This window comes from Paenibacillus sp. FSL H7-0714 (assembly GCF_038003765.1).
In the GTDB taxonomy this organism is placed as follows: domain Bacteria; phylum Bacillota; class Bacilli; order Paenibacillales; family Paenibacillaceae; genus Paenibacillus_AQ.
This window is the reverse complement of record NZ_JBBOPT010000001.1, coordinates 7034069-7091739: the sequence shown is the minus strand read 5'-3', so window position 1 is coordinate 7091739 and position 57671 is coordinate 7034069. Positions and strand designations below refer to the sequence as shown.

Annotated in this window: 55 protein-coding genes, 1 tRNA gene and 1 riboswitch (2 of these 57 running past the window's edge); of the genes, 48 read left to right on the top strand and 8 right to left on the bottom strand. The window is 43.2% G+C overall.

Annotation, left to right across the window (positions count from 1 at the left end; genetic code table 11):
• The 8 genes from mnmE to NST34_RS31880 form a co-directional block, all read left to right on the top strand.
• A protein-coding gene (gene mnmE / locus NST34_RS31915) for a tRNA uridine-5-carboxymethylaminomethyl(34) synthesis GTPase MnmE (protein ID WP_042193063.1) crosses the window boundary here: on the top strand, positions 1–923 show its 3' portion. The gene continues 454 nt to the left of window position 1, outside the view; the window shows 923 of its 1377 coding nt (coding positions 455–1377); its start codon lies beyond the left edge, outside the window; the stop codon is at positions 921–923.
• A gap of 38 nt (positions 924–961) precedes the next feature.
• Positions 962–2848 (top strand): tRNA uridine-5-carboxymethylaminomethyl(34) synthesis enzyme MnmG, encoded by a 1887-nt coding sequence (gene mnmG, locus NST34_RS31910; protein WP_042193060.1) that lies wholly within the window; start codon positions 962–964, stop codon positions 2846–2848.
• A 3-nt stretch (positions 2849–2851) separates the two neighbouring features.
• Positions 2852–3577 carry a 16S rRNA (guanine(527)-N(7))-methyltransferase RsmG gene (gene rsmG, locus NST34_RS31905; RefSeq protein ID WP_339268038.1) on the top strand — a complete coding sequence of 242 codons (726 nt, stop codon included), beginning with the start codon at positions 2852–2854 and terminating at the stop codon, positions 3575–3577.
• Between the two features lie 411 nt (positions 3578–3988).
• Positions 3989–4804 (top strand): nucleoid occlusion protein, encoded by an 816-nt coding sequence (gene noc / locus NST34_RS31900; protein ID WP_076285062.1) that lies wholly within the window; start codon positions 3989–3991, stop codon positions 4802–4804.
• 209 nt (positions 4805–5013) lie between these two features.
• On the top strand, positions 5014–5775 hold the full coding sequence (locus NST34_RS31895) for a ParA family protein (protein WP_042131728.1): 762 nt from the start codon (positions 5014–5016) through the stop codon (positions 5773–5775).
• Positions 5768–6610: a ParB/RepB/Spo0J family partition protein gene (locus NST34_RS31890; protein ID WP_042193054.1), complete on the top strand. Its 843-nt coding sequence runs from the start codon at positions 5768–5770 to the stop codon at positions 6608–6610. The genes NST34_RS31895 and NST34_RS31890 overlap by 8 nt, the downstream gene beginning before the upstream one ends.
• Before the next feature lie 110 nt (positions 6611–6720).
• A complete protein-coding gene (locus tag NST34_RS31885) occupies positions 6721–7881 on the top strand; it encodes an aminotransferase class V-fold PLP-dependent enzyme (protein ID WP_341129487.1) in 1161 nt (386 codons plus the stop codon).
• Between the two features lie 20 nt (positions 7882–7901).
• A complete protein-coding gene (locus NST34_RS31880) occupies positions 7902–8402 on the top strand; it encodes a DUF4446 family protein (protein ID WP_042193049.1) in 501 nt (166 codons plus the stop codon).
• On the opposite strand, the gene yyaC is transcribed toward NST34_RS31880, so the two are convergent.
• Positions 8377–8982 (bottom strand): spore protease YyaC, encoded by a 606-nt coding sequence (yyaC, locus tag NST34_RS31875; protein WP_042131724.1) that lies wholly within the window; start codon positions 8980–8982, stop codon positions 8377–8379. The genes NST34_RS31880 and yyaC overlap by 26 nt on opposite strands.
• A 118-nt stretch (positions 8983–9100) precedes the next feature.
• Here yyaC and NST34_RS31870 point away from each other — a divergent pair, with 118 nt between their 5' ends.
• From NST34_RS31870 to NST34_RS31855, 4 genes are all read left to right on the top strand, one after another.
• Positions 9101–9352, top strand: coding sequence for a DUF3343 domain-containing protein (locus NST34_RS31870; RefSeq protein ID WP_042193047.1), 252 nt, complete (start codon positions 9101–9103; stop codon positions 9350–9352).
• Between the two features lie 15 nt (positions 9353–9367).
• Complete coding sequence (locus NST34_RS31865; RefSeq protein WP_341129486.1) at positions 9368–10396, top strand: mechanosensitive ion channel domain-containing protein; 1029 nt, start codon at positions 9368–9370, stop codon at positions 10394–10396.
• On the top strand, positions 10396–10608 hold the full coding sequence (locus NST34_RS31860) for a DUF951 domain-containing protein (RefSeq protein ID WP_042193044.1): 213 nt from the start codon (positions 10396–10398) through the stop codon (positions 10606–10608). The genes NST34_RS31865 and NST34_RS31860 overlap by 1 nt, the downstream gene beginning before the upstream one ends.
• 43 nt (positions 10609–10651) lie before the next feature.
• Positions 10652–10742: transfer RNA gene (locus NST34_RS31855), tRNA-Ser, on the top strand.
• A 379-nt stretch (positions 10743–11121) separates the two neighbouring features.
• Here the strand turns inward: NST34_RS31855 and NST34_RS31850 are convergent.
• Positions 11122–11319 carry a YjzC family protein gene (locus tag NST34_RS31850; protein ID WP_042131720.1) on the bottom strand — a complete coding sequence of 66 codons (198 nt, stop codon included), beginning with the start codon at positions 11317–11319 and terminating at the stop codon, positions 11122–11124.
• A 215-nt stretch (positions 11320–11534) separates the two neighbouring features.
• Between NST34_RS31850 and rpsF the strand changes: the two genes are divergently transcribed.
• The 21 genes from rpsF to NST34_RS31745 all read left to right on the top strand — a co-directional run bounded on the left by rpsF (position 11535) and on the right by NST34_RS31745 (position 35162).
• Complete coding sequence (rpsF, locus tag NST34_RS31845; protein ID WP_036677776.1) at positions 11535–11819, top strand: 30S ribosomal protein S6; 285 nt, start codon at positions 11535–11537, stop codon at positions 11817–11819.
• 48 nt (positions 11820–11867) lie between these two features.
• Complete coding sequence (ssb, locus tag NST34_RS31840; RefSeq protein ID WP_036677780.1) at positions 11868–12374, top strand: single-stranded DNA-binding protein; 507 nt, start codon at positions 11868–11870, stop codon at positions 12372–12374.
• A gap of 21 nt (positions 12375–12395) precedes the next feature.
• Positions 12396–12668 carry a 30S ribosomal protein S18 gene (rpsR, locus tag NST34_RS31835; protein ID WP_036651767.1) on the top strand — a complete coding sequence of 91 codons (273 nt, stop codon included), beginning with the start codon at positions 12396–12398 and terminating at the stop codon, positions 12666–12668.
• Between the two features lie 550 nt (positions 12669–13218).
• Positions 13219–15171: an endonuclease MutS2 gene (locus tag NST34_RS31830; RefSeq protein ID WP_341059106.1), complete on the top strand. Its 1953-nt coding sequence runs from the start codon at positions 13219–13221 to the stop codon at positions 15169–15171.
• A 191-nt stretch (positions 15172–15362) separates the two neighbouring features.
• On the top strand, positions 15363–17093 hold the full coding sequence (opp4A, locus tag NST34_RS31825) for an oligopeptide ABC transporter substrate-binding protein (protein WP_341059107.1): 1731 nt from the start codon (positions 15363–15365) through the stop codon (positions 17091–17093).
• Between the two features lie 74 nt (positions 17094–17167).
• Complete coding sequence (locus NST34_RS31820) at positions 17168–18112, top strand: D-alanyl-D-alanine carboxypeptidase family protein (protein ID WP_339244147.1); 945 nt, start codon at positions 17168–17170, stop codon at positions 18110–18112.
• A 315-nt stretch (positions 18113–18427) separates the two neighbouring features.
• Positions 18428–19468, top strand: a complete 1041-nt coding sequence (locus tag NST34_RS31815; protein WP_179085792.1) for an LCP family protein — start codon at positions 18428–18430, stop codon at positions 19466–19468.
• Positions 19469–19661: 193 nt separating this feature from the next.
• Positions 19662–20087, top strand: a complete 426-nt coding sequence (locus NST34_RS31810; protein ID WP_042193039.1) for a CBS domain-containing protein — start codon at positions 19662–19664, stop codon at positions 20085–20087.
• Between the two features lie 213 nt (positions 20088–20300).
• Entirely contained in the window at positions 20301–20603 is a 303-nt protein-coding gene (locus NST34_RS31805) for a MazG-like family protein (RefSeq protein WP_170880353.1), read from the top strand.
• A gap of 6 nt (positions 20604–20609) precedes the next feature.
• Positions 20610–21527 carry a DUF2232 domain-containing protein gene (locus NST34_RS31800; protein ID WP_149644935.1) on the top strand — a complete coding sequence of 306 codons (918 nt, stop codon included), beginning with the start codon at positions 20610–20612 and terminating at the stop codon, positions 21525–21527.
• Between the two features lie 11 nt (positions 21528–21538).
• Positions 21539–23545: a DHH family phosphoesterase gene (locus NST34_RS31795; protein ID WP_042193037.1), complete on the top strand. Its 2007-nt coding sequence runs from the start codon at positions 21539–21541 to the stop codon at positions 23543–23545.
• The gene (gene rplI / locus NST34_RS31790) at positions 23542–23988 is read left to right on the top strand and encodes a 50S ribosomal protein L9 (protein WP_042193036.1); all 447 of its coding nucleotides are present in this window, start codon (positions 23542–23544) and stop codon (positions 23986–23988) included. Before NST34_RS31795 ends, rplI begins: the two co-directional genes overlap by 4 nt.
• Before the next feature lies 1 nt (position 23989).
• Positions 23990–25357 carry a replicative DNA helicase gene (gene dnaB, locus NST34_RS31785; RefSeq protein ID WP_042131710.1) on the top strand — a complete coding sequence of 456 codons (1368 nt, stop codon included), beginning with the start codon at positions 23990–23992 and terminating at the stop codon, positions 25355–25357.
• A gap of 209 nt (positions 25358–25566) precedes the next feature.
• A complete protein-coding gene (locus tag NST34_RS31780; protein ID WP_341129485.1) occupies positions 25567–26853 on the top strand; it encodes an adenylosuccinate synthase in 1287 nt (428 codons plus the stop codon).
• A gap of 162 nt (positions 26854–27015) precedes the next feature.
• Complete coding sequence (locus tag NST34_RS31775) at positions 27016–27666, top strand: hypothetical protein (protein ID WP_076285056.1); 651 nt, start codon at positions 27016–27018, stop codon at positions 27664–27666.
• Between the two features lie 309 nt (positions 27667–27975).
• A complete protein-coding gene (locus tag NST34_RS31770; RefSeq protein ID WP_076285055.1) occupies positions 27976–29520 on the top strand; it encodes a M23 family metallopeptidase in 1545 nt (514 codons plus the stop codon).
• Positions 29521–29709: 189 nt separating this feature from the next.
• Entirely contained in the window at positions 29710–30441 is a 732-nt protein-coding gene (gene yycF, locus NST34_RS31765) for a response regulator YycF (RefSeq protein ID WP_042193032.1), read from the top strand.
• Positions 30441–32270 (top strand): cell wall metabolism sensor histidine kinase WalK, encoded by a 1830-nt coding sequence (gene walK / locus NST34_RS31760; protein ID WP_042193031.1) that lies wholly within the window; start codon positions 30441–30443, stop codon positions 32268–32270. The genes yycF and walK overlap by 1 nt, the downstream gene beginning before the upstream one ends.
• Positions 32267–33559, top strand: coding sequence for a YycH family regulatory protein (locus tag NST34_RS31755; RefSeq protein ID WP_042193030.1), 1293 nt, complete (start codon positions 32267–32269; stop codon positions 33557–33559). Before walK ends, NST34_RS31755 begins: the two co-directional genes overlap by 4 nt.
• A 38-nt stretch (positions 33560–33597) precedes the next feature.
• Positions 33598–34338, top strand: coding sequence for a two-component system regulatory protein YycI (yycI, locus tag NST34_RS31750; protein WP_042193029.1), 741 nt, complete (start codon positions 33598–33600; stop codon positions 34336–34338).
• A 14-nt stretch (positions 34339–34352) separates the two neighbouring features.
• Positions 34353–35162 (top strand): MBL fold metallo-hydrolase, encoded by an 810-nt coding sequence (locus NST34_RS31745; RefSeq protein ID WP_042193028.1) that lies wholly within the window; start codon positions 34353–34355, stop codon positions 35160–35162.
• Here NST34_RS31745 and NST34_RS31740 read toward each other — a convergent pair.
• Positions 35128–35337, bottom strand: a complete 210-nt coding sequence (locus NST34_RS31740; RefSeq protein ID WP_042193027.1) for a hypothetical protein — start codon at positions 35335–35337, stop codon at positions 35128–35130. The two genes, NST34_RS31745 and NST34_RS31740, sit on opposite strands and share 35 nt — an antisense overlap.
• Before the next feature lie 374 nt (positions 35338–35711).
• On the opposite strand from NST34_RS31740, the gene NST34_RS31735 reads away from it, so the two are divergent.
• The 8 genes from NST34_RS31735 (at position 35712) to NST34_RS31700 (ending at position 44441) form a co-directional block, all read left to right on the top strand.
• The gene (locus NST34_RS31735; RefSeq protein ID WP_042193026.1) at positions 35712–36956 is read left to right on the top strand and encodes a S1C family serine protease; all 1245 of its coding nucleotides are present in this window, start codon (positions 35712–35714) and stop codon (positions 36954–36956) included.
• 419 nt (positions 36957–37375) lie between these two features.
• On the top strand, positions 37376–37576 hold the full coding sequence (locus tag NST34_RS31730; RefSeq protein WP_019914582.1) for a cold-shock protein: 201 nt from the start codon (positions 37376–37378) through the stop codon (positions 37574–37576).
• A 92-nt stretch (positions 37577–37668) separates the two neighbouring features.
• Complete coding sequence (locus tag NST34_RS31725; protein WP_042131698.1) at positions 37669–37899, top strand: cold-shock protein; 231 nt, start codon at positions 37669–37671, stop codon at positions 37897–37899.
• A 223-nt stretch (positions 37900–38122) separates the two neighbouring features.
• Positions 38123–39517: a cytochrome ubiquinol oxidase subunit I gene (locus NST34_RS31720; RefSeq protein ID WP_341059109.1), complete on the top strand. Its 1395-nt coding sequence runs from the start codon at positions 38123–38125 to the stop codon at positions 39515–39517.
• Positions 39514–40530: a cytochrome d ubiquinol oxidase subunit II gene (cydB, locus tag NST34_RS31715; RefSeq protein WP_042193024.1), complete on the top strand. Its 1017-nt coding sequence runs from the start codon at positions 39514–39516 to the stop codon at positions 40528–40530. The genes NST34_RS31720 and cydB overlap by 4 nt, the downstream gene beginning before the upstream one ends.
• Entirely contained in the window at positions 40530–42296 is a 1767-nt protein-coding gene (gene cydD / locus NST34_RS31710) for a thiol reductant ABC exporter subunit CydD (RefSeq protein WP_042193023.1), read from the top strand. The genes cydB and cydD overlap by 1 nt, the downstream gene beginning before the upstream one ends.
• Entirely contained in the window at positions 42293–44044 is a 1752-nt protein-coding gene (gene cydC, locus NST34_RS31705) for a thiol reductant ABC exporter subunit CydC (protein ID WP_341129484.1), read from the top strand. The genes cydD and cydC overlap by 4 nt, the downstream gene beginning before the upstream one ends.
• 229 nt (positions 44045–44273) lie before the next feature.
• Entirely contained in the window at positions 44274–44441 is a 168-nt protein-coding gene (locus NST34_RS31700; protein WP_076120603.1) for a CxxH/CxxC protein, read from the top strand.
• A 99-nt stretch (positions 44442–44540) separates the two neighbouring features.
• On the opposite strand, the gene NST34_RS31695 is transcribed toward NST34_RS31700, so the two are convergent.
• A complete protein-coding gene (locus NST34_RS31695; RefSeq protein WP_341129483.1) occupies positions 44541–45953 on the bottom strand; it encodes an MFS transporter in 1413 nt (470 codons plus the stop codon).
• A 134-nt stretch (positions 45954–46087) separates the two neighbouring features.
• On the opposite strand from NST34_RS31695, the gene NST34_RS31690 reads away from it, so the two are divergent.
• The 3 genes from NST34_RS31690 (at position 46088) to NST34_RS31680 (ending at position 47994) form a co-directional block, all read left to right on the top strand.
• Positions 46088–46438, top strand: a complete 351-nt coding sequence (locus NST34_RS31690) for an ArsR/SmtB family transcription factor (RefSeq protein ID WP_341129482.1) — start codon at positions 46088–46090, stop codon at positions 46436–46438.
• 131 nt (positions 46439–46569) lie between these two features.
• Entirely contained in the window at positions 46570–47049 is a 480-nt protein-coding gene (rlmH, locus tag NST34_RS31685; protein WP_341129481.1) for a 23S rRNA (pseudouridine(1915)-N(3))-methyltransferase RlmH, read from the top strand.
• A gap of 90 nt (positions 47050–47139) precedes the next feature.
• Positions 47140–47994, top strand: a complete 855-nt coding sequence (locus NST34_RS31680; protein ID WP_094869785.1) for an AraC family transcriptional regulator — start codon at positions 47140–47142, stop codon at positions 47992–47994.
• A 160-nt stretch (positions 47995–48154) separates the two neighbouring features.
• On the opposite strand, the gene NST34_RS31675 is transcribed toward NST34_RS31680, so the two are convergent.
• Complete coding sequence (locus tag NST34_RS31675) at positions 48155–48322, bottom strand: hypothetical protein (RefSeq protein WP_218640858.1); 168 nt, start codon at positions 48320–48322, stop codon at positions 48155–48157.
• Between the two features lie 203 nt (positions 48323–48525).
• A complete protein-coding gene (adhP, locus tag NST34_RS31670; RefSeq protein WP_341129480.1) occupies positions 48526–49542 on the bottom strand; it encodes an alcohol dehydrogenase AdhP in 1017 nt (338 codons plus the stop codon).
• A 197-nt stretch (positions 49543–49739) separates the two neighbouring features.
• A riboswitch (glycine riboswitch) is annotated at positions 49740–49820 on the top strand.
• 134 nt (positions 49821–49954) lie between these two features.
• Here adhP and NST34_RS31665 point away from each other — a divergent pair.
• Positions 49955–51313: an amino acid permease gene (locus NST34_RS31665; protein ID WP_341129479.1), complete on the top strand. Its 1359-nt coding sequence runs from the start codon at positions 49955–49957 to the stop codon at positions 51311–51313.
• A 155-nt stretch (positions 51314–51468) separates the two neighbouring features.
• Positions 51469–51921: a helix-turn-helix domain-containing protein gene (locus tag NST34_RS31660; RefSeq protein WP_341129624.1), complete on the top strand. Its 453-nt coding sequence runs from the start codon at positions 51469–51471 to the stop codon at positions 51919–51921.
• A gap of 77 nt (positions 51922–51998) precedes the next feature.
• Here NST34_RS31660 and NST34_RS31655 read toward each other — a convergent pair whose 3' ends face one another.
• Positions 51999–53462 carry a DHA2 family efflux MFS transporter permease subunit gene (locus NST34_RS31655; protein ID WP_341129478.1) on the bottom strand — a complete coding sequence of 488 codons (1464 nt, stop codon included), beginning with the start codon at positions 53460–53462 and terminating at the stop codon, positions 51999–52001.
• Positions 53463–53628: 166 nt separating this feature from the next.
• On the opposite strand from NST34_RS31655, the gene NST34_RS31650 reads away from it, so the two are divergent.
• Positions 53629–54183: a TetR/AcrR family transcriptional regulator gene (locus NST34_RS31650; RefSeq protein ID WP_341129477.1), complete on the top strand. Its 555-nt coding sequence runs from the start codon at positions 53629–53631 to the stop codon at positions 54181–54183.
• A 172-nt stretch (positions 54184–54355) separates the two neighbouring features.
• Here NST34_RS31650 and NST34_RS31645 read toward each other — a convergent pair whose 3' ends face one another.
• Positions 54356–55507: a metallophosphoesterase gene (locus tag NST34_RS31645; protein ID WP_341129476.1), complete on the bottom strand. Its 1152-nt coding sequence runs from the start codon at positions 55505–55507 to the stop codon at positions 54356–54358.
• A gap of 127 nt (positions 55508–55634) precedes the next feature.
• Between NST34_RS31645 and NST34_RS31640 the strand changes: the two genes are divergently transcribed.
• On the top strand, positions 55635–57671 hold the 5' portion of the coding sequence (locus NST34_RS31640) for a helix-turn-helix transcriptional regulator (protein ID WP_341129475.1). The gene runs 234 nt beyond the window's last position; 2037 of the gene's 2271 nt are visible here — the first part of the coding sequence; the start codon lies at positions 55635–55637; its stop codon lies beyond the right edge, outside the window.

The following is a 57671-nucleotide window of genomic DNA, read 5'->3' as shown; positions in this document are numbered from 1 at the left end:
TTAGTGGATCCTTGTCGGATCGAATTCATGCTTTGCGCCATACACTTATTGAGATGCTGGCTCATATCGAAGTAAATATAGATTATCCAGAGCATGATGTAGAATCCATGACAGCTGAATTTATTAAAGATAAAAGCAGTGAAGTGATGGAAGGAATCACAAAGCTTCTTAAGACTTCTAATGAAGGAAAAATTCTTCGTGAGGGGATAACGACAGCTATAGTTGGTCGTCCCAATGTTGGTAAATCTTCTTTATTAAACGCGTTAGCACGTGATAACAAAGCGATTGTAACAGATATTCCCGGAACAACACGTGATGTCATCGAAGAATATATAACGATAAACAACATTCCGCTTAAGCTGCTTGATACGGCGGGAATTCGTGAAACGATGGATGTAGTGGAGAAGATTGGCGTAGAACGTTCCAAGGCGGCAGTTAGTGATGCGGATCTGATTCTACTTGTGCTAAATGCTAACGAAGAGCTGCATGAGGACGAATTGGCATTGATGGAACAAATCCACGGTAGACAATGCCTAGTGATCATGAATAAAATGGACTTACCGCCCAAACTAGATAAGGATAAGTTGCTCTCGTTCTTTGAGGAGTCCAACATCGTACCAATGTCCGTTCTGGAAGAGGAAGGTCTAGACAAACTTGAAGATGCCATTTCGACACTCTTTTTTGGTGGAAAGCTGGAATCGGGTGACTTGACATATGTAAGTAATGTGAGACATATTGCACTGCTTAAAAAAGCCTATAAATCACTACAGGATGCATACGATGCGGCGGAACAGTATATTCCAATTGATATGATTCAAATCGATGTACGGCTAGCATGGGAACAACTCGGTGAAATTATAGGCGATACGGCAGCGGACTCGTTGTTAGATCAAATATTCTCACAATTTTGTTTAGGAAAATAGGTTTTACATTTTAATATAACATTAGGGGGAAACAGGACATGAGTTATGATGGAGGCAACTATGACGTAATCGTCATTGGCGCCGGTCATGCCGGTTGCGAAGCAGCTCTAGCGTCAGCACGAATGGGCTGCAGCACGTTGATGATCACAATTAACCTGGATATGGTTGCATTCATGCCCTGCAATCCGTCCATAGGCGGACCTGCCAAAGGACATGTGGTGCGTGAGATTGATGCGCTAGGCGGAGAAATGGGCCGTAATATAGATAAGACTTTTATTCAGCTTCGTATGCTTAACACAGGGAAGGGACCTGCGGTGCATGCATTGCGTGCACAAGCTGATAAGTTCTTGTACCAACATACAATGAAGGAAACGATGGAGAAAACGCCTAATTTGACGCTTCGTCAAGGGATGGTTGAGCGTTTAATCGTTGAGGATGGACGTTGTGCGGGTGTAGTTACGAAGACAGGAACGGAATACCATAGTAAGACTGTTATCCTGACTACAGGTACTTACCTGCGTGGTAAGGTGATCATGGGTGAACTGACATATGAGAGTGGACCTAACAATCAACAGCCATCAGTGAAGCTATCTGAGAATTTGCGGGAGCTTGGTTTTGAATTGGTGCGTTTTAAGACAGGTACACCACCACGTGTACATCGCGATACGATCGATTTCTCGAAGACAGAAATTCAACCCGGCGACGATGAGCCTAAATTCTTTTCGTTTGAAACGAAATCATCCAACAATGAACAGCTTCCTTGTTGGTTAACTTATACCTCTGAGGTTACTCATCAGATTATTAATGACAACCTTCATCGTGCGCCGATGTTTACGGGTATTATTGAAGGAACAGGTCCACGTTATTGCCCATCTATTGAAGATAAAGTAGTAAGATTTAGTGATAAATCTAAGCATCAGATCTTTTTAGAGCCAGAAGGAAAAAATACATCGGAATACTATGTACAAGGTCTGTCGACTAGTCTTCCTGAGGATGTACAGCTGGCGATTCTGCGTTCCATCCCTGGTATGGAAAAGGTAGAGATGATGCGTAACGGCTATGCTATTGAATATGATGCAATGGTTCCTACACAGCTATGGCCATCTCTTGAAACTAAACGTTTACCTGGTCTTTTCACTGCTGGACAAATCAATGGTACTTCCGGTTATGAAGAAGCAGCTGGCCAAGGTGTAATGGCTGGAATTAATGCAGCACGCAAAGTGCAAGACAAAGAACCCGTAATCTTAGATCGTTCACAGGGATACATTGGTGTACTCATTGATGATCTGGTGACTAAGGGCACTAATGAACCTTATCGTCTGCTTACTTCACGTGCAGAATATCGTTTGTTGCTTCGCCATGATAATGCAGATCTAAGACTTACACCTATCGGTTACGACATTGGTTTGATTACACAGGAACGTTTCGATAACTTCACGGATAAAAAAGAACGGGTGGAGCGTGAAATTGTTCGTCTGCAAGAGACAAAGGTTAAACCTGTTGAGGTAAACCATGTACTAGCGCAATATGAATCGGCACCTATTGTAGACGGCAGTAATTTGCTTGTTTTGATGCGGCGTCCAGAGCTTGTATATAGCTTCGTAGATCAAGTCTCGCCATCACCGGAAATGCTGGATGCAGAAATGAAGGAGCAAGTGGAAATCCAAATCAAATATGCCGGATATATTGAAAAACAGCTCCAACATGTGGAGCGCTTGCAAAAGATGGAGAAGAAGAAAATTCCAGATGACATTAATTATAATGAAATCCATGGATTAGCGATGGAAGCGCGGCAGAAGCTGACTAAGATCCGTCCAATCTCTATCGGGCAGGCCTCTCGGATTGCGGGAGTCACACCTGCCGACATTTCTATTCTCCTCGTATATCTCGAGCATTACAACCGGGTAACCGCGGCGAAAGGATAATCTATGGATAATACGGAAGTTCAATTCACTCAGCTTTTACAAGAAAGAGGCATTACACTTACAGCAGAACAATTGGAGCAATTCGATCTTTACTATAAGGAACTCGTATCCTGGAATGAAAAAATGAATCTCACTGGAATAACAGAGCGTGAGCAGGTTTACACGAAACATTTTTATGATTCGATCTCTCTAGCCTTTTTCCTTAATATCAATGAGATAAACAATTTGGCAGATATCGGTTCGGGAGCCGGGTTTCCAGGTATTCCGCTTAAGATTTGTTTTCCACATTTGAAACTTACGATCATTGATTCATTAAGTAAAAGAATCTCTTTTCTGCAGCATGTCTGTACTACGTTGAAATTAACTGATGTGCAATTGATTCATGGTCGAGCGGAGGATATTGCCCGGCAATTCAAGCATCGTGACGCCTATGATTTGGTGACTGCGCGTGCGGTGGCAAGATTATCCTTGTTGAATGAGTTTTGTCTTCCTTTCACACGTAAGGATGGAGTTTTCGCTGCCATGAAAGGAAGCGATCCATCAGAAGAATTAAGTGAGGCGAAGTACAGCTTAAAAGAGCTTCGTGCTCAACTTGGTAAAGTAGAGTCGTTCAGCTTGCCTGTGGAAGAGTCGGCGCGACATATTGTCATTATTCGTAAGACAGGTGCCACTCCTGCTAAGTACCCACGAAAAGCGGGAATTCCTGCCAAAACACCACTTATCAAATAATGTTTCACGTGAAACATTATAGATTGGAAAATATATTTAAGGTCATCCTCATTTTAGAGGGTGACCTTTTTTTGAGTGGAATTGCGATAACGATCTCAAATGAACTTTAATTAAAAGATAAACTAAATTGATATGTTTATTAAGCGGCTATCATTATGAAAATGCAGGAAAAATAGGTCTTTACGGAGAATATGATTATGTAGAGAAAAGTGATAGAATAGCATAGTAGACTTTTAATTTTGTATATAACTCCTTCTCTGTACTCTTGTTCGAAAGAAGGAGAGATTATGATGCCTGATAGCTGCAGGCCATTTCATAATATCAGAATGTTTTTTATTGCTGTACGATACGCTTTCCGAGAAGAAGGTCAAGAAGATCGTACTATAACGAAATTAGGTGGTTATGAACGGAATGAAAGAACAATTTACCAAGCTATTTGGATTTACCGAGCGGAGCAGCGGAGAAGAGATTAAACAAATACCAGTTCATGAGGTCATTAGCAGTCCTTACCAACCACGGACGATATTCGATGACGACAAGATCGATGAGTTGTGCCAGACGATTAAAACTCATGGGGTCATTCAACCCATAGTTGTACGCATGCGAGATTCCGTGTACGAGATCATTGCAGGTGAACGACGCTGGCGTGCGGTCAAAAAGCTTGGTTTAGAGACGATTCCAGCCATTGTTCGTGAATTCAATGATTCACAGGCCGCATCTATTGCGCTTATAGAAAACTTACAGCGTGAGGGCTTGACCTCTATTGAAGAAGCTGTTGCTTATCAAAAGTTAATTGATCTTCATCAATTGACGCAAGAAAGCTTAGCACAACGACTAGGTAAAAGTCAGTCTACCATAGCTAATAAAATTCGCTTACTTAATTTACCTGAAGAGGTTAAGACGGCGTTAATGGAGCGTCAGATTTCTGAAAGACATGCACGTTCATTATTATCACTCGATAGTGTGGAGATGCAACTGAAAGTGTTGGCAGAAATCATTTCAAAAGGCTTAAATGTTAAACAAACAGAAGCTCGTATTGCTTTCTACAAACAAGTCTCACAAACTAAAAAATCAAAGCGGGTCTCCTATACCAAGGATGTTCGTCTAGCTCTTAATACAATTCGTCAATCTATTGATATGGTGTCAGGCTCAGGGATGGAAATCAAAACGTCAGAAAATGACCGTGGTGACCATTACGAGATTGTAATCCAAATCCCCAAAAGATAAATTGTTTCAAAAGCTGAAGGCGGCCTTGAGGTGATTGGCCGCCTTTGGTGTGGCTAGAACCGGGATGTGTTGGCCAGGCCTGTAATTTAAAGTTCCAGTATATAATAGTTGTCTATATTCTTCATAAAGTGTGACGCTATATCAGCGTCAGGAACATTTGTACTTGCGATCTACGAGAAGATTCTTCCTAACTATTCGAGGTGAAATAAGTGTCCAAGATTATTGCCATAGCAAATCAAAAAGGCGGTGTCGGTAAAACAACAACCTCCGTGAACCTAGGTGCCGGTATGGCTACATTAGGAAAAAGAGTGCTTCTAGTTGATATCGATCCTCAAGGTAACACTACTAGCGGCGTTGGCGTCAACAAGGCGGACGTGGCGAATTGTATATATGACATTCTTATAAATGAGGTAAATCCTCTAGAAACCATACTGGAAACTCAAAATGAAGGACTGCATATCATTCCGGCGACCATTCAATTAGCGGGTGCGGAAATCGAGTTAGTATCGACGATTTCCAGAGAGCTAAAGCTAAAAAAGGCGCTGAATGCGGTTAAAAACAATTATGATTATATTATCATCGATTGTCCTCCTTCACTTGGCATTTTAACAATCAATTCTCTTACGGCAGCGGATTCGGTAATCATCCCGATCCAGTGTGAATATTATGCACTTGAGGGTTTGAGTCAGCTTTTAAACACCGTTCGTCTGGTGCAAAAGAATCTCAACCCGCATCTGAAGATAGAGGGAGTATTATTGACTATGCTTGATGCCCGGACCAATCTGGGAATCCAGGTGATAGAAGAGGTTAAGAAGTATTTCCAAGAGAAAGTATATAGAACGATTATTCCTCGGAATGTCCGGTTAAGTGAAGCGCCTTCACATGGACAATCCATTATCACTTATGATCCTCGCTCTAAAGGAGCGGAAGTGTATTTAGAGTTGGCAAAGGAAGTGATTTCTTATGAGTAAACGTTTAGGAAAAGGTCTGGATGCGCTGATTCCATCTTTATCTATTAATGAAGATGATAAGGTAGTTGAGATTCCCTTAGCTCAACTACGTGCTAATCCATATCAACCACGTAAAGATTTTAATGAAGAGGCCATTCAAGAACTGGCAGAATCTATCAGACAACATGGCGTGATTCAGCCGATCATAGTCCGTAGCGTATTGAAGGGGTATGAGATCATTGCCGGCGAACGCAGATTCCGGGCTTCGCAATATTGTGGCAAAGCTACAATCCCAGCAGTTGTTAGAAATCTTAGTGATCAACAGGTTATGGAGATTGCCTTAATTGAGAACTTGCAACGTGAGAACTTAAATGCAATGGAGATCGCAGTGGCTTACCAAGGCCTAATGGATCAGTTTTCACTCACGCAGGAAGAACTCTCGCTTAAGGTAGGTAAGTCCAGATCACACATCGCTAACTTCCTAAGATTACTTTCTTTACCTGAAGAAGTAAAAGAATATGTTTCACGTGGAACAATGTCAATGGGGCATGCGCGGGCAATTGTTGCTTTAAAGGATCCAGAAGTAATTAAACAACTGGCCGAACAATGCGTGGAACAACAGTGGAGTGTAAGAGAGCTAGAAGAAACAGTGAAGAACTTGGACCGAAAACCTACTAATGGAGTTAAAGTCAAAGTTGTTAAACGTGATCCCTACATTGATAATGTAGAGGAAGTATTGCGTGAACGTTTTAAAACAACAGTGAAAATAAAACAGGGTAAGGAAAAAGGGAAGATTGAACTGAATTACTATAGTGCTCAGGATTTAGAAAGATTGTTGGAATTATTGGGTAACTAAATGGGTATCTATGCCAAGAACATATCCTGAGATATCCTTAATCGGATAATTAGGGGTATGTTTTTTTGAATAAGTTGATTAAAAAAGGGTAATAGACGAGGAGCGAGGTTATGGAAGACTTCGTATATCTGGATCACGCAGCAACCTCGTGGCCGAAACCACCAGAGGTTGCAGCTGCGATGATGAATGCTCTGCAGTCAGGAGCGAATGCTGGTAGAGGTAATTACTCGCTAGCGATAGGAAGCGGTCGAGTGTTAGTAAAGACGCGGAGTGTGCTGGCGGGATTGTTCGGTGTATCTAATGCGCAAAATATAGCTTTTACCCATAATACTACGATGAGTTTGAATATGGCGATCAGAGGGACGCTTAAAGTGGGAGATCACGTGATTTCAACGATGACAGAACACAATTCTGTGAGACGGCCGCTGGAATACTTGCGTAAGACACTTGGGATAAAAGTTGACTATCTAAAAGTGGATCGTGAAGGGCAATTGGATTTAAAAGAACTCAAAAATGCTTTCCAGCCGAATACCAAAATGGTGATCTGCAATCACAGCTCTAATTTACTAGGAAGTATACTCCCTATCGGTGATATTGGCGATATCGTTAAATCGCATGGTGCTGTGTTTCTGGTGGATGCTGCTCAAAGCGCAGGTTCAATTGATATTGATGTTAAAAAAATGAATATAGACTTGTTGGCATTTCCGGGGCATAAAGGACTACTTGGACCACAAGGAACCGGCGGACTTTATATATCACCTGAATTGGACCTGGAACCCCTGATGCATGGAGGAACTGGTAGTCAATCGGAAAACAGTGAACAACCCTCTGTTCGTCCAGATCGATATGAAGCGGGAACACAAAATACGGTAGGGATTGCCGGTTTACTAGCAGGTGTTCAAAAGGTACAATCTTTAGGGACGAACGTTATCCATGAGAGTGAATGGACATTAACTCAAAAGCTAATGGAAGGGTTGTCCAACATCCCAGGCATTAGAATATTAGGACCCTCTCTAGGGGCTCCGAGAACTGGCATTGTATCTTTTGTGGTAGATGGAGAAGAATCGGCGAATATTGCTCACCGTCTAGATCGTGATTATAAAATAGCGGTCAGAGCGGGTATGCATTGTACCCCTTTGGCACATAAGGCGGTTGACACGCTAGAGAGTGGTGCTGTTCGGGCGAGTGTAGGTGTAGATACGACAGAGCATAATATAAGCAGAATGCTGGCTGCTATGGATGAGTTATATGGCAATGCCCGCAGCAGATGAATAAAAAGGATGGTCCATTCATGTCTGAATTAAATCAATTAATTAGTGAGCAGTTGCAGTGGTTTGTGTTTGGTTTTACAGTAATTATGTTGGTGCTGATAATCACTGTGATCGCCCAGGGGGCTAAGCTGCGTGCTATGCGGCGTAAATATGAGGCCATGATGGCTGGGAGCGGTGTGGAGGATCTGGAAGGCCTTCTAATTGATCTGAAGAACCAAAGCGACATGCTGGAAGAAGAACAACGTGAACAAAAAACCGTATTAGAAGCAACTCAAACTAGAATGCGTGGCATGAAGTCCAATATTGCGCTGAAACGTTATAATGCCTTTGGTGAACGTGGCAATGATCTGAGTTTCTCAGTCGCTATACTGGATGACAACAGTAGTGGTATTGTATTAACCAGTCTTCATAATCGTGAGAATTCTTATATTTACTCTAAACCTATGCAGAATGGCGAATCACAATATGTCTTATCACCTGAAGAAAAAGAAGTAGTTACTCTCGCGTTGCAGCGGACCTAGCATGAAGATTCCATTGCTTTAAGGCAGAATATAGACTCGTAGCTATAATATCAGATAATCGCATAACTAAACTTAATCGCGTGTTCTGTAATACAAAATACTCCATAAAGCCGCCGACATTAACGATTCCCGTCAAATGGATATCACCTACCGGCGGCAATTGTTTATTTACGCCAGCACCTGGTCTCAAAGGCCCTTCAACGACTTGGATGCATCCTACACTAGTAGAGTGACCTAAACAAGCATCTATACCGATGATAAAGGGGTTACTATATCTTTCGTTGATTAGAGATAGAGTTTCCTCAAGGTTAACGGCATGGACAGGCTCCTCAAGAGTTCCATATAAATGAAACAGCGGACTATGAAAACGTGACAATGCAGTGCCAACAAGAGGGCCAAGAGAGTCTCCTGTGGATCGGTCCGTACCTACACAAATGACGACAATCTGTGTTTCCGGGCGTGTACGTGCAAAGTGAAACAGTAGTCGGTGGGTAATAGCAGAATAGATATCGGGATCGGTATGTGATATTTTTAAACAGGACGTTTCTTGCGCGGATGTAGCTTTGGATGAAAAATTCATACCATCTTCCTTTCTGAAGCTGATTCTATTTGATGGTATCTAGTATATGGATAGAAGAGGGGTTTTATACTACAGCGGCAAGAGATAGGACGATAAACCTATGGGAGGCGTAACGTATATGCAGGAAGAGATGTTGATCGCGTTTGACTCTACCCAGCAGGCGCTTCGTGCTGAAATGCTGCTTGAGTATGCGGAAATTGAAATTGATATATTTCCAACCCCGAAAGAGATCACGGCAGGATGCGCGATATCGATTCAGTTTTATCAAAGTGCACTGGAAGAGGTACAAAGGATAGTAACGGAACAGAATATCGAAATACGCGGTATCTACGGAAAACACAACGAGAACTACATACTGATTGAGAGGTAGGGAGGACTATACAATATGAATAGGTGGATATTAGAGGCTACTACTCCCGGTGATGCTGTAAAAGATGCCTTGCGTTTTAAAGATAAGGTGTGGAATTGGTTTACCGATGCTGATATGTGGGCCAATGCCTTATTCTCAGGACTACGAATTCTTATTATTTTTCTCTTAACTAGGGTTATTATTAAGATTGTTTCTAATATTATTGATCGTTCGCTTGAACGTAAAACGGGTGGCAGAATTCTGTCTAACACACGAAGGTTTACTACGGTAGGGGAATTGATGAAAAATGTAGTAACGGTTATCTGTAATTTTGTGATGATCATGCTCATTCTTTCAGAGTTCCACTTCGATTTAGCACCCTTGTTGGCCGGAGCAGGTGTACTTGGTCTGGCAGTAGGTTTTGGAGCACAAAGTCTGGTGAAGGATGTTATTACAGGGTTCTTTATTATTTTGGAGGACCAATTTGCGGTTGGTGATGTAATTCAGACAGGTACTTATAAAGGGACTGTAGAATTAATCGGATTGCGAACAACAAGACTGTTAAGTGCAACCGGAGAAGTATTTATTATCCCTAATGGACTAATTACGAATGTGACGAACTATTCTCTTTCCAATGCATTGGCTGTAGTTGATGTTCCTGTTAAAATGGAGCGAAGCTTGGAAGTCACGTTAGGATTAATTGGCGAGGCGCTAAAAGGAATAGAACAGCGTAACTTCAATGTGCTTGCTTACCCTAATGTGCTCGGAATACAGTCCATGAGTACCTCGGAATATGTGATTCGTATAGCTGCCAGCTGTGCTCCTAATGCAAGAGATGCAGCGGAGAGACAAATTCAAAACGACATAAAGCAGGCATTAGAGAAACAGAGCATGCTGGAACTGGCCCAAGCTGAAGAAGAAGCACGTAAGAAGGCAGAGGCAGAGGCGAAGGCTCAAATAGATCTTGCAAAAACAGAACATGCACTAGAAGTTACAGGGTCGGCAAGCACTGGATCAAGACGGCAAATCGCAGCTACACAAGAAGGAGAAGAGGGGGAAGAATAGTGGAACGTAAAGTTTTTCAGCTTGGGGATATAGTGCAAATGAAGAAGCAGCATCCTTGTGGATCTAATGAGATGGAAATCATTCGCATGGGGATGGATATCCGAATTAAATGTACAGGCTGTCAGCATAGTGTTCTGATTCCCCGTGCTAAATTCGAGAAGAATATGAAGAAGGTACTGCGCTCTGCGGAGGAAAATACAGACAATAATTAAGCTTGCAAATGGCATGTCTGCATGATACAATTATTTTTGCTGCGGAGAGGTACCCAAGAGGCCCAAGGGGGCTGACTCGAAATCAGTTAGGCGTGTCAAAGCGTGCGTGGGTTCGAATCCCACCCTCTCCGCCACTTCAGCATATATAACATTTAATGAATCCTTCGTTCCTGTAACGGAGGTTTTTTTGTGTCTATAGTAGCCGATATACAGGATAATATATAACGCAAAAAGAAGGGCCCTTTCGGGTCCTTCTTCAGGAGGCAGTACATCAATGATGTTGGAATTTCTCTGTTTATAGCGACTAAAGTGATTTAGGCGTTGCTGAGGCTAATGCTTTTTTAAGGCAATAACCCACTACTCTTCCCAGCTTACAATAGATGCTGAATCAGATCTCCTGTGATTGTGTTCGTCTACGACGGCCAACGGAACCACACCTCTCTTTTGTACTGCCTGAGTATAGTATGTGTAATGTCGTTTTTTTTATACACATTTTTTTTTAATATGCTTGAATTAATGTACCCGTGCTTTTTCAACCTTTTTCCACTTTCGATTTTTGTTGGTGGTCTCAGGGAAGGTATCCCCTTTTTCCATTTTAATGTGCTGTGGATTCGAAATCTCAGTATGGAAGCTTCGCGCTTCGCCTACCTCTGTATACATGCCTGGATTGGGGGCTTTGTCGCCTTCTTCATATTCCGTTTTCTCACCCATTATTATTCCTCCTTTTTTAGTGTAGATGAATTCGTAATTATTGTGCGCAGGTAGTGATTTTTTCATGTAAAAAGAGGGGGAGGAGTTGTCCTGTATTAATATTGCTTGCACTCTGCTGTTCATTTTGGTATATTAATCAGGTGCGAGTCTATGTTTGTGCTCGTTCCTTGCTCCTGACGTGATTAGGGGCCTCAGACCATAAGGAGGTGAAAATTATGCGCAAATATGAAGTGATGTACATTATTCGTCCTGACATTGAACAAGAAGCCGTTCAAGCAGCAGTCGATAAATTCCAAGGCATCATCTCCAATGGCGGGGAAATTACAAAGCACGAAGTGCAAGGTAAACGCCGTCTTGCGTATGAGATCAAGAAATTCCGTGATGGCGTTTATGTTTTGGTTAACTTCAATGCAGAACCTGCAGTAGTTACTGAATTAGAACGTCTTATGAAGATTTCTGACGAAGTTATTCGTTATCTCATTACGAACGACGTTGCTTAAGATCTTGACAAGCTTTGTAATGAATCGCTCTAAAGGAGGGGACCAGAATTGTTGAACCGTATCATTTTGATCGGACGGTTGACCCGTGACCCGGAACTTCGTTATACTCCCGCTGGTGTTGCCGTAACGCAATTTACGCTAGCCGTAGATCGTAACTTTACGGGCCAGAACGGTGAACGTGAGGCAGACTTCATCCCGGTTGTAACCTGGAGACAGCTAGCAGAAACCTGTGCCAATTACTTGCGCAAAGGTCGTCTGACAGCAGTGGAAGGACGCATCCAAGTGCGGAATTATGAGAATAACGAAGGCAAACGTGTATACGTAACTGAAGTTATTGCTGATAATGTTCGTTTCCTGGAATCTTCACAGAGCCGTGAAGGTGGAAATACTTCAAGTGGTGCAAGTAGTATGCCTGAAGAGCCAGCATATGGTGGCGGTGGTAACGCTGGACGCGGAAATAACAACAATAATTTCTCGCGTAACAACAATACTCAAGATCCTTTTTCGGGCGATGGTAAACCGATTGATATATCGGATGATGATTTGCCATTTTAATTAGGAAGGACTGAAAAGAATATGGCTTTTAAACCAAGAGAAGGCGCTGACAACGACAAAAGACCAGCACGTCGTGGTGGACGCAACAAGCGTAAAAAAGTTTGCTTTTTCACTGTGAACAAGATTACTCACATTGATTATAAAGATACCGAACTTCTTAAGAAGTTCATCAGCGAACGTGGAAAGATTTTGCCACGTCGTGTAACAGGTACAAGTGCAAAATACCAACGCGCTCTTACCATTGCTGTAAAACGCTCGCGTCAAATCGCGTTGCTTCCTTACACAACGGAATAGGACGTTTTATAAAAGCAGTCGGGAAACCGGCTGCTTTTTTTGTATGCAAAAAAGGAAGCATTAATAGTAGGGTAAGCATGAAATCGAATTATTTGGGCGTTGAATCGTTTGACGTTGGCACTTTATTATGTTAAATTACAGCTATCCTATAACTAAAGGGGAAATTTTGATGTCGGTGACCGTTCTTAACTAGCAATTTCATAACACTTGATTAGGAAGACTTTAGCAGGCTTGTCATGAGGCGATTACGTGCTCTATTTGAGTTCGTATTACGCAGCAGTCTGTTGTTCCTTACGGGTGGATGATTTAGTTAAGAACACACGAAGCGTCAAATGGCCTCTTTACGGCTGTTGTTCTCTTTGTAATTAACCGTGCTCTTATTGCACGGTTTTTTTGTTTTTCGGCACCTGTTCTCATTTCGGGGCCTTAGGACGATAGAGGGCATCAGTATAAAAAGAAGGGCAAGGACTGCCATAGTGGCATTCTTTGCCCTTCTTTGCGTTATGGAGAATTAGGTCCAAACCAATAGAGATTTGAAGGAGGATTTGCTGTGAATTTACAAAGTCTAAACACGCTGGAATACGAAATCATTAAAACAGAGCTTGGGCGCCACGCAGTATCTTATGTAGGAAAAAAAGCTGTAGAAGAGCTTATGCCAATGACCTATTTGCCGACGATTCAAAGAGCAATGGAGGAAACTTCTGAAGCTAAAGAACTGCTGGAACGAGGATCGAGTGTACCCATTCCTTCATTAGAAGGCATTGAGTGGATCATGTCATTAATGGGGACTGGATATTTGTACAGTGAGCAAGATTTCACTGCGGTTGCTACATTTCTTAAGAGCTGTAGTCAACTGCGCAAATATATGGCCTCTAAAGAACAGAGTGCTCCACGGATTGCTGCATATGCATCCTCGTTGATGGAGTTAAATCACGTGAGGGAGGCTATTGATCGTTGTATCCGTTTTGGTGCGATTGATGATGGAGCAAGTAAGGGGTTAGAGCGAGTTCGTAAACGGATTGTAGTGGCTAAAGAACGTCTTCATAAAAAAATCGACGGAATTATGTCACGCCATCAATCGATTTTGCAGGAGAATATTTATAGTCAGCGAGGTGGGCGTTACGTTATCCCCGTAAAACGGGAATATCATAAACAAATAAAAGGATCGGTGCTTGATCAATCCACAAGTGGACAGACGGTGTTTATTGAACCAGACGAGATCGCTGCTCTCCAAATTGAGCTTGATTTACTTTTGGGTGAAGAGGCGCGAGAAGAAGCCGTAATCCTCAGCATGCTGACTAGCTTGGTAGAACAGGAACAGGCTGCCCTGCACCTTAATATTGAAGCTACGGGCACGTATGATTTTATTTTTGCTAAAGCTAAATATGCACGAACACTGGGGGCATCTTCTGTTACGCTGAATGCGAAAGGCTTTCTAAAGATGAATGGAGGCAGGCATCCCATGCTGAAGGGGATGATTCCGATCAATCTGGAGGTTGGTAAGGGGTATAAATCCCTCATCATTACAGGCCCAAATACAGGTGGTAAAACTGTGGTCCTTAAGACACTAGGGCTGCTGACGATCATGGCTCAATCGGGGCTGTTGATTCCGGTCGAGGAGGGTAGCGAATTCACTATTTTTACGGATGTAATCAGTGTAATTGGCGACGGACAAAGTCTGGCACAATCACTCAGCACATTCTCGGCGCAAATGAAGAGTATTGAGGGAATGCTGAGAGATGCATCTAAAGGGGTGCTGCTGCTCATTGACGAGCTGGCGGCTGGTACGGATCCCGGGGAAGGCATTGCGCTCTCTATCGCGATTCTGGAAGAGCTGAGCCGTAAAGGGGCGAATATTATTGTTACTACACATTTTAATGAGCTAAAAGCCTTTGCAGCCGCAACGACGGGCTTTCAAAATGCGCGAATGGAATTTGATAAAGAAACGCTACAGCCGTTGTATCGATTGACGATTGGAGAAGCGGGGGAAAGTTACGCTCTGCAGATCGCTAAAAAGCTGGGGATACAGGATAACGTTATTAAGAGATCATGGGAAATCGTAGAGGCGCAGCAACAAAGGCTACAGAAAGGCAGCGGAGAGGCATGGGGAAATCTTTTCAGCAAAGATGGAGAACAGGAATATGATGCACTTCCAGTAGAGGAACATGGCAATGCAGAAGAAGAGGCTACTCCATCTGACCGCAGCAAGGAGAAGCTGATTCAATTTGAAATTGGAGATGCAGTTGTGGTAACGTCACTTGGCCGCACAGGGATCGTTTATGAGAAGAGAGATCATTTAGGAATGGTTGGGGTGATGATCCAGAAGCAAAAAATGAAAATTAACCATAAGCGGTTGAAGCCCTATCTTTCAAAAGAAGAGCTATACCCGGAGGAATATGACTTTGATATTATTTTTGAGAGTAAGGATACACGTAAAAAGCGCAAGTTGATGCAGCGTAAGCATGTTGAGGGTTTAACGATTACGCACAGAGATGAAGAATAGATTCAATGAAGATCTGTCCACGAGACAGGTCTTTTTTTATAGATATAACGAAATAAGTGAATTTCAAGCAGGAGTAAAGGCCTAGGGCTTAGAAGTTATTGTAACCACCATAAAACTTTGTTACAGTAAAAATATTTATGTTCCATAACTTAAATGTAGATATACGTTCAACTAGAGAAGGGAAGAAACACATGAATAATAAGAAAATATGCAGGTTGTTGTTAACGCTGCTCGTGATGGCAACTCTATTGTCAGCATGTAGTAGAACAACTTCTAGCAGTAATCCATTATCTTCGCGCCATAATATAGTAGACGATAAGCCACAAGCTGGTGGAGTAGTTACCTACGGATTCTCCTCACCATTTACGGGTTTGTTTGAGCCTGCTTTTTATGAAGGTGAAGATGATTTTCATGTGCTGGAGTTTATTACTGAGCCGATGTTTCAGGTAAATGATGAACTAGTGACGGTTCCTAATATTGCCTCTTGGCAGGAATCTGATGATCATAAAGTATTTACCTTTAAAATTAAACCGGGAATCCGTTGGCATAACGGTGATGAATTAACGGTAGAGGATTGGAAATTCGCAATTGAAACTATTGCTAGTCCAGATTATACGGGCTCGCATTATTATAGTGTTGAAATGATTCAGGGTGCAGAAGCCTATCATGAGGGAGAAGCGAAGGGCATATCCGGATTGAAGGTTATAGATCCTTATACTTTGAAAATAACTGTAACTGCTGCACGGGTAAACACCATCGATAGTCTGTGGCCCTATCCGATGAATAAAAAATACTATACTGGAATTGCTGTTAAAGATATGCCTGAAAGTGACCAGATGCGAAAATCTCCTATAGGTATTGGCCCTTTTGAGGTTGAACATATTCAGCCTGGCCAGAGGGTAGAAATGAAACGTTTTGATCAATATTACAAGGGCAAAGCGCTATTGGATGGGATAGTGTATAAGGCATTTGACGATAAGGAAGTGGCTGAACGCTTTCAAACAGGAGAGATTGACATAGAGTCAGCCCCTCGGGATGCTTATGATGATCTAAAAGAACTGGATAATATTAACATCCTGCAAACTGCTGAGCTAGGCTATGAATATATAGGTTTTAAATTCGGGCATTGGGATACGGAAACCGAGACCATCGTAATGGATAACCCTAAATTTGAAGACAAAAGATTACGGCAAGCTATGTATTATGCTTTAGATCGTGAAGGGATCATCAAAGCATATTCCCACGGTTTAGCTGAGCCTGTAGAGACTCCAATATCTAGCACTAGCTGGGCGAAGATCCCTGATACTGAGATTAATGCTTATCTGTATAATCCTACAAAGGCCAAGGAACTGCTGGATGCTGCTGGGTTCTTGGATCTAGACGGTGATGGATTACGGGAAGATCCAAAGGGCCAAAAGCTGATGATCCATTTTGATTCTATGCTAGGCAGTCAAACAGCAGAGCTACGTACTAATGCCATTTTAAGAAATTGGCGTGATGTTGGACTCGATGTACAGCTGAACGGTGGAGCATTAAAGGAATTCCATGCTTTCTACGACGCAGTGGAAGCCGATGATCCGTCTATCGAACTATTTTACGGAGTATGGGGGTTAGCGAGTGATCCCGATCCAACAGGTCTATGGAGAGAAAATGATCTATGGAACTATCCCCGTTGGTCTTCCGAGCGGAATGAAGAGCTGATTCGTGAAGGCGTAAGTATGAAGGCATACGATATGGATTATCGTAAAGAAATATATTATGAGTGGCAGAAGCTGGTTAATGAAGAGGTGCCTATGATCTTTTTTGCCGAACGAAAAGCGATAGTTCCAGTAAATAAGCGCCTACAGGGCGTTCGCGTGAATTCAATGAGTACGATTATTGACCCTTATAAATGGTGGATTAAGGAAGAGGAAGAAAAATAAAATAATAATTTTTTGTGAAAAGTGAAATCAAATTGTAGTTTCATTCGTCATATATAGTATGGAGGATGACGACGATGAAGAGACGGATAGTAGTGGGGGCAATCGCAGCTGTATTAGTCGTTGTCTTAATTGCGGTATGGAGGCCAACTGGGCTTGGTTTTAAACCGAATATTGACGCGGAATCAGCAGTGCTTCTAGATATGGATACCGGAGATATATGGGTGGATATTAATGGTGATGTACCCATGCCACCGGCCAGTGTATCTAAATTAATGACAGAAATGATTGTGCTGGATCAAATCTCCTCTGGAATGATTAGATGGGAGGATAGAGTCCCAATTAGTGCCTATGCAAGTAAAATGGGCGGCACAAGTCTCTCATTGAAGCGGGGAGAATTCTATACTATAAGAGAATTATTCGAAGGAGTCACTATTTATTCTGCCAACGATGCTACTGTTGCATTGGCTGAGTATATGGCTGGTTCAGAAGCCTCTTTTGTGCTCATGATGAACGACAAGGCACATAGTCTAGGCTTATCTTCTCGTACAATATTTACTAATGCAACGGGCCTATCAGGTAAGGATCTTGGTTTCACTGATCCGAATATGCATATCAGCGGTGAGACTATGATGACAGCTCGTGATACCGCTAAATTGGCTGCCGCACTAATCTATCATCATCCGGATATTCTCAATATTTCCAGCCGTACACAAATGCATTTGAAGAATAAGGGGCTATATGTAAGTAATAGCAATTTCATGTTGCCAGCTATGGGTGGCATTTACGCTTATGAGGGTACAGATGGTTTAAAGACTGGACATAATAACCGGGCAGGATACTGTATTGCAGGCTCGGCTCAGCGGGATGGGCATAGGCTTATTGCAGTCGTTATGGGGGCAAAGACTTATGAGAGCCGATTTGAAGGGGCAGCAAAATTATTTGATTACGGATTTTTCCGTGGTTTACAATCCGGAGATCGGGTTAAACATATGATGAATCCGCTCAGAATTAGGAACTAAAGTCGGAGCGCCATACCAGTATTTATTACTTGGTTTGGTGCTTTTTCCCTATTCATGTCGTTATTTGTGGTTTCTTTTTATCCATTTAGTGATTACAATAGAAATATTGTTTTAGTCCACATTATTTTAGAACCGCAAAAAACTTTTTTTCTATAATTTTGAATGACCTGAATTTCTTGAAAGGGGGGACAATAAGATAATGGAATAAGGGTCAGTTGATCGCCGTGAGAAATAAAGTCATGACTGCCTGATAAAGATTCAGGAAGCATTATATATATGGCAAGCAATTATTCTACAATAAAGAAGGAATCAAAAATGAAGGAATCAAAGATGAAAAAAATAAAGAAAAGATATATCGCCCTCATTGTTCTTGTTGTTATTATAGCGGGAGGCTTTCTGTTTCGTAATTCCCTGGCTGTATTAGCCTTCGACCTCTTTTTGTCTGATCGGGTTGAAACTAAGCTAAAGGAAGAATCTTACCAGCCGCTTAAGGATGATAATAAGGTTAAGCCAGAACCGGTTGTGTACAAGAGCGATCCGTTCTCAATTATGTTGCTAGGTACCGATCAACGTGATAATGAAACGGCACGTTCAGATACCATGATGTACGCTGTTGTTCGGCCTGAGGACTATAAGATCCTGCTCATTTCTATTCCTCGTGATACGTATACGGAAATTATAGGTCATAAGGATAATAAAAAGGATAAGATTACACATGCCTATGCTTTTGGGGGGCAACAGATGGCCAAGGATTCTCTAGAAGCTCTGCTTGGTCATGATATTCAATATTATGCGACAATAAATTTCCAAGGACTCAAGGATGCTGTAGATGCTATTGGAGGCGTTCCGCTGCCGATTAAGAAAGACATTGTGAACAAGGGTAAGGATCATGAAAAGTTTACAATTGAAGCTGGAAAGTCGCTTTATAACGGACAAGAAGCATTGAACTATACGCGTTATCGTGAAGATAGTGACTTTAACCGTACCAAACGCCAACAGGTTTTTATTGATGTTGTAGCGAATAAAATGTTATCGATCAGTCAAATTGGCAACATTCCGAAGTTGCTGGATATTATGGGAGATAATTTTAAAACCGATATAGAGCCTTCGATGATCATTAGTCTAGCCAAAAAATTCATGGGCGGAAAAGGCATGGATATCTCAAGCTTCACAGTTATGGGTGAAGGTAAACGTATGGATGGTGTTTACTATGATATCGTTGATGAAGAGGATTTGAGTGAAGCTAAGGCGATGATCGACAACTGGATGAGTGCAGCAACACCTGTAGATCAACTAATTGAGCCGGGAAAAGCAAGCAATGCACTGGAGCCTAAATCAACAGCAGTTACGCAATAATTCTAAAGTGGAGTTCAAACTCATATAATTAATTGCAGCAGCCATTCACATTCTTATGGCTGCTGCTTACTGTCTTCATGCTATAATGTATTGGAACGATTATTAAGCTGCCACGTATTAATAATTTTGCATGGTAGTAAAAGGAAGTTAAAGAACCGTAATTCCTTCGGAACTCTTTGAGGAGGATCAAGAGATGAATATTGCATTTTTTTTACTTCCGAAACAGGAAGTCGCTTGCGTAACGATCGATTCAACGCTACGCCAAACGTTGGAGAGGATGGAGTATCACCGTTATACTGCTGTCCCTATTCTGAACCGAAATGGAGAATACGCTGGTACGGTTACAGAGGGTGATCTGCTCTGGTATATGAAGGAATCCGAGGGCAAGGTTACTTTCGAGAACGCTTCAAAATTCTTGCTTAAAGATTTGCCGTTGAGGATGAATAACAGACCTGTCTCGATTGATGCGGATATGGAAGATCTGATTAATTTGGCTAAGGTACAGAACTTTGTTCCTGTAGTCGATGATATGAACCGGTTTATTGGCATCGTTCGCCGGAGTCAAGTCATAGAATATTGTGAGAAATTTGTATCAAAACAATCTCAAGAGTCATTATAGCCCAATTTATTCGCGGTAATAGAAGCAATCGGAACAAGGCCTGTATTTCCGGCGATAACGGAAAGCAGGTCTTTTTTAAAAATGTAAGAAGTACTAGTTCATCCCTTGTTGAAGCATACTTAAGGTGCGCGGGGCGCCCTTGTGTGACACGGAATTTTTTATGCTATAATGGAGAATAAAGCTTTTTGCCGGAGGTAGAGAGACGTGTCCAATGTGCCGAAGGATCTGGATGTCGCTAAACGCGCCAAGGTAATTGAATGGTTAAAAACAGAAGTGATTGACCAAGTTTCACGGTTATTTAAAGCGTTATGGGAAGGCAGTACTACCCGTGTGGGCGACAGCCTGGCTAGTTTGATTATGAGCTCTTATATTTTGGGCCGCAGACTAGGGATTCCCTATCGTCAATTAGATGACTTGCTACTCGAGAAGCTCAGAAAGCATAAGCAGGAAGGGCATCAACTGGAAGAATGGTATCAAGATATATCTGCTTTAGAAGAACATATGCGTAAGAGGTGAATACTGTTGAAATTTCGCTGGTCATCTGTGGCTTGGAGCGTAGTATATTTACTTTTGCTGCTTAGTTTAACGACTCCACTGCTCATCATCACTACCCTATTTATGATTGTTCCGGCAGTAGTGTTATTCACTACGCTGAACACCAAACAATTCGTTCTACACGTATTGCCGGTGTTGCTGATTGTTGGTCTGATTACACCTATTTATGTGCTGATCGCGGCGTATTTCTTAATACCTGCTCTGGTTATGGGACGTTGGTATAAAAGACATGCTTCAGCAGTATCTACCGTGATTGCAGGTACGGTTACGATTCTTGGAGAATTCCTGTTACTCTTATTACTCGGTACGGCGTTATTTAACTTTGATTTGTCTAGCTATGTGAACGATGTGCTGCAGATGGTTAACTCGCCTCTGTCTGATCTTGGTACTGCTAATCCACTGTTTACTGATCTTGGATTTACGACTGAGGATGTAAACAAGCTAAGTCATATGACGGTTCAAATGATCCCAATGACTCTGATCGTAAGCTCTTTTATGATAGCTGTCATTACGCATTCTATTGTTCGTCCGATTCTGAACAGTATGAATTATGCAGTGCCTAAGATGAAGCCTGCTCGTGAATGGAGACTTTCGAGATCGTTTATTTGGTATTATTTGATTGGTGTGGTTCTTCAGCTCTTCTTCTCAGGATCAGAGAATAATTACATCCTCATGATTTCTGCCAATCTACTGCCGTTGCTACGAATTGGCTTTATGATTCAGGCGATTGGATTTTTCTTCTTCCTGGCGCATGAACGCAAATGGAACAAGATGGTTGCCATTCTGCTAGCAATACCGGTCATTTTGCTGCCGCCGCTACGCATTATCGGTATTATTGATCTTGCTTTCCCACTGCGGGAGTATGTGACGAAATCGAAACGATAGGGTGAGAGTTCATGCCTAAATTTCTGCAAAGACGCTGGCACGGCTATCATACCGTATGGGCGTTCATGCTGCTGTTGGCCCTTATTATAATTGTTAGTATTTATAACTGGGCTCTTGGGGTCGTTAGCCTGTTTCTGGCAGGTACATTATGCTTCTATATGCTGAAGACGGAAATTTCGTTCCGCCGTAATCTGGTGGAATATATTAATGGATTAACTTTTCGTATTAAGCGAGTGGAGGGAGAAGCAGTGAGTATGCTGCCCCTCGGAATCATTCTGTTTAGCGAAGATCGAACAGTAGAATGGAATAACCGCTATGCTGGTGATATTTTTGCGCGCAAGTCTTTAGTTGGGGAACCGCTACTGGAATTGCTGCCGGATATGCAGTCTTTTTTTACGACGAATGTATCGGGAAAACGGGATGTTCACAAAGAAGGCGTATTGCATGACACTCGCCTTGAGCTCACCGTGGATGAACGATTTTATCAAGCTGTCATTATTCCAAGTGAACGTATTCTTTACATGTATGATATCACTGAGCTTGTGGTGCTACGTGAACGTTATGAGGATGAAAAGCTGGCGATTGGCATAGTGATGATGGATAATCTAGATGAATCTGCTCAAGGAATGGATGATCAACAGCGTACTTCTCTGATCGCTAAGGTAGCGAGTGAGATCACCGAATGGAGTAAACAGTTTGATGTTTATCTGCGGCGTCTGTCGTCTGAGCGTTATCTAATGCTACTTAATCATCGTAGTCTGCAAGCACTGGAAGAAAGTCGATTCGTTATTCTCGATGAGATTAGGGAAATGACGGCCGATCTTAAAGTCCCTATGACACTGAGTATTGGTATGGCATTTGGAGCGGACTCTGCAAGCGAGCTAGGTGCCTTAGCACAATCCAGTTTGGATATGGCGCTCGGCCGAGGTGGAGATCAGGCTGCTGTAAAAGCAGGCCAGAGGTTGTCTTTCTACGGTGGAAAGAGTAATGCTGCGGAGAAGCGTACACGAGTGCGGGCAAGAGTCATTGCGCATGCGCTGCGTGATTTAATGCAGGAGAGCGACCGTGTGCTGATCCTCGGCCACCGGACACCAGATATCGATGCTGTTGGTGCTGCGATTGGCCTTCTGAGAGCCGCACAGATGTATAATGTAGAGGCTAGCATTGTGATGGAAACTCCTAATCCTTCCATAACGAACATGATGGAGCAGATTCGGAAAGACGATGAATTGTTTAAGTCGTTCATCACAACGGAGCAGTCTTTACAAGTGATGACGGAGCATACACTGCTTATTGTTGTAGATACCCATAAGGCATCTATGACAATGGAACCGCGGCTTGTGCAATATGCGAGTAGAATTGTGGTGGTGGATCATCACCGTAGAGGTGAAGAGTTCATCAACGATGCTGTACTTGTCTATTTAGAGCCTTATGCTTCATCAACCTGTGAGCTGGTGACAGAGTTGCTTCAATATATCCATGAGAAGGTAAAGATTAGTCCATTGGATGCTACAATGCTCTTAGCGGGAATTACTGTAGATACGAAGCACTTTGCACTGCATACAGGCTCACGTACATTTGAAGCTGCAGGGTTTCTGCGCCGAAATGGTGCGGATACCGTTCTTATTCAGCGTATGCTGAAAGAGGATTTACAGGAGTATATTTCAAAAGCCGAAATTATCAAACATGCGCGTATGATTTATGATCAAATCGCCTTGGTCGTTACGGCACCAGGTATGAAGATTCCACAGCTACTTATCGCTCAAACTGCGGATACATTACTTGGGATGACGAACGTAGTCGCTTCATTTGTCATTAGTGAGCGACCAGACGGCCTGATAAGCATTAGTGCTCGATCACTTGGGCGTATGAATGTACAGGTCGTGATGGAAAAAATGGGTGGCGGTGGGCATCTATCGAACGCCGCGGTACAGCTAGAAGGAACATGTAAAGAAGCAGAAGCCAGACTGCTGCAAGTGCTGGCTGAAATCGAATCGAAAGAGGGTTTATTCGAATGAAGGTCATTTTCATAAAAGATGTTAAGGGTCAAGGTAAAAAAGGTCAGGTTAAAGAGGTATCCGAAGGCTATGCTTCGAACTTCCTATTACCACGTGGATTAGTTCGTCCGGCAACGGAAGGCAATGTGAAGACGCTTGAGAATCAAGCAGCTGCTGAACAACGCCGTAAAGATAACGAAAAAGAAGAAGCTCAGCAACTGGGCAAGAAGATAGATGAGCTTACTCTTACTATGAAAGCAAAAGCAGGTGAAGGCGGCCGTCTATTCGGTGCAATCACGAGCAAACAAATTGCTGAAACGCTAGCTTCCACTCAAAGCATTTCCATCGATAAGCGCAAGATTGAGCTAGGAGAGCCGATTCGTCATTTGGGAGTGTTTCAAGTAAGTATAAAACTACACACTGAAGTAAAGGCTACCCTTAAGGTTCAGGTAACGGAGGAGTAACATGGGTGGAGATCTCTTTTTCGATCGGGTTCCCCCGCAGAATCTTGAGGCGGAGCAAGCGGTAATTGGTGCTGTTCTGTTGCAGGATGAAGCGCTCATTACTGCAATGGAACGGGTGAATACCGAAGACTTCTACGATAAAGCGCATCAAATGATTTTTGAGGCGATGGTGCAGCTCGGAGAAGAGAGCCAGCCGATTGATCTTGTTACGCTTACTTCTAGACTGCAGGACAAGGGAGAGCTCGAAGATATTGGTGGTGTTAGCTACCTAGCTAAGCTGGCGCATGCTGTGCCTACTGCGGCTAACGTAGAATACTACGCACAGATTATTGAAGAAAAGGCTATGTTACGGCGTTTGATTCGTACAGCGACGCAAATCGTAAGCGAGGGTTACACCGGCGGCGAAGATGTAGCCGATATGCTTAGTGATGCAGAACGGCGAATTCTTGAAATCTCTAACCGGCGCAGCGGCAGTGGATTTATCGCAATCCGCGATGTTTTGATGGAAGTATTTGATAAGGTTGAACTCCTCCATCAGAATAAAGATAAGGGCGGCATGTCAGGTATTCCAACGGGATTTGTGGATTTAGACCATATGACTAATGGATTCCAGCGCAATGATTTGATTATTGTTGCAGCCCGTCCTTCTGTAGGTAAGACAGCATTCGCGCTAAATATTGCTCAGAATGTGGCCGTACGTGCCAAAGAGACGGTTGCTATATTTAGTCTGGAAATGTCTGCGCCGCAGCTAGTACAGCGGATGATTTGTGCCGAAGCTAATCTGGATGCGAATACTATGCGTACCGGTGACTTCAAGAGTGATGATGATTGGTCGAAGCTGACTATGGGCATTCAGTCCCTATCGGAGGCGGAGATTTATATCGATGATACAGCAGGGATTACTGTAACGGATATTCGTGCGAAATGCCGGAGGCTCAAGAAGGAAAAGGGCCTGGGGATGATCGTCATTGACTACTTGCAGCTCATTCAGGGCCGCGGTAAAGGCGGGGAAAACCGTCAACAGGAAGTATCGGATATATCCCGTACTTTGAAGCAGATCGCTCGTGAATTGGACGTGCCGGTTATCGCCCTGTCGCAGCTTAGCCGGGGTGTGGAACAACGTCAGGATAAACGACCGATGATGAGTGACTTGCGTGAATCCGGTTCTATCGAGCAGGATGCCGACATTGTTGCGTTCTTGTATCGTGACGACTATTACAATCAGGACACTGAGAAGAAAAATATTATTGAAATTATTATAGCTAAACAGCGTAATGGTCCGGTTGGGACAGTAGAGCTTGTCTTCCTCAAAAACTTCAACAAGTTCGTTAACTACGAGCGAGCACATGCAGAACCATTTGCTGGGTAACCTGTCATGTATGATATCCGAACGATTGCACATTTCTTTGTGTAATCGTTCGTTTTATTTGACTTTGAAAAAAACGGCTGTTACACTGAGTATTGTCCTTTAGTGGGTAAATCCGCTTGGAGTCCGGAGGGCTACGTACATAAGAATGACGTACAGGGCCCATATTATGAAAAATAATGGTGCTTGCTAGCACCTACGGAGGAATGAACATGTCAACGGTAGTCGTCGTGGGAACACAATGGGGAGACGAAGGTAAAGGGAAAATCACTGACTTTCTAGCGGAAAGTGCAGATGTGGTTGCCCGTTATCAAGGGGGCAATAATGCCGGTCACACGATTCTGATTGACGGTGAGAAGTTTAAGCTCAGCTTAATCCCTTCTGGTGTATTTTATAAAGAAAAGACTTGTGTAATTGGTAACGGGATGGTTATTAATCCAGCTGCCTTGATCCAAGAAATTAATTATATTCATGAGAACGGATTTGACACTAAAAACTTAGTGATCAGCGACCGGGCTCATGTTATTATGCCTTATCACATGGTACTGGATGCTCTGGAAGAAGACCGTAAGGGTCCGAACAAGATTGGTACAACACGCAAAGGCATCGGTCCATGTTACATGGATAAGGCTGCACGTAACGGTATCCGTATTGCTGACCTGATGGACGCTGAGGAATTCGAATTGAGACTTCGTCACTTGATGGAAGAGAAGAACCAAGTGATTACTCAAGTATATTGTGCGGAAGCTCTTGATGTTGAAGAGATTCTGACTCAGTACCTGGAATATGCGGAAGTGCTACGTAATTATGTGACAGATACGTCGGTCATTCTTAATGAAGCTATTGATGCAGACCGCAAAGTATTGTTTGAGGGTGCACAAGGGGTAATGCTTGATATCGATCAAGGTACGTATCCGTTTGTTACTTCTTCTAACCCTTCTGCAGGTGGCGTATGCATAGGTTCTGGTGTTGGACCTTCTAAGATTAAACAGGTTATCGGGGTTGCTAAAGCCTACACTACTCGTGTTGGAGATGGCCCGTTCCCTACAGAACTGAACGATGCAACTGGTGATTATATCCGTGAAACAGGTCATGAATATGGAACAGTTACAGGACGTGCTCGCCGTGTAGGTTGGTTTGACAGTGTTGTTGTAAGTCACGCTCGTCGTGTAAGTGGAATCACAGGCTTGTCTCTTAACTCGCTGGATGTGCTGAGTGGACTTGAGACTGTGAAGATCTGCACAGGCTACAAATACCGTGGTGAAATAATCACGCATTACCCAGCTAGCCTTAAGATGCTTGCAGAGTGTGAAGCGGTATATGAGGAGCTTCCAGGTTGGAGCGAAGATATTACTTCTGCAAAAACATTGGATGATCTGCCAGCAAATACACGCAGATATGTTGAACGTGTATCTGAGCTTACAGGGATTCCGATCGCCATCTTCTCAGTAGGCCGTAACCGTGAGCAGACGAATCAAGTAATGCCAATTTATATCTAAATAAATTTAGTCATTTATAAGGGACCTCGCGAGAGGTCTCTTTTTTATGTTTACTTTTATGTGTATGTTTCCCGAAGCCGGTTCTAGTCAATACTGGGAGTATAGAAAAACATGGAAAAAATATACCAGATAGACTTGAACATAGGTGAGAGGAGAGAAGAAATGAAGATCGTGAAGCGTGCACTGGGAGTATGTCTAATTGTAGTACTCGCAAGTACACTTTCAATTCTAACTACGGGCGTGGTTGTAAATGCTTATATTCAGTCGGTTCTGGCGAGCTTCGATATTAAAGTGGATAGTCCAGGCCCAGGTTTAGGTGGGATGGTCAAGAGCATTATTGGCATGGATAGCCAATCGGACTCCAATAAAGCGAATAAAGAAGCGACGACAACAGGCAGCGCGGTAAACAAGGATAAAGATAACAGTAAGGATACACCTGAAAAAGGGGAGCCGGTGGAGGAAAAAGTACCCGAGGATGCTTTACCGGTTATGGGCCAAGCCTCAAATGAGTCTTCTACTAACGAAAGCCAGAGTGGAATTTCAGAGGACCAGAAATTGGTAATGACACCTGAGGCAATAGGTGACTTAAAAGATAATCTCCCTTCAGCGGAGAAGGTAAATATATTCAATATCTTGATGTCCAAACTACCGCAGGATGAGATGCAGAAAATCTCCACGGCGATGGAGGATGGTCTAACGGAGGATGAGGTTAAGGAGCTGCAACAAGTCATTGCCAAATATGTTGATCCCGATGAATACGAGAGTATAATGAAAATGCTTACACCAACTACAGAAACTCTACAGCAACCATAGTAATTGTCAATTTCTAGACACAAGAAAAAGGCTAAATTTTCATATTTGCGCAAAAAACCCGCGTATTTCGTGGGTTTTTTTATGTGTACAAAGTTGAAATTTTCCGCTCAGCTATGGTACATTAGACAAGGATGTTCAAAGGGTTAATTTTTTGTAACCAATTGTAACCTTTTTGAGGGTCCATTAGAAGCAGGAAATTAGAACTAGGATAAGTGGAAATATTCATGGTCGTAATCTATATACTCGAGATCGTATAACTAGCTTGGCCGCTCGTCTCGGATGACCGAGCGGACTGAAAGGGAGAGTTTCATGAAGGGATTTAAGTTCATGCGCCGGATGGGGAAACTGCGGAATAGTGACACAGCAGAATCCGGAGCAGATGTTCAGCAGAGCCACAATTTCGATCACGACTCCACACACTTTCATCAAGAAAAAGGCACTCGTAGATTCCGGCGCTCTTGGATTTTGGGAGCTGTTGGTCTAGTACTTCTAACCACTGTGTTGATTGGTGCAGAGAAAAAGTATGTAGCAGCCAATACTGAAACCTTCTATCAAGTGTTGGTGAAGGGTAAGGAGATCGGGAAGCTTAACGATCAGGCACAGCTTAACCAGCTGTATGATAAGAAGCAACAGGAATATCAGGATAAGTATCCAGATTCAACGATGGTGCTTCAGACAGAAGGCATTACAATTAAACAGGAGAAAGCGTACAAGCCGGAAGTTGATAGTGAAGCAACGCTTAATAAATTAGATGGTATGCTGAAGGCCTACGCCGTAGGTGTACAATTAATGGTAGATGGCAAAGCCGTTGGCATTGTTAAGGATCAAGAGACCGCAAATGCGGTACTTGAAGGGGTAAAGAATCATTATGTTCCGCAAACTGAAGTAGCAACGGCTAGTAAGCTCACAAGAACAGCTGCCTCAAGTTCAAGTGCTGCGAAAGCAAAAGCTCCTAACCAAGTGGAGTCAGTCAAAATTAGTGAAGAAGTTGCTATTGTTCCAGTGAAGACAGATCCTAACAAAGTGTTGGATGTCGAGGAAGCGGTCAAAACTCTTACCGAGGGTAAAGAAGCACCACTTCTTTATACCGTTCAAGAGGGCGATACGATTTCGGGGATTGCCAAACGGTTTGAAATTACACAAAAAGAGATCTATAGTAACAATCCGGATGTGAAAGAGCTGACGTTGAAGATTGGAGATACACTGAAGCTGAAGGTACCACAGCCAGATGTTACAGTTGTTACTGTAGAGCAAGTGTCAGAGCAGGTGGTTACTGAGCCTGAAGTGATCGTGCGGAAAAGCGACCAATTACCAGCAGGCAAAAGTAAGGTCGTTCGTCCAGGACAAACGGGCCTTAAAGAAATGCAGTATCGGTTAACAAAGAAAAACGGAATGGTCGTACAAGAAGAGTGGTTGGGTCAGACCGTTATTAAATCTTCTCTCCCTGAAGTGGTTTATCGGGGTACGAAGGTAGTTGGTGAAGGAACAGGCATGTTCAGTTGGCCAGTAAGCGGAGCAACCCTTACTAGTAGTTTCGGTGAGCGCTGGAGCCGTGCTCATAAGGGTCTAGATATGGTATCTGGCAACCGGAGCATTAAAGCCTCAGATGCCGGAACTGTAATCTTTGCTGGTGTGAAGAGTGGATATGGAAATGTGGTTATCGTGGATCACCGTAACGGATACGAAACTTATTATGGCCACTTAAACAGCATCTCCGTTTCTACGGGACAGCGTTTGGAGCAAGGCGCCAAAATTGGCGTAATGGGCAATACTGGACGCTCGACGGGAACACATCTGCATTTTGAGATTCGGAAGAATGGCACTGCAGTAAATCCAATGAAGTATTTGCGATAATTCATACTTTAACCTCAACTGCTCGATTAAACTCGAGCGGTTTTATTTTTTTTAATATAGGGATGACGATATAGCTGTTTCTTTTTGCTGGTGAAGCCGATTCCTTATTTCGTAGGATGTGACGGTAAGACAGGTATGTTAAAATAAAGGAATGATCTTTAAGTAGGGATAGGAAGGTGAAGCTGAGACATGCAGATGGGAACGATTCTGGTAGTAGACGATGAACAGCCTATTGCTGATATATTGAAGTTTAATCTAGAAAAAGAAGGCTACGAGGTTATTTGTGCTTTTGATGGTAACAGTGCAGTAGAATTGGCATTGTCCAAAAAGCCTGATCTTATGCTGCTTGATCTTATGCTGCCTGGTAAGGACGGGATGGATGTTTGTCGTGAGGTTCGTTCTGCGCATTTGGACATTCCTATCATTATGCTTACTGCCAAAGACGGAGAGATTGATAAGGTGCTTGGTCTAGAGCTTGGTGCGGATGACTATGTGACCAAACCTTTTAGTACACGTGAGCTACTCGCCAGAGTGAAGGCCCAAATGCGGAGACAGCACAAACCGTCACCGCCGGGAATGGCGAATGAACCTGCAGAGACCAGACAGGGTATATACCATTTTGATCTATTTATTGATACAGATATGTATCTGGTTTATAAGGGTGGGGAGCCGCTTGATTTGACCCATCGTGAATATGAGCTGCTCTACTATATGATTAAACATGCGGGTAAGGTGATGACCCGGGAGCATTTACTGCAGGCTGTGTGGGGATTCGAGTATTTCGGCGATGTGCGGACCGTAGACGTGACGATCCGTCGTCTAAGAGAGAAAATTGAGGAGAATCCCAGCAAGCCGGAATATATTTATACTCGGCGCGGACTTGGCTATTTGATGCATAGCCCTAAAAGCGGAGGACTGTGATGAAGTGGTGGTCCTTTTTCCGGACAATTCAGGCCAAGCTTATTATTATTTATGTGCTGCTGATTCTGATAGCTATGCAGTTAATTGGAGTCTATTTTGTCAGCTCGATGAAGAACTCGTTAACGGATAACTTCACGAAGGATCTTAAAGCACGTGCGGAGATGCTGTCCATCCTGACTGCTGATAAATTCGGTAGTGAGGCTGGTACCGTTGACGAGGAAACGGCTGTAGAAAGTCTGCGTGGTATGGTTAATAATCTTTACATTAACGGGGCCGAGATTCAGGTGCTTGATGCCAGCGGCAAAATCATCACCACCTCCGTGCCCTCACAGAATGACTATGTCGGACAGCGCAACACTCAGACCGTAGTCAATCGCGCCTTGCAGGGGATCAGTGATAATGAAGAATATATTATTGCTGATGATAATGTGCGGAAAAAGGTTGTGGCCAAGCCGGTACTTTCCGGTGACAAGGTAGTAGGTGCAATCTATATTGCTGCTGACATGAAAGATTTATATGCGACCATGGGCAGGATCAACAGTGTATTCATCTCTGGTTTGCTGTTAGCCTTGGGACTGACAGTTGTCCTATGTGTTATTCTTGCACACACCATTACGCAGCCGATTAAAGAAATGACTAGGCATGCAACAGCTGTTGCTGAGGGTCGGTTCAATCGAAAAATGCCCGTGCTCGGCAACGATGAAATTGGACAACTCAGTCAGGCATTCAATTATATGACCGGCAGATTGCGTGAGGCGCTCTCTCAGAATGAGGAAGAGAAAGAGAAGCTCACCTCTATTCTGACGAATATGAGCGACGGTGTGGTAGCCACGGATGAGAATGGTGTAGTCATTCTTATGAACCTTCGAGCAGCACTTATGCTGGGAACAGAAGGTCCGTTGCCGGAAGGTGCGCCACTGGATAAATTGCTAGGTCTTGATTATGAGCAGAGTGGTTCCTTGGCTAAAGGAAATGCCCAGTCTGCAATGCTTCATCTGACACATATGGGTGGAGAAGATTCTAATATCGTGAGAGTTACGTTTACTCCGATTCATCGCCGTGAAGGTGGGATTGCCGGTACTATTGCCGTGCTGCAAGATGTAACTGAGCAAGAGAACCTGGAGGAATCACGCCGAGAGTTCGTCGCGAACGTTTCGCATGAGCTAAGAACACCACTTACAACGATTAAAAGCTATGTGGAGGCACTTGATGATGGAGCGCTTGAGGACCCGCAGTTAGCGGTTCGTTTTGTTGGGGTTATTCGTAACGAAACCGAGCGTATGATTCGTCTGGTTACGGATCTACTGCATCTGTCGCGTCTGGATTCCAAGGAGGCACTTCTCAGAATTCAGCAGACGGATATTACTGAAATGCTAGAGGATGTAGCAGACCGCTTTTCTTTTCAGATTCGGCAGAAGCGGATCGACATTAGTACAAGGGTCCGTAGGGATGTCAGCACAGCATGGCTCGATCGTGATCAAATCGATCAGGTCTTGGGGAATTTGGTCTCAAATGCATTAAAATATACGCCAGAAGGCGGTACGATTGAATTGGAGGCCTTGAAAAGTGAGGATGGAATGCTCTCCATTTCTGTACGTGATTCCGGGATTGGTATACCGAAGAAAGACATCGAGCGGATCTTTGAACGTTTTTATCGGGTGGATAAGGCGCGTTCACGGAATATGGGAGGCACCGGACTTGGCCTTTCCATTGCCCGGGAAATTGTGAAAGCCCATGGAGGCTCTATTTCCCTGCAATCCGAGCTTAATGAAGGCTCTAAGGTAACCTTTACACTACCTCTGAATGCGCAAAGGGGGAGTGAGGCATGAAGGAGAGATTGAAGTCATGGATTCTAGCCTTGCTCGTGCTGGGAAGTCTTGTTGAGAGTTACTATTTGATTTATCGCTTGCCTGGTGCAGACTCAGCGGTACTTTCCGAGAATCTATATGTGAAGACAGACAATATGGGACCGGAGGAAAAGGTTGAGAACCTGCTGTACCCTGATAAAATGATCATCCATATGGGCGATAACAAGCATACGCTTTTTTATCCAGACTCAACGTTCTATAGCTTGATTATGAATCGGTTAAAAGGGCGTGGATTTGAAAGCTTCCAGCGGCACTCGGTACAGGATTATGATTGGGATAAGATTCGAAATGAGAATCCGGGGATTGAGCTTTCGTTCGGATCCGGCATTCCGGTAACGTTACTTCAGCGGGTTATGCAGCTGTCACCTGATTCCCTATTTGAAGGAGAAAGCATTGATCGCATTTGGATCTATAACATTAAGAATGACTCCAAAGCGCATGCCATTTTCTTCAGTACGAGAGGCGACATTATATATGAAGCGGCAAAAGCGGATTTAACTGTGCAAGACGTGCAGCAGCATGTGGATTTCGGCAAGAACTGGACGCCTTACAAGTCCGTAGATGGTGATTATTATGTGCCAGACAGCAAGATTTCTCTGGTTCAGGTTGAGATGCCTTCAGGCATGTATACCATAGAACAAATGCAGAACAATCTTTTCTTCGATGTTGGAAGCACTAGATATATTCGCGAGAAAAATGGCTCGGAGATTTATACGGATAGCAAACGGAGTCTTCAGGTCGATAAGGAACGGAATTGGATGAGCTATAGCGATCCTGCCGCACTTCCAGCCGGAGACAGTACACCTGCCAAGGATGCGCTTGAAGCTGTAGAATTTGTGAACCAACATGGTGGATGGAATGGAACCTATCGTCTTGAAGCCACCGAGGAGGGGAGACAGGAGAGAAAGGTCTCTTTTCAACAATATTATGGTTCCTATCCATATGGCTCCTATCCGATCATGAGTAACTCGCAGCTGCAGTATGGTGTAATTAATCTGGAATTGCAGCAAGGCACCGTATCCTCTTATGAACGCTCGTTAATCTATATTGATGAGAGTAAGGCAGAGAAGAAAATCGTAGAGCTATCTGGAGGCGTGGAGCTAGAGAATCAATTGTCTGCGGTTAGCAAAACTTCGGCAGTGAAGGATTTAACGCCTGCGTATGTACCTGTAGTGAAAGAAGAGAAGCTGCAACTACTTCCAGTCTGGAAGGTTACGCTTATTGACGGCAGCGTTCTTACATTAAATTAATGTACAAGTTGTTCATATAACATTTAGGAGGTAAGGGTATGGATTGGGGAAGAGCCAAAAATGTACTAATTTGCGCCTTTTTAGGTCTAAATCTGCTGCTATGTTATCAGCTGTGGATTGATTTGCGCGATCAGGTTAGTGCCAATCTCGATTTCACTTCCCTGTCCGAAGAAACCCAGGCGGTCATGGAGCAGAAAGGGATTCGTGTGTTGTGTCCCATTCCGGCTTCTACCCCGCAGCTTCCTAATATAACTTATCGATATTCTGCTGAAGAGCAGAATGAACCACCCATTAAATTAGATGTTCCTATAGACAGCAAGCTGATCTATTCTTCTTTCACTGACCTTAGCAAGGCGCTTGAGAGTCAAATACCGGATATCGCAAATTATCGTTTTGATTCTCAAGAAAGTGAAGTTGGGAAGTTCGTGCTTCACCCGCTAGTTCAGAATCAGTGGTCGCTATTCCGAGTTAGGTTAGAGTTGATTAATAGTGATCAGAAGATTGTAGCTTTCCGCTCACCTAAGATTGAGATAGGGGCAAGCAGTAGCGATAAGGAACAGAAGGTACTGCCGGCATCGCAAGCGCTTAGCAGTTTGATTGAAAAATATTTTCCGGCAGACTCCGTAGTAAAGGAGATTGAGCTTGGTTATTATGGTGAGTTGTTCAACTCCGAAAGTCAGGTAGCTTCGCCAATGTGGCGGTTCATGCTGGAGAACGGCAATGCCTATTATGTGGATGCTATAAGTGCGGACATCATCAGTCCGAAGACAACAGATTAGAAGGAGTAAGGAAAATGGGGATTTCATTTACAGTACTGTCCAGTGGTTCTACCGGAAATGTAACGGTGGTTCGGAACGGGGAGACAACACTTATGATTGACGCGGGACTAAGTGCCAAGCGGATCGATGAGCTGTTGGCCATGCGCGAGCTAACGGGTAATGATATAGACGGGATTCTAGTCACACACGAGCATTCCGATCATATTAAAGGACTCGGGGCAATGGCCCGTAAATACGATCTTCCGATTTATGCGAACACCAATACCTGGGGAGCCATTGAAAAAGGCATTGGAAAAATACCCGACTATAACCGAATCATTATGGAGTCGGGACAGCATAGGGATTTTGGTAGTCTGCGTGTAGAATCGTTTGCAATTTCTCATGATGCGGCGGAGCCGGTGGGTTACAATTTTTATGATGGAAAAGAAAAACTGTGTGTAGCTACAGATCTGGGATATGTTAGCGACAAGGTAAGAGATGCGATTTCAGAGGCAGACGTATTGGTGCTGGAGGCGAATCATGATATTGAAATGCTGAGGATGGGACGTTATCCGTGGAATACGAAACGACGCATACTTGGCGACATGGGTCACCTTTCTAATGAAGCAGCGGGAGCAGCACTAAGTGAAATTCTCACAGGACGGACTAAACGTACCTATTTAGCGCATTTAAGCCGGGATCATAATATGATGGATTTGGCTAAAATGTCGGTACGTTGCGCAATGGAGGATCGGGGCTGTTTCTTTAAAGATAGTGAGTTTAAGCTTTGCGATACGTATTATGACCAACCTACGCCATGGGATAAGTTGAGCCAGTTGTCATAAGCTGATCAAGCTCAGCAGTCTTTCGTTCTAATTCTTGGCGGGAGATCAGGCCTTTATCGATCATCAATTCGATCATAGCACTGAAGGCAAGGGTCATATGGTAGTGTTCATCCTTCAAATCGCCAAGCTTACCGATAAACTCCACCAGATCCATACTTGTGGAAAAAGAATTCATAATTATACCTCCTTATGTAGTAAAAACAGAACTGGAGTTGTAAAAAATTCGCAGGCTTTTTACCTCAGGAAAATCACGAATTGAGGGTTGCCTGTGATACAATTATAGACGTGATAAGCAAACTCTAAATTTATGGAACCTTTCTATTAGTGTAGTCTTTTAAGTTGCAAAATATTCCTAGTAGAGAAGATATATTGAAAGATTCTAAAATTCTTTCGATTAACTGAAACTATTGTGTGGTTAATGGATAAAGTGAAACTTTTTAGTGATTGTTGGAGTCTAAAGGATGCAGAGGTATATGCTTGGAACGTGATTGCTAGAGGTTCAGGTTTTAGATACTGTGAACGGTTGGCAATAGAAGGGGGAGATTTTCGGTGGGATTGTTTGATGACGATTTCTATTCAACTAAAGTATCACGGTCCAGAGGGGATGAAGCATCAAAGGGATCATTTGCTAACCGCAAGCATTCTGTGCGAAGATCGCGCAAGGGCTTATCCACTTGGCAAATATCCGCCGTCTGCTCCTTAATCAGTGCTGTGGTGGCAGTCTTTTTATTCAGTATGCTTACTGGACAAATGAGTCACGAAACTGCCCCGAAGTCGGTAGTAACAACTGGGGAGGTTGCCCCAAGCAGAGATCCGTTTGACCGTATCATTCAAGCCGCTGCTACGGTTCGTCCTGCAGTAGTAAGCATTATCAACCATAAAGAAGATAATAAAGAATTGAACATTCTGGATGAGTCAGCATTAGGCTCTGGAGTGATTTATAAAAAGGTAGATAATAAAGCATTTATCATTACTAATAACCATGTCATCGAAGACTCTAGCAATCTTGAAGTCGTAACAGTAGATGGCGAGACACGTAAAGCTACACTCGTTGGAACGGATAAAGTGAGTGACATCGCGGTCCTTTCTATTGATGCCAAAGGGATCAATACAATCGCAGAGCTCGGGGATTCCTCGAAGCTTCGTCTAGGTGAAACGGTCATTGCCATCGGAAACCCGTTGGGACTTGGTGACACATTGACTTCAGGTATTGTCAGCTATACTGAACGGAAGGTTCCCGTATCCTTGAATCAGGACGGCGTATATGATTGGGAGCAAGAGGTCATTCAGACCGATGCAGCAATTAATGAAGGCAATAGCGGCGGGGCGCTTGTGGATCTGGATGGTAAAGTCATCGGTATTAACACGATGAAAATCTCCGATGCAGGTGTAGAAGGGCTGGGTTTTGCTATTCCAGCTAACCATGTGATAGATACCGCTAATGAACTGGCTGAGAAAGGGCGGATTGCCCGTTCCTACTTAGGCGTATATTCGGTAGATTTAAACAATCCTTACATTCCTCTCGCAGAGGACCAACGCAAGGAACTGAACCTACCGAACAATGTTAAGGATGGGGTTGTCGTTCTGGATGCTGTTGGACCTGCACAAGAAGCGGGAATACAGTTCAATGATGTAATTACGAAATTTAATGATGAACCTATTACATCCACGCTTTCCCTTCGCAAGTATTTATATAATCAGACGAAGATTGGTGAGGATCTGAAGATTACCTATTATCGAAATGGGAAAGTTAATCAGACTACAGTAAAACTTCTTGAAAAACCAGAGGAATAATATGCTGGAAGTCGGCATATAATGATATAGCAGTAATGACAAGTAGAGCGAACTACCCCTTCGGTTGAGAAGGTAGAGCTTCCTGAAATAGCGATACTCTGTATCGCTATCGGGGATCTATTTCTTCTAAAGTTTTGATAAATATGGCAATTATAAGCTGATTTAATCAATTTTGGGCTGACTGGCAACCCTTACATTGGAAGGTAATACTTATTAGGGTAGAAACGGATATATACGGATGCCAGCTTGCCTTTGCTAATCAGGTGTGGTAATATGATATCAATCATACATTTAGTCCCTAATTTTCGCATTGAAAAGGGCTGTTATATTCGGTAATACAACCTTTTTCAATGTGTGAATTTTTTCTTTGTTTGAAGATAAAAAGAACATATTAATTTAAATTTGTGGAGGTAACACACATGCAAACAGGTACAGTTAAATGGTTCAACGCAGAAAAAGGATTCGGATTTATCGAAGTTGAAGGCGGAAGCGACGTATTCGTTCACTTCAGCGCAATCACTGGCGACGGCTTCAAAACTTTGGACGAAGGCCAACGCGTTGAATTCAACGTTGTTCAAGGCAACCGTGGACCACAAGCCGAAAACGTTGTAAAACTGTAATAATAGAAGAAACCGTCCCAGCTTGTGAAAGTTGGGACGGTCTTTTTATATCTAGTTAGTCACTATTGACTTACAGGATGGGAGGAACGGCAATGAACTACCGGAAGAAACCTTTGGAAGAAATACCGGAAGAAAATACCGCGATTTGGGCGTGTACCAATGATGGATGCAACGGATGGATGAGGGATAATTTCGCATTTGAACATGCGCCTTCTTGCCGTCTATGTGACTCTCCAATGGTTCGCAGCACGAAGATGCTACCACAATTGCTTAATTCGAATGGCGATCTCAAATCGCTGAAGAAGGGTATTTCCATTACCTAACCAATGCCTTTATGAGTCAAGCTTGTTATAGAGCAGTGAACAACTTCAAGACGGTCAAACCGTCTTATTTTTTTTGCTTTTTTTAAGGTAAATTGTGATTTTTGTCACAAATCATTTGAATTTCACCGTTAAAAGTACCCCTTTGTGTGACATTTATCACAAAATGACGTCTAAATTTTTGACACAATATAATTAACGAAAAGGGGAGAAGGAAGGGAAAAATATGGATACAGTAATGCTGTCGCGTATACAATTTGCGTCGACGACAATATTCCACTATTTCTTTGTACCGGTATCAATCGGACTAGCGCTCTTGATTGCGATCATGGAGACCATGTACGTTAGAAAAGGCAATGAAGAGTACAAAAGAATGGCACAGTTCTGGGGAAAGCTGTTTCTCATCAACTTTGCAGTAGGGGTAGTTACAGGTATTTTGCAGGAATTTCAGTTCGGGATGAACTGGTCTGATTATTCACGTTTTGTGGGTGATGTATTCGGGGCTCCACTTGCAGTCGAAGCATTGGCAGCTTTTTTTCTGGAGTCTACTTTTATTGGCATCTGGATATTCGGCTGGGACAAAGTGTCCAAAAGAGTGCACTTGTTATCCATCTGGCTAGTAGCTTTCGGTACGATGTTATCCGCTTTCTGGATTCTAGCAGCGAACTCCTTTATGCAGCATCCTGTGGGATTTGAGATAAATAATGGACGGGCAGAAATGAATGATTTCTTCGCGCTCATTACGAACGGACAATTGCTGGTTGAATTCCCGCACACGGTTCTTGCTGCGTATGCAACAGGCGCCTTCCTCGTAACGGGTATTAGTGCGTATAAAATATTGAAGAAACAAGATGTATCTTTCTTTAAGAAATCTTTTCAAATTGCAGCAATCGTAGGTATCATTTCTTCTATTGGTGTAGCCGTGGCAGGCCATGCGCAAGCACAGTATTTGGTTGAGACTCAACCTATGAAGATGGCGGCTTCCGAAGGACTGTGGGGTAAGAGTGGTGACCCGGCACCTTGGACCGTATGGGCAAATATTGATCCTGAGAAGCAAGAAAGTACTGGAGAATTTCAAATTCCGTATATGCTAAGCTTCCTTTCATACAGTAAATTTTCCGGTGAAGTTAAAGGTATGCTTGAGCTGCAAGCTGAGTATGAGCAAACCTATGGCCCCGGTGACTATATCCCGCCAGTACGTACGACATTCTGGAGTTTCCGGATCATGGTTCTAGCAGGAACGTTAATGATCGTAATGGGTATGTACGCAATGTATTTAATGTGGCGCAAAAAGATGGACCGTCCAAACACTTGGTTTATGCGGTTTATGTTATGGGGAATACTGCTTCCTCCAATTGCGAATACAGCAGGTTGGGTCATGACCGAATTCGGGCGTCAGCCATGGACGGTATTCGGATTGATGACAACGGAAGACAGTGTGTCGCCTAACATTACAAGTGGTCAGGTTCTATTCTCTGTTATTTCTTTTACAGCGATTTACGCCATTCTCGGATTAGTTCTAATTGGTTTGTTTATGAAAGTGATTAAAAAAGGTCCTTATGCGATGGATAACGATCACGGGGATTCGCATGATCCATATAACGAGGAGGGCGCCCAATGATGTCTCTTAATGAATTGTGGTTTGTGCTCATTGCAGTTCTGTTTATAGGGTTCTTCTTCCTGGAGGGTTTCGATTTCGGCGTAGGGATGGAAACACAAATTCTCGCTAAGAATGACACTGAGCGCCGGATTCTGATTAACTCGATCGGACCCTTCTGGGATGGAAACGAGGTATGGTTAATTACTGCTGCGGGTGCAATGTTTGCGGCTTTCCCTGAGTGGTATGCAACGTTGTTTAGCGGATTTTACATTCCCTTTGTCTTTGCTTTATTAGCTTTGATTGCACGTGGTGTTGCTTTTGAATTTAGAGGTAAACGGGATTCAGTAGCTTGGAAAAAAACTTGGGATGTTTGTATCTTTTTCGGCAGCTTCCTCCCACCTTTCCTCCTTGCTGTGGTGTTCGCCAGCTTCATCAAAGGTTTGCCGATTGATGGCGATATGCAAATGTACGCAGGTTTTACAGATATCGTAAATGTGTATACCGTAGTAGCTGGTGTGACTGTTGTCCTTCTTTGTTTGGTACATGGTCTCATGTTCACAACGTTGCGTACAGTGGGAGATCTACAGGCTCGCGCTCGAAAAATGGCGCAAAGATTGCTTTTGCCACTTGGGGCTTTATTGCTTGCTTTCGTGGTAATGACTTATTATATGACTGATATTTTCGAACAACGTGGTTTAGTTCTTATGATTATAGTAGCGCTGGGAATTATCGCGTTTATATTATCGGGTTATTTCATGACGAAGAAGAAGGATGGCTATGCTTTTGGTATGACAGGAGCGGTAATAGCATTGTCCGTAACTTCTATCTTTGTAGGATTGTTCCCACGTGTTATGATTAGTTCAATCGATCAAGCCTTTAATTTGACAATCACCAATGCGGCTTCGGGACATTACTCTTTAAAGGTAATGACGATTGTGGCACTGACCATCCTTCCATTCGTATTGGGATATCAAATTTGGAGTTACTTTGTCTTTCATAAACGCGTTCACGAGAAGGAGCATCTTGAATACTAATGGATAAAAATTTGCTTGGGTATAAAGGAGTTAAGCCGGTATTTCTGATCGTTGGCCTCCTTACCCTGGTGCAAAGCATGTCCATACTTCTGCTGGCCAAATGGCTGGCAGAAGTCATCTCTGCGCTATTTGCAGGAGAACCTCTGAAGGAACAATGGGCTACTTCGCTATTGTTCCTTCTTGCATTTCTAGTGCGCCATGCTTGCGCCATGCTGATGAGCCGTATCTCTTACCGCTTTGCGGAAGCAACAGGCAGCAACATGCGGAGGGAAATGATGGATAAGCTCTTCCAGCTTGGACCCAGAATGGTGGGCGGGCGTGGAACCGGGGATCTTGTCACACTTGTGCTGGAAGGCGTAACAAAGTTCCGCACATATTTAGAAGCGATTATCCCTAGAATGGTAGGGATGTCAATTACACCGATTTTGGTGCTTATTTATATCTACAAGATGGATACCGCGAGTGGGATAATTCTAACGATCACCATGCCGATTATTATTGTTTTTATGATCTTGATCGGGATGACGGCTCGCAAGCAGATGGACCGTCAGCTAAAATCTTATCGCACCTTATCTAATCATTTCGTAGACTCTCTCCGTGGGCTAGAAACGCTGAAATTTCTGGGCCGCAGTCGTAGTCATAGCACGAGTATTGCCACCGTCAGCGATCGATATCGCTCGGCGACGATGCGTACACTGCGAGTAGCCTTTTTATCTTCGTTCGCGCTGGACTTCTTTACGATGTTATCCGTTGCTTCCGTCGCGGTAAGTCTCGGCCTGCGTCTGGTCAACGATCAGATGACACTGGTTACGGGCTTAACCATTCTGATCTTGGCACCGGAATATTTTTTGCCTGTACGATTGGTAGGTTCGGATTTCCATGCTACTCTCGATGGTAAGGAAGCCGCTGAGGCAATGAAGAGCATTATAGATCAGGATGAAGTGAAAGCTGAAGTAGTAGGTTCTAATGGTGACCAAGCATTGAAATCAGCATCGAAAACACCAGAAGAGATATTCACTTGGCATAAAAATAGCACACTTACATTAAATGATGTCAGTGTGAAATACGAGGAAGCTGGTCTTTCTTCGCTGGAAGCGGTGAACCTACAATTTAAAGGAGCAAGCAAAATTGGGATTATCGGAGAGAGTGGGGCCGGTAAATCTACACTAGTCGATATCTTGGGTGGTTTCTTACACCCTACTTCAGGAAGTATCACAGTAAACGGTACAACGGTTAGCGCATTAACGGATGAGGCTTGGCGAAAGCAGACCTCGTATATCCCGCAGCGCCCTTATATTTTTAGTGGTACATTGGCTGATAATATTCGCTTCTATTACCCTGAGGCTTCTATGGAAGCTGTGGCTGCAGCTGTGAAAGCTACTGGATTATCAGAGCTGGTGGCAACCCTTCCGAATGGCTTGGATGAGATGATCGGCGGGGGAGGTCGTTCGTTCAGTGGCGGGCAGGAGCAGCGGGTTGCGCTGGCTCGAGCTTTACTCAGCAGTCGTCCGATTATGTTATTAGATGAGCCAACGGCACATCTGGATATTGAGACGGAATATGAGCTGAAGGAGACGATGGTGCCTCTTTTTGAAGGAAAGCTGGTCTTTCTGGCTACACATCGCCTGCACTGGATGCTTGATATGGACATTATTGTAGTAATGAAACAAGGAAAAGTGGCAGAAATCGGTACCCATCAGGAATTGCTTGCCCGCAAGGGTGCGTATTATGAGTTGATTGGGTCGCAATTGGAGGGAATCCATTGAAACGTGAAGGATGGTTTGCTCCGTATGTATCGTCGTATTTTTGGCGTTTTGTGCTTATTATCGTGCTTGGAGCGTTGACGATTTTTACAGCCTCATCATTAATGTATACTTCAGGATTTCTGATCTCAAAAGCGTCTACACCCGTCGAAAATATTCTAATGATTTATGTACCGATTGTAGGTGTGCGTACGTTCGGAACGAGTCGGGCTGTCATTCATTATGTAGAACGTTTAGTTGGGCATGACACGATTTTGCGAATTCTATCTAAGATGCGTGTGCGTCTGTACAATATTTTGGAGCCACAGGCTTTGTTCCTGTTGTCACGCTTCCGCACTGGGGATATTCTCGGGATGCTTGCGGATGATATTGAATATTTGCAAAATGTATATCTGCGCACCGTTTTTCCAAGCATTATTGCTTTGCTGATTTATGGAGCAGCTGTGATTGCACTGGGTACTTTTGATATCGCCTTTGCGCTATTGATGGCTCTGTATATATTGGTGTTAGTAGTGGTGTTGCCGTTCTTATCTCTATTGTTCACACAGAAACGCCAACGTGAAGTGAAAGTAGAGCGTAATCGTCTCTATCAAAAGCTGACTGACGCCGTACTTGGTATGGGTGACTGGGTCATTAGTGGACGACAAAGCCAGTTCGTAGACACTTATGAAGCAGATGAGAGAAAAGTAGCCAAAACCGATGCAGCGCTGCGCAGCTGGGCACGTATTCGTACGTTCATTGGGCAAGCGGTAATTGGGATTGGTGTGCTTTCTATGCTATATTGGGCCGCTGGAGAGTTTGCAGATGGTGCTATTGCGGGTACATTGATTGCGGCGTTCGTACTGGTTGTTTTTCCTGTAGCAGATGCCTTTCTGCCAGTGTCTGAAGCGGTGGAGAAAATCCCGCAGTACCGTAACTCCTTAGAGCGATTGTCTGGTGTAAATGGAACTGAGCAGAACATCGTCTCTGAAAAAGCAACTGTAGTCGATGCTCTGCCTCAGGCCATGAAGAGTGCTCACATCAAGCTCGAAAATGTAGGTTACCACTATGGTTCAGAGGCTAACTGGTCGGTTCGCGATCTCAGCCTCGATATTCCACAAGGTAAAAAGATTGCGATTATCGGCCGAAGTGGTGCGGGTAAATCGACGTTATTAAAGGCTATTCAAGGTGTTATTGAACCTTCTGACGGCTCGGTTACGATTAATGGAATCGCTGCAGATGCCTATGGCGAGCATATTCCTTCTATTATAGCGGTGCTTAATCAGAGTCCACATTTGTTCGATACTACAGTAGCTAACAATATTCGTATGGGTGATCCGAAGGCTTCCGAACAAGCCATTAAAGAAGCTGGCGCCTTAGCCAAAATGGATACGTTGATCTCCTCGTTGCCAGATGGATATGATACCTTTGTCCGTGAAGCAGGGCAACGATTCTCTGGTGGAGAGCGTCAGCGGATAGCGTTAGCTCGTATTTTGCTGCAAAATACACCTGTTGTCATACTCGACGAACCGACTGTAGGGTTGGACCCGCGGACGGAACGTGATCTTTTGAAGACAATGTTCGAAGCCATGAAGGGTAAGTCACTAATTTGGGTAACGCATCATTTGGTCGGTGCGGAGCAGATGGATGAAGTGATTTTTATGGAAAATGGCTCAGTAGAAATGCGTGGAACCCATGCGGAGCTGATGAAAAAAGAACCACGTTACCGCAGATTGTATGAGCTGGATCGTCCGGTGGAGTTTCTAGGGTAGGATGGAGAGTTTAAAATAATATTTATAGAAAATAGAGAGAGAGAAGTGATGAGATTCCTTTTGCCCTTCGGGGTGAGAGGAATCTTTTTTTGGTGAAGGGCAAGAATATAGACAATGGATGAACAGATCGCTGGAATGGATAGATAGGAGTTCCATTTTCGTGGGAAGTATGGTAGAACAATAGAAGGAGTATTAGGCCGTAGCGGCACAGAAAGGGATGCTTGGTTGAATGTATGTAGTATGTAAAGAACATGTAGAATTAGCTATTGATTTGTTTGTGGACGAGTATGAAGATGCACCAGATGTAGTGGATTTGAAGGAAACGGAATTCTCTGACTGGGACCCGCCGGCAAAGTGCACCCAATGTGAGAAGAACGCTGAATATTTGGTGGTCTAAAAGACCTTTAAGAATTATAAAAAAACACCTTGCAGTCCCGGAAATGGGCCGCAAGGTGTTTTTGCGTGGAATAATTATAGGTGCATTGGAGGATTAATCTTATGCATCTGCTGCATCTGCCATATTGGTCAGGGAGCTACCTCGGTTGTTCTTGCGGTAGACAATGGCTGAGATGATGGCAAGCATTGCTGCAATAGAGAGTCCCCAGTAGATGTTTGAGTAAGCGGCCCGGAGCGGCAGCCCACGCTGCCATTCCAATGCACTTGCGGCCATAGCTACGCTGAAGGCACCACTAAAGAATTGCAGTAACTGGAACAGTCCCATCCCGGAGCCGATTTGTGAGGAAGGAAGAATCCGTGAGATTTCATTGGATACACTACTGGACAACGTCGTGAAGGCAAGACTCATAATCATATAGATGAGCATGACGGCAATCCAGGATCGTCCCGCAAAAACAGCGAACAGGACGGTAGCAGTCAGCACAAGCAGTGGAGCGAAACGCAATATCCCCGCATTGCCATAACGGTCGATGATTCGTCCGACGGAACGGGAAACGAAGATTGCGAGCAGCGATCCCGGAAAGATCACAAGCCCGGCATGACTTGCACTGAAGCCAAAGCGATGAGTTAAAATCTGCGGCAGCAGGAACAAGGTGGCGAAGCTGCACAGATAGGAGGCTATTCCGACCACCGCCAGCACGAGATATGAGCGGTTACGGAATAGCGCGGGCATTACAAATGGGTCGGGCGTGCTGCGGATGCGGCCAACAAATAAAGCGATGGCGACAAGTCCGGCGACCAAGGCCACCCACAGCCCACTAGTCAGGAACAGCAGCAGACCGGTGGTACCCACGCCCAAGAGCAGCCCACCAAGCACATCAAAGGAGCCGCGGGTGGGCACCTCTTTAGGCAACAGGATAAGGAACAATGGCACGAGAAGCAAAATAGCTGCCGTTACAGCGAACAACCAGATCCAGCCGAGATATTCGACGATGGCTCCGCCCGCGACCGGACCAAGGCCTAGGCCGAGTGAAACGGCTGACATAATCGTCGCCATCGCTTTGCCGCGACGGGCTTGCGGGACATAGCGGGTAAATAGAACAAGAGATAAGGACATTACTGCGCCCGCGCCCGACGCCTGTAGAATGCGCACGATAAGCAGAAAGATAAAGTTGGTGCTGAAGAAGCCGGCCACAGCCGCAAAGCCTAGCGTCAACAAGCCTATCACCAGCAGGCGGCGGATCGGCAGAAAATCAGAGAGCCGGCTGTACGTGATTGAGGCAATCGAAAACATAATGGAATACCCGGTAACAATCCAAGAAGCAGATGCAGCTGTAATGCCGAAGGCTTCGGTTACATCAGGCAGTGCCAGATTGAACATGGCTGTATTCATGATGACAAGAACCACAGCGATGCTGAACAGCAGTATCAGCAGGCCTTCCCGTGGAAGAGTCGCTTCCGGAGCGGAGGCTTCATGATCCGCATTCGCGGAAAGGTTATTTACAGAAGTCATGTGCGAAGCACTCCTTTTATTATTGTTTAATAGTTCGATTACTTACGAACAATTGAAATATAGCAAGCGTTGATATAAAATGCAATTAGGTAATTTTTTTCGCATTAAAAGTAGGACAAAGGGGATAATCATCCATGAAAATACTATTTCATCCGGACCGCAATGACATTCAGCTTGCTTCCGTATTGTATGCGCTCAGCGATCCGATTCGCCTCCATATCGTATCGGATATTCATAGAAATGGAGAACAGGCTTGCAACGGCTTCAACGTTCCGATCGCCAAATCCACCATGTCTCACCATGCCCGTACGCTGCGCGAGTCAGGGGTTGTGTTTACGCGGGTGCAAGGAACCCAGCGTATACTGTCGCTACGGACAGAGGATCTGAGCGCACGTTTCCCAGGATTGCTGGATTCTATATTGAGTGCTTATGAAGCTGGGGAAAAGCCGGATTTTGCAATGGAGGAGCGGGAGGAGAGTAAGTAGGGGATGGATTGTCTGAAGAATAGGACATTTAAGGAATGCGAAAGATTAGGAAGCTACTTACTAAAACTACAAGGGACGCCCAGTGCGCGTCCTTTTGCTATTTCAATAGAGGACTATAACAGGAGGCACTTATGCTTATTCAAATTATTGGCGTAGGAAAATTGAAGGAAAAGTACTTGATCAATGGCATCGCGGAGTATGCTAAACGGCTGACACCGTACCTGAAATTTCAGGTGATTGAGGTGGTAGATGAAAAAGCACCCGACTCTCTAAGCGAAGCAGAGGTCGGTATTGTTAAGGCGCGCGAGGGCGAACGCATCCTCGCGCACATAAAGAGCGAGGCGCATGTCATTGCGCTCGCGATTGACGGCAAGCTGTGGAGCTCGGAAGAGCTTGCTGCAGAAATTGACCGGCTCGGCACCTACGGGACGAGCCATGTCGTGTTCGTCATCGGAGGGAGCCATGGGCTCTCCGATGAGGTCATGCGCCGCGCGCAGCAGCGCATGAGCTTCGGGCGCATGACGCTGCCCCATCAGCTCATGCGCCTGGTGCTGGTGGAGCAGATTTATCGCGCGGTGAAGATAAATCGGGGGGAACCGTATCATAAATAAGGGCAAGTTTTTTGCTGACTTTTTCGTGCAGAAATTGCAAGGTATTCATTTTTTATTTCCGATAAAATTACCTTGAAGGGAGGGAATACGATGGATTGGTTGGACAGGATGAATAGTGCCATGGAATATATCGAAACAAATCTAGCGGACACTATTTCATTTGATGAAATAGCACAGAGAGCCTGTTGCTCTACCTATCATTTTCAAAGAATGTTTCCATTTATTACTGGCGTATCGTTATCGGAGTACATTCGACGTCGACGGTTGACATTGGCGGCATTCGAACTGCAGACAACAGACTCAAAGGTTATTGATGTAGCTATGAAATATGGATATGATTCGCCGGAGGCGTTTGCACGGGCCTTTAAGAATCTTCATGGTATTATGCCGACATCTGCGCGCGATACAGGCGTTTCTCTAAAAGCCTATCCTCGAATGTCCTTTCATATTTCAATAAAAGGGGATGTCGAAATGAATTACCGTATTGAGCAAAGAGGTTCTTTTGAGATGTTTGGAGTATATGGATTTATAAATGCAGACCAGAAAACAGCGTTCTCTGAAGTTCCTCAATTCCGTATAAAATGTGATGATGATGGCAGCGTTGATCTTATGAACGACTTACTGGGACGTTTTGGTGACACCATGTTACACGCCGCCCTTTACGATCACACTAAAGAATCTTTCAAATACATGGTCTGTTATCATTTACCTAAGGGTCTTGAAATTCCGGAGAGATTTACAAAACTTTCTGTCCCAACATTAACGTGGGCGATTTTCCCGGAGCCGCAATGTGATATGCAAAAACTATGGCAACGAATCTATTCTGAGTGGTTTCCGACATCTGAATACGAACAGGTTGAGGGCCCTAGTTTCGAAATGTATTATGGAATGGCACGGCATGGGAATGTTTCAGGAGAAATCTGGATACCAGTGAAGAAAAAATAACGCTCTTATGTGAGCGAAATGTAGGCGTTAACGAAGATGACAACTGAACAAATCTAGATTAATAAAGGGTCATCCCCACAAAGGATGGCCCTATAACTTGCCGTTACAGACAGCGCGGTGAGCCTTATCATAAGTAGGGCGAAAAAAAGGGAGTGACCACTTAATTTGCCGTCTTATTGACAAAATCAATCTCATTTCTGATCGCTTTATGGGCGTCATTCCACAGGCCCTTTGTCAGGCGAATGCGCAGCAGGCATGTGTTAGGGTCTTCGTCGTTATTGGCTTCGTTATACCAATCGGCGAATATTGTGCGCAGCTTTGTCATCATCTCCGCGTTCTTCTCCCAAATCCATCGCTATTTATAGTTTGGTACTTATTCATTTTCATCATCCTTTTTTCATTTTTATTTTACACATCACTCCTTCCCTTCACGGATTCCATTACATTCTCCATAGAACGCTCTAACATTCCGATCACCTCAAATTTTGTGGCTTGTAATAAATATTATGGTAGCATACTTTTTATTATTGATCATTTCGTCATATCAAGGACGATTCGACCATTGATTTTGCCTTCTAACATAAGATCGTAGATCTCATTAATATCTTCTAGTTTACGTGTCTCAATAATGGTTTTGATTTTTCCTTCTGCAGCGAATTGTAATGTTTCTTGTAAATCTTTGCGAGTGCCGACAATCGAACCGACTACCTTTGTTCCGTTTAATACTGTATCAAAAATCGGAACATCCATGGATTCAGGAGGCAGCCCAACCATGACGCAGGTACCGCCGCGGCGAATGGCCCGGTAGGCTTGGTCGAATGCTTTTTTCGCAACCGCTGTACAAACGACACCATGCACTCCGCCGATTTCTTTTTGAATCCAGTCTGCCGCATCTTCTTTTAATGCATTTACGGTTTTGTCTGCGCCAAGCTGTTTGGCAAGCTCCATCTTTTCATCCGACGTGTCGATGGCCACTACGTTCATTCCCATCACCTTTGCATATTGTACACCAAGATGACCCAATCCTCCGACGCCGAAAATGGCTACCCATTCACCTGGCTTTACACCTGATACTTTCAAAGCTTTATAGGTCGTAACGCCAGCGCAAAATAAAGGTGCCGCTTCGATGAAGCTTAGATTATCAGGAACCTTCACTACATAATCGGCAGCTGCCACACAATATTCTGCATATCCGCCATCTACGGAATATCCGGAATTTTGCTGATCGAGACAAAGAGTCTCTCTTCCTGTAAGACAATACTCACAATGACCGCAGGCTGAGTACAGCCATGGAATTCCTACTCGGTCTCCTACCTTTAAGTGTGTAACTCCTTCACCTATTTCTTCAATAATCCCAACGCCTTCATGTCCGGGAATAAGAGGGAGTTTCGGTTTGACGGGCCAATCGCCATGAGCAGCATGCAAATCAGTATGACACACTCCGCACGCCTGAATATGGACAAGGATTTCTTTGTGTCCGGGTTTTGGTTTAGGTACGTCTTGTAGCTCTAACTTTTCTTTGAATTTCTTTACTACAGCGGCTTTCATTAGCATACTCCTTTAGTTTTTTGCTTTTCAAAAAGTAGTATGTTCATGAGGCTAACTTTAAATTCTTGAGACTTTTATCACTGATTAACACTCACATCACAAGTAATATGTTAGAATATCAGAACAGCTTTACTGCGTTACCGCTTTATCAACTTCATAATTCACGAGCTATGATGGCTAAGGATTACACTTTAGCTGGAGCAGCTTCTGGAGAGACTGCGGAAATTCCGCGGCGCCGAAGGGTTCACAATCTCAGGCAAAAGGACAGAAGAGTACTGAATATGTATTTGTCATGCTGATCGCCATCAGCAGGGCGAATATTATTTGATATTCTTACGATCTGGGAGATTGGATGACATCCAATCTCTCTTTTTTTATTCCAATTTATTGTACTCACAAGGGGGAACTAGGTATGGCACAACTAGAATTAAAGAGAGAGCTGGCTAATCGGCATGTTCAGCTTATTGCTATTGGCGGCACCATTGGTACAGGATTATTCTTGGGATCAGGCAAGGCGATAGAGAAGGCAGGCCCATCCATTATGATCACGTATTTAATCGTGGGTATTGCTGTGTTTTTTGTGATGAGAGCACTGGGAGAACTCCTATTATCTAAAGCGGGCTATCAATCGTTTACGGATATTGCTGAAGACTACCTTGGATCACGGGTCGCATTCATTACTGGTTGGACCTATTGGTTTTGCTGGATCATGACGGCTATGGCTGATGTCATTGCTGTTGGCGTATATGTACAGTACTGGTTTGATATCCCGCAGTGGGTTCCTGCCATCGCCTGTCTAGTCGTGTTATTAGGACTTAATCTATTAACTGTAAAGAGCTTTGGGGAACTCGAATTTTGGTTTGCTTTAATTAAGGTAATTACGATTCTCGCCTTGATTGGTCTTGGGGTCATTTTACTGATCATAGGGTTTAAGACGGATGCAGGATCGGTGACGGTACGAAACCTATGGGAGCATGGGGGATTTTTTCCGAACGGCATATCAGGCTTCTTATTTTCTTTTCAAATGGTTGTATTTGCTTATGTCGGTGTGGAATTGGTGGGGGTGTCGGCAGCGGAAACAGCGGATCCGGAGAAAAATATTCCATCGGCAATTAATAAAATTCCTTTACGGATTCTATTCTTCTATGTTGGTGCGCTTTTCGTCCTGCTATGCATAAATCCTTGGACGGAGCTCAGTCCGGCAGAGAGTCCTTTTGTAAAAACCTTTACTTTAGTAGGGATTCCAATTGCCGCAGGGATTATTAATTTTGTCGTATTAACTTCAGCCGCTTCTGCTTGTAATAGTGGGATGTTTTCGACAAGCCGAATTCTCTATAATTTGAGCAGAAACGATCAGGCGTCACCTAATTTGGGTAAACTAAATAAAAACCATGTACCAGCCAACTCGTTATTCATTTCTACAATTGTCATATCTGTAGGGGCTCTTTTGAGTAAACTTATTCCGGAACAGGCTTTTGGAATCGTGACAACGATAAGCGCCATTTGTTTTATATGGGTGTGGGGCATTGTTCTCATCTGCCATATTAAGTACAAGAAAACCCGGCCAGACTTACAGGCGAGATCGAAATTCAAAGCACCGTTCACACCGGCTATTAATTATATTGTCTTAACCTTGTTCGCTGGGATACTGATCATCATGTTATTCGCTGGAGAGACACGCCCGGCTCTATTATGTACTCCGTTATGGTTTATTTTATTATTCATCCTGTATTCGATTAGAAGTAAAAAGGGGAAAAGTAATCAAGCTTGAGTGAGACCAACATTAAGTAGCGGCAAGCGAAGACCTTTCACAAGTCTAGTGTTGATCGCAACTTAGGGTTGCGGGGCTGCAACTAAAGCGTTCTTTACTTCTGCATACGATTAATCCAATATAGGCTTATGAATTGCAGAAAGGTAGTTGCTGCTATGATCTTTGGGGAGAAGTTAAAAGCGGAAAGAAATAAAAAAAGTTGGTCACAAGAAGAACTGGCCGAGAAGCTGTTTGTAAGCCGACAGTCGGTTTCGAAATGGGAGAATGGTCAGAACTACCCAAGCATTGAAATCATTATTAAAATAAGCGATCTTTTTGGGGTAACTATCGATGAGTTACTAAGGAGTGACGAGGAGTTGACCAAAAAGGTGATAGAAGAAGGCAAGAAATTGGCTCACCCGAAATTAAAGTTTGTATTTGATGTCTTCGTAATAGCAGGCATTGTGCTATTAGTGATTAAACTCTGTGTGCTCTTTCTGAACAAAGTAATGGCACTAGAGATTACCTTGAATGGCGGGTCATTCTTTTGGAACTTCGGTTCTTTGATTTTAATGGTTATCGGGGGAATTGGCTCCAGCATCCTGAAAGAAAAATATAAACAAGAGTAAGCCGGTGAGCCGGGAATAGCTATTAATAATGTAAAAGGACAGCTGATCGCTGTCCTTTTACATTCCACGTTATAAGGTTATTCCTTGTTAACTAGATTTGCTTTCTTTTCAACCATGATCTTGCTCTTCATCGGCATAAATAATGTTATAACAAACGCGGCGACGGATAAAATCATCATAAAGTAATAGGCGTCACTTGCCCCAAGAATGGATGCAAGGGATTTAAGGATCTCAGGAGTAGTAGAGGGGTTGCTCTGCATCACTGTGGCCGCATGACTTGTTGCCTGTACTGTATAAATCGTAATTACGACAGCAGTACCGATGGCTCCGGCAATTTGGCGAACGGTATTGTTCACAGCTGTACCATGCGTGCCGAGTTGTTTGGGCAGTGCATTTAGTCCAGCCGTATTGAGTGGCATAGTGATGAAGCTTAACCCAATTCGCAGGCCAATGGTACGAATCATTAGATACATATACGTTGTAGATTCAGATAGATCAGTTACCGCCCACATAGATGGAATAATAAACAGTAAACCAATAATGAACAGTGGTTTAGCACCAAAACGGTCGTATAATTTACCGGTGACGGGTGACATGAACGCATTTACGAGCGCCCCTGGCAGCAATAGTAGTCCTGCATCAAATGCTGTAAAGCCACGGCCATTCTGCAGATAAATAGGCAATAAAATCATATCTGCGTACATCATCATCGTGATTAATACGTTAATAAGAGAAGTCATCGTAAAAACTTTATTTTTGAAGACAGACAGGTTCAGCAGTGGATCATCAGACTTGATTTGTCGAAGACAGAATACGGCCGTAACAGCGATCCCGATCCCTAAGGTCAGAATTACTATTACATCGTCCCAGCCTTTACTGCCTGCACTACTGAAGCCGTATAAAATTAAGCCAAATCCAACGGTCGATAAAAGAACACTTACCACATCAAGCTTAGACTTAGACGTCTCGGATACATTCACTAAATATTTGTACGCTAGCGCTATAACAATGATGACGAGTGGAATGAGGCCGATAAATAACCAGCGCCAAGAGTGATATTCAACAATAAATCCCGCAAGCGTCGGCCCAATAGCAGGAGCAAATATCATCGCCAGTCCAAGCAGTCCCATAGCACTGCCGCGTTTTTCAACAGGGAAAATAGCGAGCACAACGCTCATCATGAGCGGCATTATAATACCGGCACCTGCAGCTTGGATCATCCGTCCGACTAAGAGTAGACTAAAGCTCGGCGCTGCTGCACAAATGATTGAGCCAATTAATAAAAATGACATGGCACTTAGAAATAATTGACGTGTTGTAAAACGTTTCATTAAATAGGCTGTAATCGGAATCAATATCCCGTTGACCAGCATAAAACCCGTTGAAATCCATTGTACAGTTGTTGCCGTGACATCAAATACATCCATCAGACTACTTAAGGCGACATTTAAAAGCGTCTGATTGAGTGTAGATAAGAAACAACCAAAAATTAGAATGGTTAGTAGGATTCCTTTATTTATTTCCTTAATATCTTCTTGCATGGTGCAGGCCTCTCTTCATTGCTTTTTCGACACAGTGTCGATAAAATAAATCATATCAGCATTTAAACGGTATTCCTATTTGCAATTTTATTGAAAATGTCGACTAATCGACAGAATGGGTAAATTAGTTGATGAAATACTATATAAACGATAATAGAGGGATGAAATGTCCGAACATAAAAGAGTTGATCCACGAGCCATTCGCTCAAAAAAGATGCTGAAAAATGCTGTTTTTTCATTATTGGCCGAGAATGTGGAGATTTCTCAATTGACTGTCCAAAAAATCGCCAACCGTGCTGAGCTGAATCGTGCAACGTTTTATTTGCATTATGAGGATATTAACGATTTATTGCGCCAGATCGTACATGAAATCTTTGATGACCTGTCCATGAAGGTTGAACCGTTATTACAAGTGAAGAGCAGTATCGAGCAGGAGCAGGTGGTCACATTTTTAAGTTATTTTTATGAATACCGGCAAATATTTGCTGTATTGGTAGAGCACAAAGGCTTCAAAAACCAATTAACCAACCTATTAAAAAATACTATCGAAAAGCGAAGAAACGTGAGAAACATAGATTCCACTAAGGAGGTTGTCTCCCTTGATATTATTGCAGCATCACTATTAGGGATTATTATGTGGTGGATTAAGGATGGCAGCCAATATAGTGCGGAATACATAGCAGGCCAAATTACCTTGATGTATAAAAGAAGGTATTTATAATCGCTAGACTATGCTACAGGAGGATATGGGTAAAAACCGTTGTATGATGTAGAGAGACAAATTTCAAGATAACGGATATTCTCCGCACCAACCTTAGGTAAAACTATAAAAAGCGGCAGTCTAGGGCGGTAATTCTCGTCCAAAGGCTGTCCGCTTTTTTTTATAAATCATTCTATTTAAAATCAACTTTAATTAGTGCTATCTCACTATTCGTTCCAATGCGTAATGGCGGTCCCCAAGTCCCTGCACCAGATGTGACGATGACGTTAGGGCTGTTCTGATTTTTCTGATAGTGCCCGTAATCTACTGTAAACATAGCGTTGGTGATTAGATTTGCAGGAAATACTTGTCCTTGATGCGTATGTCCGCTAAGTATTAAATCGACATCATCTCCGTACTGAATCATATTCGTGGGTTGATGATCCATTACGATAACGGGCATAGTTGTATCAATGCTACTCATCACTTCAGAAGTAACTGCTCTAGCATGTCCTTGATCACCAATCGGTGATGAATCTCTCCTGCCAACTACAACGAATTGATTATCAATAACGACATGCTCATCATTTAGAAGTTTAATATTACTCTTATCTATAAAGTTCACAATCTCATCGTATGATCGTCCTGCATCATGGTTACCTAAACAAGCATAAACCCCATAGGTGGACTGAATAGTATTTAATAACTCTATTCCTTGGGAAGGATTAGAGAGCGCATAGTAGTTACCATTAAATATATCTCCTGACATCAACACAATATCCGGCTGCATGTTATTAATACGATCAACAACGTCTTCAATAAACTTTACATCATTTACGTAGCCTAAATGTAAGTCGCTGATCAGAACAATATTTAAATGATCTAACGACGTGCTTTTATGTATTTGGATCGGATAAGTAACTTCTTTTATCTGATTCGCATTATAAATCCCATAGGACACCAACCCTATGATTAGAATTAATACTACTGACCTTGTATGAAAAATAACACGTTTTGGCGCAGGGGAGGGGATGATTTTGATCCATTTAATAATAAGTAAGATTACATCGGAAAGGAGTAACAGCAAGAACAAATAGAAGTAGATCCCCATCCAATAGTCCCCGAATTGGCCAATAAAATTAACAATACTTGAATCGGTCGTCATAGCTGAAGAGGACAATAGTAAATTAATAATGATTGTTACCGCACACAAGCTGTAGATGACTCCGTATATAATCCCATTAATACTTGGAAATACATGTTGTAACCATTTAAAAATTTTTCTTGCGATGTAATAGTTACTTGCCGCGTACATAGCGAATATAAACAGAAATGCAAATACCATATGATGCACCGTCCTATTTCTTTAGATTTCAGAGAGCAATCGTTTATAATCAATAATTATGAGCAAATGGTCAGGTACTCAGTAACAGTAACATATTTTTTCATGTTGGAAGAGGAGATTGTTGATTTTGAATAAGAAGAAAAATGGATCAGATCAAATCGTACTGGCCGCAATCGAAACGATTGAGGAAGTGGACTTTCTACTTATGACGGAGTTAACGGCATGGTTTGTTCTTTCTGGTTATCTGGAAATTATGCGAAACGGTGCGGATATTTTGATTCGGACAGGCGATATTTTCGTTTTTAATAAAGGTGATATTGTTCGTGTAATTGGCAGTGAAGAGAATGCGACGCTCTCGGTAAAGTTTCTAACCAATGAGTATCAAGAGGAGTTTCCGGCATTTAAGCTTAACATTCCACTATCGATGGTGTACAAAAAAGATGGATATGAGCTTGTGAAGAATTGTATGGCGTACTTGTACGTCGAAAGGATATATCCGGGAGCCGGTTCTGATTATATCATTGAAGGGTATTCAAAACGTTTAATCGGATTGCTGTATCGTTATCTTGGGCCAGAAGATGAAAAGAAGCAAGTTCATACTGCTTCGGATAAGGTAAAAGAAATTGTATCATATATCAATGTTAATTATGCGGACAAACTCAGCCTGGATGAGATTGCTGAAAAGTCTTATAGTAGCAAATACTACCTGGCACATTCCTTTAAAAATCAGCTAGGGATTTCAATCGGAAATTACATCAAAGAAGTGCGATTGTTTCATAGCTTACGTATGCTGGAAAATACGAACGAGAAGATTGTCACGATTGCTTTAGCTAACGGCTTTCCCAATGTACGCTCATTTAACGAGGCATTTAAAATAAGGTATGAGCTTTCACCTGCTGAATTTCGTGAACAGCGTCAAATAAGAGCGGTGCAGAATCGTGTCGATGCGGAGCTGTCCCAAGATGTATTAGCCTTACTATCGCCGTATGTGCCGTTAGGTGAATTACCGGCTGGCCCATCTATTGCCCCCAATCGCATCGAGGTTCAATTAGATTTGCATAAAACGATCGGCCAGTACTCAAAGGTGAATCATGTTCTTAAAATAAAAGGTAAACTTATGGATAGCCGTTTGCTCGAAGTGCGTCAGCGTCTAGGGGTGAAGTGGGTAGCGGTCAATCGTATTTTTAAAAAAGTGGATATACGGTTGAGCGAAGGGAAGCTGGTCTGTTCATTTAGTGAGTTGGATCGAATATTGCAGCAGATCGTGTCTGTTGGCATGATTCCCTACCTTCAATTTCAATCTATAGATTTGGATGATTGGGAGAAGCGGGGATTTCATAACAATGAATGGTTTCAAACGGTAATGACTGAATTGAATCTCCATCTGCAGCAAAATTATATGACAAGTCAGGATTGGATGTACGAGTTCCGCTGCTTCTATGAAATGAAAAATAGCAGGCAATTGCGTCTGTCGCTAGTGAATGCCATTTCAATTTTTAAAAACTATATGAACGTGGTCATTCATTTTCCCATCCCGCCAGAAGATGCGGTGTTGCTTGATATAATCTGCCATAATGCCGTTTATTGCATTGATGACTGGACCCGTATGCGCAAGATTCCACTTGAAACTGCGCTTAATTATCTATTTGATGAAGACTACATTCGGGTCATTGGTGAGAATACAAACATACAAGATCAGAATCGTATTTTGGATCGAATGCTGATTTACGATCAGGATGATTATCTACACGCCTATTCGGATCTAGCGCAAGCAAATGCAAGCATTTGGCAATATATAAACCTAATGAATCAAAACGAAATTGCAGGTCACTATTTCCCCCCATTATCACTCGATTCTGCGAAGCTGTTTGAGTATTTTCCAGATGAGCTGGCAAGTAAGCTTTCATTACTTACACCGGATGGTCGTTACAAGGACAATTGGTATGCGACAGAGTTTGTGAGTCGCTTGTTTGATGAGATTGTGTTCAAAAACAACTCATGTATCGTGACAAAACAGCAAGATAATTACCGCATTTTAACTGTTTATCCAGAAGAAGAGCAACATCTGTTTATCAATGAAAATAAGGAAAAACTGGAACTAGCTTGGCATAAGGCAAAAAGTCCCTATGTCTTTGTGAAGATGGAACTTACAAACCTTGAAGGG

Coding starts and splice junctions, on each gene's coding strand:
- mnmG (WP_042193060.1), top strand. CDS start 962: ATGAGTTATGATGGAGGCAACTATGACGTAATCGTCATTGGCGCCGGT.
- rsmG (WP_339268038.1), top strand. CDS start 2,852: ATGGATAATACGGAAGTTCAATTCACTCAGCTTTTACAAGAAAGAGGC.
- noc (WP_076285062.1), top strand. CDS start 3,989: ATGAAAGAACAATTTACCAAGCTATTTGGATTTACCGAGCGGAGCAGC.
- NST34_RS31890 (WP_042193054.1), top strand. CDS start 5,768: ATGAGTAAACGTTTAGGAAAAGGTCTGGATGCGCTGATTCCATCTTTA.
- NST34_RS31885 (WP_341129487.1), top strand. CDS start 6,721: ATGGAAGACTTCGTATATCTGGATCACGCAGCAACCTCGTGGCCGAAA.
- NST34_RS31880 (WP_042193049.1), top strand. CDS start 7,902: ATGTCTGAATTAAATCAATTAATTAGTGAGCAGTTGCAGTGGTTTGTG.
- yyaC (WP_042131724.1), bottom strand. CDS start 8,982: ATGAATTTTTCATCCAAAGCTACATCCGCGCAAGAAACGTCCTGTTTA.
- NST34_RS31870 (WP_042193047.1), top strand. CDS start 9,101: ATGCAGGAAGAGATGTTGATCGCGTTTGACTCTACCCAGCAGGCGCTT.
- NST34_RS31865 (WP_341129486.1), top strand. CDS start 9,368: ATGAATAGGTGGATATTAGAGGCTACTACTCCCGGTGATGCTGTAAAA.
- NST34_RS31850 (WP_042131720.1), bottom strand. CDS start 11,319: ATGGGTGAGAAAACGGAATATGAAGAAGGCGACAAAGCCCCCAATCCA.
- rpsF (WP_036677776.1), top strand. CDS start 11,535: ATGCGCAAATATGAAGTGATGTACATTATTCGTCCTGACATTGAACAA.
- rpsR (WP_036651767.1), top strand. CDS start 12,396: ATGGCTTTTAAACCAAGAGAAGGCGCTGACAACGACAAAAGACCAGCA.
- opp4A (WP_341059107.1), top strand. CDS start 15,363: ATGAATAATAAGAAAATATGCAGGTTGTTGTTAACGCTGCTCGTGATG.
- NST34_RS31820 (WP_339244147.1), top strand. CDS start 17,168: ATGAAGAGACGGATAGTAGTGGGGGCAATCGCAGCTGTATTAGTCGTT.
- NST34_RS31815 (WP_179085792.1), top strand. CDS start 18,428: ATGAAGGAATCAAAGATGAAAAAAATAAAGAAAAGATATATCGCCCTC.
- NST34_RS31810 (WP_042193039.1), top strand. CDS start 19,662: ATGAATATTGCATTTTTTTTACTTCCGAAACAGGAAGTCGCTTGCGTA.
- NST34_RS31795 (WP_042193037.1), top strand. CDS start 21,539: ATGCCTAAATTTCTGCAAAGACGCTGGCACGGCTATCATACCGTATGG.
- rplI (WP_042193036.1), top strand. CDS start 23,542: ATGAAGGTCATTTTCATAAAAGATGTTAAGGGTCAAGGTAAAAAAGGT.
- dnaB (WP_042131710.1), top strand. CDS start 23,990: ATGGGTGGAGATCTCTTTTTCGATCGGGTTCCCCCGCAGAATCTTGAG.
- NST34_RS31780 (WP_341129485.1), top strand. CDS start 25,567: ATGTCAACGGTAGTCGTCGTGGGAACACAATGGGGAGACGAAGGTAAA.
- NST34_RS31775 (WP_076285056.1), top strand. CDS start 27,016: ATGAAGATCGTGAAGCGTGCACTGGGAGTATGTCTAATTGTAGTACTC.
- NST34_RS31770 (WP_076285055.1), top strand. CDS start 27,976: ATGAAGGGATTTAAGTTCATGCGCCGGATGGGGAAACTGCGGAATAGT.
- yycF (WP_042193032.1), top strand. CDS start 29,710: ATGCAGATGGGAACGATTCTGGTAGTAGACGATGAACAGCCTATTGCT.
- walK (WP_042193031.1), top strand. CDS start 30,441: ATGAAGTGGTGGTCCTTTTTCCGGACAATTCAGGCCAAGCTTATTATT.
- NST34_RS31755 (WP_042193030.1), top strand. CDS start 32,267: ATGAAGGAGAGATTGAAGTCATGGATTCTAGCCTTGCTCGTGCTGGGA.
- yycI (WP_042193029.1), top strand. CDS start 33,598: ATGGATTGGGGAAGAGCCAAAAATGTACTAATTTGCGCCTTTTTAGGT.
- NST34_RS31745 (WP_042193028.1), top strand. CDS start 34,353: ATGGGGATTTCATTTACAGTACTGTCCAGTGGTTCTACCGGAAATGTA.
- NST34_RS31740 (WP_042193027.1), bottom strand. CDS start 35,337: ATGAATTCTTTTTCCACAAGTATGGATCTGGTGGAGTTTATCGGTAAG.
- NST34_RS31730 (WP_019914582.1), top strand. CDS start 37,376: ATGCAAACAGGTACAGTTAAATGGTTCAACGCAGAAAAAGGATTCGGA.
- NST34_RS31725 (WP_042131698.1), top strand. CDS start 37,669: ATGAACTACCGGAAGAAACCTTTGGAAGAAATACCGGAAGAAAATACC.
- NST34_RS31720 (WP_341059109.1), top strand. CDS start 38,123: ATGGATACAGTAATGCTGTCGCGTATACAATTTGCGTCGACGACAATA.
- cydB (WP_042193024.1), top strand. CDS start 39,514: ATGATGTCTCTTAATGAATTGTGGTTTGTGCTCATTGCAGTTCTGTTT.
- cydD (WP_042193023.1), top strand. CDS start 40,530: ATGGATAAAAATTTGCTTGGGTATAAAGGAGTTAAGCCGGTATTTCTG.
- NST34_RS31700 (WP_076120603.1), top strand. CDS start 44,274: ATGTATGTAGTATGTAAAGAACATGTAGAATTAGCTATTGATTTGTTT.
- NST34_RS31695 (WP_341129483.1), bottom strand. CDS start 45,953: ATGACTTCTGTAAATAACCTTTCCGCGAATGCGGATCATGAAGCCTCC.
- NST34_RS31690 (WP_341129482.1), top strand. CDS start 46,088: ATGAAAATACTATTTCATCCGGACCGCAATGACATTCAGCTTGCTTCC.
- rlmH (WP_341129481.1), top strand. CDS start 46,570: ATGCTTATTCAAATTATTGGCGTAGGAAAATTGAAGGAAAAGTACTTG.
- NST34_RS31680 (WP_094869785.1), top strand. CDS start 47,140: ATGGATTGGTTGGACAGGATGAATAGTGCCATGGAATATATCGAAACA.
- NST34_RS31675 (WP_218640858.1), bottom strand. CDS start 48,322: ATGATGACAAAGCTGCGCACAATATTCGCCGATTGGTATAACGAAGCC.
- adhP (WP_341129480.1), bottom strand. CDS start 49,542: ATGAAAGCCGCTGTAGTAAAGAAATTCAAAGAAAAGTTAGAGCTACAA.
- NST34_RS31665 (WP_341129479.1), top strand. CDS start 49,955: ATGGCACAACTAGAATTAAAGAGAGAGCTGGCTAATCGGCATGTTCAG.
- NST34_RS31660 (WP_341129624.1), top strand. CDS start 51,469: ATGATCTTTGGGGAGAAGTTAAAAGCGGAAAGAAATAAAAAAAGTTGG.
- NST34_RS31655 (WP_341129478.1), bottom strand. CDS start 53,462: ATGCAAGAAGATATTAAGGAAATAAATAAAGGAATCCTACTAACCATT.
- NST34_RS31650 (WP_341129477.1), top strand. CDS start 53,629: ATGTCCGAACATAAAAGAGTTGATCCACGAGCCATTCGCTCAAAAAAG.
- NST34_RS31645 (WP_341129476.1), bottom strand. CDS start 55,507: ATGGTATTTGCATTTCTGTTTATATTCGCTATGTACGCGGCAAGTAAC.